A 57344-nucleotide genomic window follows, 5' to 3' on the forward strand; every position below is an offset into this window, starting at 1 on the left:
CGGACATGTCCCATCGGCAGGCCGTGGAGTGGACAGAATGGCAACGTGCCCAGTCGCTCCCCCGGAAAATGGACATGCCCCTCCTGCCGGCCCGGCGACGGACATGCCCGAACGGCAGGCCGTGGAGTGGACAGAATGGCAACGTGCCCAGTCGCTGCCCCGGAAAATGGGCCGGGGAATGGACATGCTCCTCGTCCGGACCGGGGAGTGGACTCGGACGTGGGCGCACCGGACTCGGACGTGGGCGCACCGGACTCGGACGTGGGCGCACCGGTGAGCCCGCGGGGTTGCCGGAGAGCCCGAAAGCCACCTGATGGGTCACAAGACCCTCGCGGCGGCTACGGCCAGTGGGCCGTTAGAGCGCGGCGCGCTGCAGCGACCGGGCGGCGTCGATGGTGGCCTGCCCCAGCACCCGGCTGCCCTGGTAGAGCACCACGGTCTGGCCGGGGGCGACGCCGCGCAGCGGTTCTTTCAGCGTGACCACGAGGTCGCCGGACCCGCCGGCGTGCTCCATCCGGGCAGTTGCCGGCACCGGGTCGCCGTGGGCGCGGACCTGGGCGTGGCAGTCGAACTCCTCGCCGGTGGCGATCTCCGCGATCGGCAGCCCGGCCCAGGAAACCTTGATGCCGCGGATCTCGTCGATCGCCAGCAGCGCCTCGGGACCCACCACCACCTTGTTTTCCTTCGGCCGGATTTCCAGCACAAAGCGCGGCTTGCCGTCCGCGGCCGGGGTGCCCAGCTTGAGGCCGCGCCGCTGGCCGACGGTGAACGCGTTGGCACCGGGGTGCTCGCCGACCTTGGCGCCGGATTCGTCCACGATGTCGCCGGAGGTCATTTCGATCTTCTCGGCCAGCCAGCCGGCGGTGTCCCCGTCGGGGATGAAGCAGATGTCATGGCTGTCGGGCTTGTTGGCCACGGACAACCCGCGGCGCTCGGCCTCGGCGCGGACCTCGGCCTTGGAAGGGGTGTCCGCGAGCGGGAACATCGAGTGCCGGAGCTGTTCGTGGGTGAGGACGCCGAGCACGTAGCTCTGGTCCTTGGCCCAGTCCGCGGCACGGTGCAGCTCGGGGTTGCCGTCGGCGTCGGTGATCACCTTGGCGTAGTGGCCGGTGCACACGGCGTCGAATCCGAGCGCGATCGCCTTCTCCAGCAGGGCCGCGAACTTAATCCGCTCGTTGCAGCGCATGCAGGGGTTGGGCGTGCGGCCGGCAGCGTATTCGTCGATGAAGTCCTGGACGACGTCTTCCTTAAATCGCTCGGAGAAATCCCACACGTAGTACGGGATGCCGAGCACGTCGCACGCCCGCCAGGCATCACGTGAGTCCTCGATGGTGCAGCAGCCGCGGCTGCCGGTACGCAACGTTCCGGGCATGCGGGAGAGCGCCAGGTGGACCCCGACGACGTCGTGGCCGGCCTCGACGGCGCGGGCTGCGGCGACGGCGGAATCAACGCCGCCACTCATGGCTGCAAGAACTCGCATGCTGGCTTTCTCTAGAAACTGGGGGGCTTGCGGGAAGACGCTGCCCGCCAACCCATTCTATCGCCACGCCGAATTCTCCCCAAAAGCCTTGACGGCCCGGCCCTCCGCTTCTAAAGTCGAAAGTAGTGGTTTTAGAACTCCGTAGGCGTCGTGGACACGGGTGGGACGGGCAAAGATGGCTGTCGAAAACATCGTGATCGTGGGCGGCGGCCTGGCCGGAGCCACCGCCGCCAAGACCCTCCGGGCGGAAGGCTTCGCCGGACCGGTCACACTGCTCGCCGGCGAATCCCATGCCCCCTACCTGCGTCCACCGCTGTCCAAGGAATACCTGCTGGGCAAGGAGGGCGACGAGGCGCTGCCTGTGGTCCCGCCCGGCTGGTACGCGGAGCACGACGTCGACCTGCGGCTGGGCGTCCGGGTCACCGCGGTGGACACGGACGCCCGCACGGTGGCCCTCGCCGACGGCGCGCGGCTGCCCTATTCCACGCTCCTGCTGGCCACCGGCGCGTATCCGCGCACGATTCCGCTGCCCGGCAGCGAGCTCGACGGCGTTATGACGTTCCGCACCCTCGAGGACAGCCGCCGGCTCCGGGAGGCTCTCGCAGGAGGTGGCCGGAACGTCGTGCTGGTCGGCTCCGGCTGGATCGGGATGGAATTGGCGGCCGCGGCGAATTCCTATGGCAACACCGTGACCCTGCTGGGCCTCGAACAGGTGCCGCTGGCCGCGGCAATCGGTCCCGAACTGGGAGCCTTCTTCCGCTCGCTGCACGAGTCCCGCGGCGTGCGGTTCCGCCTCCCGGCGTCGGCCGCCGAGATTAGGGGCGAGGCCGGCCGGGTCACGGCCGTCAGCACCGATGCCGGCGAGGTCCTGGCCGCCGACCTGGTGGTCATCGCTGTCGGCGTTGTCCCCGAGACGTCGCTCGCCGCGGCCGCCGGCATCGAAGTGGAGAACGGGATCCTCACGGATGCCTCGTTGCGGACGTCCGCTCCCGGCGTCTTTGCCGCCGGCGACGTCGCCAACGCGCTGCACCCTTTCACCGGCAGGCACCAGCGCAGCGAACACTGGTCCAATGCGCTCAACGGCGGGAAAATTGCCGCCAGGGCGATGCTCGGCCGGGACGCAGTACTGGACACCATTCCCTACTTTTACACGGACCAGTACGACGTCAGCATGGAGTATTCCGGCTTCCCCGGCCTGATCGAAGGCCAGCCCGTGCTCCGGGGTTCACTGGCGGAGCGGAAATTCCTCGCCTTCTGGCAGCGCGGGGGCCGTGTGGTGGCCGGAATGAGCGTCAACTGGCCGCGCTCGGAAAAGCCGCAGCAGACCATCAAGGCCCTGATCACGGCACGCGCCGCTGTCAGCCCGGCGGCCTTGGCGGATCCGGATATTCCGCTGGTGCAGCTCCTCGCGGAGCAGGGGGCCTAGCCCCGGGCGGCGGCCTGGCGGGCGACGGTGCCCGCGGTCTGGATGCTGGACTCGTGTCCGGCCATGCCGGCCTGCCGGGCGCGTGCATAGGCGGCCGGCAGGGCCGCCAGCAGGGCATCGACGTCGGCCTCCGTGGAGGCGTGGCCGAGAGTGAAGCGCTGGGCGCCCCGGGCGGTGTCCTCATCCAGGCCCATGGCGAGCAGCACGTGGGAGGGTCGCGGCACACCGGCAGTGCAGGCGGAACCGGTGGAGGATTCCACCCCGGCGAGATCCAGCAGGAACAGCAACGAGTCGCCCTCGCAGCCGGGGAAGGTGAAGTGCGCGTTGCCCGGCAGCCGGCCGGCCCCGGGCGCTCCGCGCAGCACGGCCTCCGGAACGGCGGCGCGGACGCCATCGATCAGCCGGTCCCGCAGCTCGGCGATCCGTGCGGACTCGGCGGCAAGCTTGCCGGTGACGGCCTCCGCCGCGGCGGCGAAGGCCGCGATCGAGGCCGTGTCCAGGGTGCCGGAGCGCACGTCGCGCTCCTGTCCCCCGCCGTGCTGGACCGGCGTCAGCGTCACAGCGCGCCCCAGCAGCAGGGCGCCGACGCCCACCGGGCCGCCGATCTTGTGCCCCGAGATGGACATGGCGTCCAGGCCGGTTGCACGGAAATCGACAGGCACGGAGCCGAACGCCTGCACGGCGTCGGAGTGGACGGGTACGCCGGCGGCGTGCGCCAGCGTGACAATCTCCGCGACGGGCTGAGTGCTGCCCACCTCGTTGTTGGCCCACATGACGGTGACCAGCGCGATCGAGGCGGGGTCGTCGGCCAGCTCCGACGCCAGCGCAGCCAGATCCAGGACGCCGTCGGCATCGACGGGCAGCCAGCGCACATCGGCGCCTTCATGCCGCTCGAGCCATTCGACGGTGTCCAACACCGCGTGGTGCTCGACGGCGGAACACAGGATGCGGGTCCGCCGCGGATCCTCGGCGCGGCGGGCCCAGTACAGGCCCTTGACCGCCAGGTTGTCGGCCTCGGTACCGCCGGAGGTGAAGATGACTTCCGAGGGATGTGCTCCGGCCGCGGCGGCCAGGGTCTCGCGGGCATCCTCGACGGCCCGGCGGGCCCGGCGGCCCGATCCGTGCAGCGAGGACGGGTTGCCGGTGCGGGCCAGCTCACGCGTCAGGGCAGCCAGCGCCTCCGCGGCTAGCGGTGTGGTGGCGGCATGGTCTAGGTATACGGGCACAGCCCAATTCTACCGTGGCGGCTTGCCCGGCACCGCAGGACGGCACCGCGGAGGGGTCCGGGGACGGCGCCGCGGGGCGGCGCCGCGGGAGGGTCCGGACAGCGCGGGCGCTGGTGTACATTCAAGCGGTGAAAGCGTCCCTGTACCTCGTCCTGGCCACCCTGTTCTGGTCCGGAAATTTCGTCGTCGGCCAGGCCGCTGTCGCCTCGATGACGCCGCTGGACCTGACCTTCTGGCGCTGGACGCTGGCTGCCCTGCCGCTGCTCGCTCTGGCCCACTTCGTGGAAAAGCCGGACTGGCGGGCGGTGCTGCGCCGCTGGCCCGTGCTGTTGCTGTTGAGCGTGCTGGGGATGAGCGGCTACACCTTGTTGCTCTACGGTGCGCTCGGCTACACGTCAGCGATGAACGCCTCCCTGATTACGGCTGCCAACCCTGCCCTGATTGTGGTGATGGCAATCTTCCTGCTCGGCGAGAAGACCACCCGGCTCGGCTGGACCGGCATCGGCCTCGGGCTGCTGGGCGTCCTGCTGGTCCTGACCCGCGGCGAATTGCAGCGGGTAGCCAGCCTCTCCATCAACACCGGCGAACTCATGATGATCGGCGCCATCCTGGTCTGGGGCAGCTACACGATCATCGCCCGCCGGCTGGACGTGCCCGCCATCGCCGCCACCGCGGTGCAGGTCGCCATGGCCACCGTGACGCTGGCGCCGTTGGCCCTCGCCCTGCACGTGCGGCTCCCGGATACCCCGGCGGAAGGCTGGTCGCTGGCCTATATTGCGGTCTTCCCCTCGCTGGGCGCGTACCTGTTCTGGAACCTGGCGCTGAAGACCACCCCGCCGGGCACCGCGGGCAACTACCTGAACCTGATGGTGGTCTTCACGGCAATCATCACCGTCGCGCTTGGCACGCCGCTGACGTTCGTCCAGGTCGCGGGCGGGATCATGGTCGTCGCCGGGGTCCTGCTGACCGGCATCAAGGGCCAGCCGAGGCTCACAGCGGCCTGATCCGGGCGCAGCACTGGGCCGGTGCGGCGGCTCCCTGGGCCCTGAGGTCCTCGATGTCGAGCGCTTCCACCCGGCCCGGGTCCTCCCCGCAACCTTCGGCGGCCCCGGCCAGGAAGGCGCCGTTCATGGCGCACACCACGTCCGCATGGCCCCGGGCCACACGGTGGAACGGGCAGTTGAGCAACACTAAACCGCCGGCGCCGTCGTCCGTGGGCCGGTAGCCCTCCGCGGTAAGCAGCGCGGCGAGGCCGGCCCCGCCGTCAGTTTCCGCGGCGGCCCGGCCGCGGGACCGGGCGCCCCGCAGCAGCGCGTCCCGGGCGGAGCCGCCGTCGGTCGTTGATTCTTCAATGGCGGTCACCAGCAGTTCGGCGGCGAGGTCGTAGTTGCGCTCCGGGACGGACGCCGAGACTTCCTGGACGGCCGCGCGGTACAGCTTGGCCGGGCGGCCGGAACCGGGCCCCTCCTTGCCGCCGAGCTTGCGGAACTCCACCGCCAGCAACCCGTCGTGGACCAGGCGGTCCAGGTGGAACGACGCCGTGCTCCGGGCCAGTCCCAGCGCCCCTGCGGCATCGTCACGGCCGACCGCCCGATCCGCCGCGGCGACGAAGTCGAAGAGCCTGCGGCGGTTGTCATCGGCCAGGGAGGCGACGGCGGACACCCTGCGGTTCCACGGAAAACGGGTCATCAAACCAGCCTAGCTCTAAAAACAAGATCCATTGCTTAACCCCTCGCCCGGTTCTAAAGTTAATGTATCTATTTTTAGAAAAGAGGAGCGGAAGATGAAATCTTCAACAGCACTTGCGGCCCAGGCCCCGGCGGTTGCGGCCGGTCCGCAACGGCAGGCCTTCCTGCTGCTGCGCACGGTCTTCACGGTGGCGCCGGTCATTTTCGGCCTGGACAAGTTCACCAACCTGCTCACCGACTGGACGATGTATCTGGCACCGGCGGCCACCTCGATCATTCCTTTGCCGGCACAGACGTTTATGTACGTCGTCGGCGTCGTCGAAATCATCGCGGGCCTCGCGGTGGCGGTCCGGCCGCGTTTCGGTTCGCTGCTGGTTGCGGTGTGGCTGCTCGGCATCATCGTCAACCTGCTGGTGCTGGGCAGCTTCTTCGATGTGGCGCTGCGCGACGTCGGGCTCCTGGTCGGGGCGCTGGCCCTGAACAGGCTCTCGCCCGGAAAGAGCCGGTGACCCCTTCGCTGCGGCCGTCGTCCTGACCCCGCAGCACCGCCCGCTGCGGCGGGATCAGGACGACGGCGGCAGCACGGCCAGCCGGGCGGCGACGTCGGCGCGCGCGCCGGCGAGCGCCGCAGCGTCCGGGCAGGAGACGGAGACGTAGACGGACGAGCCGGTCTTGGCGAAGAGCCGGGCGTAGCTGGCCGTCACCCGGCGCCCGGCCTGCTTGCCGCCCTCAAGCACCAGCACCTCGACGCGAGGGCCCGGCTTGTCCGGCTCGCCGCCCCAGCGCAGGCTCGCGGTCTTCAGGTAGGACGGCAGGATGCTGGCGTCCAGGTAGCGGAACAGGGCTTCGGTGGATGCCCTGTCATCACCGGGGACCACCAGCGGCCACTGGTTCACACGGACCTTGGCGGAGACCAGGCAGCCGTTGGCCTTTCGGTACTCGCTGGCACCGGCGAGGTCCTGTTTGCCGGGTTTCCAGCCCGGCGCGTCCCGCAGCCCGTCGGAAACCCGCACCGGAACCCCGGCCGCGAGGCGGCCGCCCGCAGCCAGCGGCAGGTTCCGGGCGGCGACCGCTTCGGCGTCGTACCCGGGCGTCACGGTCGGGGTGGTGAGGGCGGCGGCGCTGCTGGCCGGTTTCGGCGCTGCGGGATCCGGAACGCCGACACTGCAGGCGGCCAGCAGGGGAAGCAGCGCCAGCAGCGCACCGGCCGTCCGGAGCCAGTCCCTCCGCTGCGGTCCGGCCGCCCGGCACGCCCCCGGACGGGCGCCGGCGCCCCGCAGCACCGCGCCGCTCTGCTGTTCTTCCATGTGCTCTGTTACCCCGCCTATGCCAGGACCCGGAGCGCGCCGGGAACCACGTCGATGCTCAGCGGCAGCGGGCCGATCCGCTCCCCGTCCGCGTAGGCAACCACTCCGTGCGCCTCCAGCTCAACCCGCCGGACCCGGCGGATCTCCACGGCCGGGTGGCCCGTGTGCCGGCCGGAAAACACCTTCGGAAACACCGCGAGGAAGCCGGCGCGGGACAGCGGCCGGACGATGAACAGGTCCAGGTAGCCGTCGTCGAGCACGGCGTCGGGCACCACCTTCATGCCGCCGCCGATGGATTGACCGTTGGCCACCGAAATCAGCATGGCGCCCTGCTGCCAGCGCTCGCCGTCGGCCGTAACGGTGTACTCGATGGCGCGGAAGGTGGCCAGTTCGCGCAGCATGGCGAGGTTGTACCGGGCCTGTCCGCGCGGGCGGCGCCAGGCGTTGGCGCGCTCGTTGACCGCGGCGTCGAAGCCTGCGGAGACCACGCCGGCAAACCAGTGCGTCCGGCCGCCCGAGCTGACCCGGCCCGCGTCGATCAGGCGCCCGCCCGACTCCAGTGCCGCCAGCACGCGTGCGGCAGCCGCCGGGATGTCGTGCCGCGGCAGGCCGAGGGCGCGTGCCATGTCGTTTCCGGTCCCGCCCGGAATGATCCCCAGCGGCGTTTCGCCGAATGTGGCCCCCGAACCGGCGAGCGCGTTGACGCCGAGGTGCACCATGCCGTCGCCGCCGGCCACCACCAAGGCGTCCACCCCGTCCGCAACCACTTTGTCCACCGCGCGGGCCAGCGTTTCGTAGCTGTCCTCGCACAGCAGCTGGACCTGCGCCCCGGCCGCGCGGAAACAGTCCGCGGCTTCCCGGCCGGCCTGCTGTCCGCGGCCGAAGGAGGCGCGGGGGTTGACGGCGAGGGCGATCTTCATGCGCTGAATTATGCCAGCCGCCGGGAACCATCCTCGGTTGCGCACTCGTTATTCCCCCAGCCGGTTAAACTGGCCACGCCGGAGCTCCAGGCCGGCCCGGCTCCACCGACGCAAAGGAATTGCGCTTGACGCAGGGCAACAGCTCGCATTATCAGGTCCTCAGGATCCCCGTCACGGCGACGGACAGGGACATCAAGGTGGCCTACCGCAAGGCTGCCCGCACGGCCCACCCGGACCACGGGGGCGACGCCGCCACATTCCGCCGGGTGACCCTGGCGTACGAGACCCTCATCGACGCCAAGCGCCGCGCCGATTACGACCGCTCCTACGGCAGCGGCACCGCCTATTCCAGCCGCACCGCCCCGGCCGAGGAAGGGGCCCACTTCGACGCGCCGGCCGCCGGCAGCCGGGCCTCCGCGCATGTCCGCCGGCCCAACACTCCGCGCAACACCGCCGCGGACGCCCCGGTCTACGTCCCGTCCTTCGAGGAGGTGGCCGCCGGCGGCGGCGTGCCGCTGATCCCGGAGTCCGTCGCCCGCCAGCAGGTCCACGGCATGCCGCGCCGGCGGGGCATCTTCGGCGCCGAGGCACGCATCCAGCGAGAAATGCGCACCGTGCAGCTGATCACCCGGCAGATCCTGCCCGCCATCCCGGCCGCCCGGCTGATCAACGGACTGCAGTCCCCCGCCGACAACAGCCACATCGACCACGTGCTGGTCTCCGGCTACCGGCTGGCCATCGTCGGTTCCATGCTCCTGCCGCCGGGAGCCTACGCCTGGAACGGCAGCACCCTGAACCACGGCGGACGGTCCATTGCCCCGCCGCAACTGGCTCACGTGGTGCGCCGGATGCAGGACATCTTCCCCGAGCTGAACGTCACCGGCTGGACAGTCGTCCACAGCACCGACGGGAACCTGCACGAACCGGTGATTGACCGGCACGGGCGCTCCCGGGACCGCGGCGACAGCCACGAACTCGTGCAGGTGGTCAACGCCGCCGGGCTGGCCCGCGGCCTCAAGCAGTTCCTCAGTTCCGGACCGGCCCCGAACACGGTCAATGTTCCCGTGCTCGCCCGGCTGCTGCGCGGAATGCACTAGCGGAATGCACTGACGGACCACCGGCTCGCTAGGATGGGACCGTGTTCCGCATCCTCTTCCACAGCCCAGAAATCCCCGGCAATACCGGCAACGCCATCCGGCTGGCCGCCATCACCGGGGCCGAACTCCACCTCGTGGAGCCGCTGGGCTTCGATTTCTCCGATGCCAAGCTGCGCCGGGCCGGCCTGGATTACCACGACCTCGCCGTCGTCACCGTGCACAAGGACATCGACGCCGCGTGGGAAGCATTGCAGCCGGAGCGGGTCTTCGCCTTCACCTCCGACGGCGAGACCTCCTATACGGACATCAGCTACCGCCCCGGCGACGTGCTGATGTTCGGCCGGGAGTCCGTGGGCCTTTCCGAGGAAGTCAAACACGACCCGCATGTGACCTCCCGCGTCCGGCTGCCGATGCTGCCGGCACTTCGTTCGCTGAACCTGGCGAACGCAGCCTCGATCGCGGTGTACGAGGCGTGGCGCCAGCAGGGCTTCGCGGGCGCCAAGCTGTAGCACCGGTGCCCGGCCCCGGACGCCGCGCCGGGCCGGGACCCGCACGGTCCCGGAAGTTGCGCCCATCCGATCCCGCCGCTGCGCCGAATGCTTTGTGAGAGAGCATTCACGGCGAGCGGCGGAAGGAGCGAGGAGCGGCAGGTGAGCACACTACAGGCGGATAGACGCCCGGCCCGTCGGGCTGCGGGCAACCACAGTACTGTCCAAACCCGGCCTGACCCACTATCGGCGGCAGGCACCTTATGCTTGAAGGTGATGGAAACTCCGAACGCCCCGAACCGCGAGGCCACCGCTCCCCCCAGCGCCTCAGCCGACGTAAACCGCCGGCTGGTAATGCTGCTCGGACAGATCGCCGTCGGGGACCAGGCCGCCTTCGCCGAGTTCTACCAGCTGACCTCGCGCCGTGTTTACGGCATGGCGCGACGGGTCCTGATCGATGCTGAACTCAGCAAGGACACCACCCAGGAGGTCTTCCTCCAGGTCTGGCAGAACGCGGCGAAGTTCAACGCCGACGCCGGCAGCCCGCTGGCCTGGCTGATGACCATCTCGCACCGCCGCGCGGTGGACAAGGTCCGGTCCTCGCAGTCCTCCACCGACCGGGAAGCCAGGTATGGGGCCAGCAGCCAGGAAATCGACCATGATTCCGTCTCGGACGAGGTCGGCAGCAGGCTCGAGGCCGAAGCCGTGGTCCGCTGCCTGGACACGTTGACCGAAACGCAGCAGGAATCCGTGCGGCTCGCCTACTACGGCGGCCTCACCTACCGGGAGGTCGCGGAAAGACTCAACGCGGCCGTTCCCACCATCAAGTCCCGCATCCGCGACGGACTGATCCGCCTGAAAACCTGCTTGGGGGTGAGTTGAGATGAACGATATGAATCCACAGGGCAGCGGGCGCGCGCCCGGCAGCTTCACCGCCGACATCGCCGGCGACCTCAGCTCCGGCCGCGCCGTTGACCTCGCCGAGGTCTACGCGCTCCACGCCCTCGACGACGCCGAACGCACCGCCGTCGACCGCTACCTCGCCGACGCGCCTCCCGCCGAACGCGCCGAATTCGAGGAGCGGGTCCGGCAGGCACGCGAGACCCTGACCATGAGCTTCCGCGCCGAAGAGGAACCTCCGGCCGGGCTCTTTGACCGTATTTTCGCGGCCCTGCCGGCGCAGTCTGCCGGCCCGGTCGTCACTGGGCAAGCGGCTCCCGCCGCTCCCCCGGTGGTGGCCCGGCCAGTCCGGGAGCAGCCCGGGCCTCCGGTGACGGACGAACTCGGTGCCGCGCGCCAGCGCCGGGATGAGCGCCGGCGTCCGCAGGGCATGCGCAATTGGCTGATCGGCGTTGCCGCGGCAGCCGCCATCGCCGTGGGCGGCGTCGGGGTCGGTGCCTATGTCGCCAACCAGAACGACCCGCTCAACCAGGTGCTCCAGGCCAGCGACGTTCGGAAGGCAACGGTCGACGTCGTCGGCGGCGGCACTGCCTCGCTGTCCCTCTCCTCGTCGAAGGATGCCGTGGTCGTGAAGATGAACGGCGTCCCCGCCCCGCCGACCGGCAAGGTCTACCAGATGTGGCTGATCCCCAAGGACGGCTCCGCCCCGGTCTCCAAGGGCCTGATGGACGCGGAAGCGCTGTCCAAGCCGGCCGTCGTCACGGGCATCGGTTCCGCCGCCTCCCTGGGCATCACGGTGGAGCCCGCCGGCGGCTCGAAGTCGCCCACCCTTCCGACCGTGGCCGCCGCCCCGCTGGGCGCCTGACCTAAAGGGAACGACAAAGCCGCGCGGGTCCCGAACATTCGGGGCCTGCGCGGCTTTTTGCCGCCCTGCGGCGCTAGAGGATCAGCGAGAGCAGCATCACGAAGGCAAACCCCACCACGGAGATCAGGGTTTCCATCACGGACCAGGTCTTGAAGGTCTGGCCGACGCTTAAGCCGAAGAGTTCTTTCACCAGCCAGAAGCCGGCGTCGTTGACGTGCGAGAGGAAGAGCGAGCCGGCGCCGATCGCGAGGGCCAGCAGGGCCGCGTGGGTCGGGCTGAGCGAGCTGGCCAGCGGCGCGACGATGCCGGCCGCGGTCACGGTGGCCACGGTGGCGGAACCGGTGGCGAGCCGGAGCGCCACGGCCACGAGGAAGCCCAGGACCAGCACGGACATGTTGGCGCCTTCGGCCCACTTCTTCACGGCGTCGCCGCCGCCGGCGCCGATCAGGGTCTGCTTGAAGCCGCCGCCGGCGCCCACGATCAGCAGGATCGCGGCGATCGGCCCCAGGCTCGCGCCGATCTTGGTGGTGATCCTGTTGCCGGTGAAGCCGACGGCGTAGCCGAAGGTGCCGATGGCGAGGAGCACGGCGAGGGTCATCGCCACGAGCGGCTGGCCGACGAAGTCGAAGAAGACCCTGATCCACGGCGCCGTGGCGGGGTCCGGCCAGATGATGTCCACCACGGCCTTGAGCAGCATCAGGACCACCGGGAAGACGATGGTCAGCAGCGTTACCGGGAAGCTGGGCTGGCGCTTGACGCCTTCCAGGTCGGCACCGTGCTGGGTGTCGATGCCGCCGGCCACGGCGGGGGCACCCACCGGAACCCATCTGGCGGCGAGCCGGGAAAACAGCGGCCCGCAGATGATGACGGTGGGAATGGCAACGAGGAGCCCCAGCGCCAGGGTCGTGCCCAGTTCGGCCTTGACGGCGCTGATTGCGATCAGGGGTCCCGGGTGCGGGGGCACGAGTCCGTGCAGCACGGAAAGCCCGGCCAGCGCGGGGATGGCAATGCGCATGAGCGGCATTTTGGAGCGCTGCGTGACCAGGACGATCACCGGGAGCAGCAGCACCAGGCCGATCTCGAAGAACATCGGCAGGCCGATGATCACTGCAACGAGCGTGATGGACCAGACCACCCGGTTGCCGCCGGCCTTGGCAAGCAGGGTGTCCACCACCCGGTTGGCGCCGCCGGAATCCGCCAGGAGCTTGCCCAGCATGGCGCCGAGGGCGATCAGCAGGCCCACCTCCTTCAGGACGCCGCCGACTCCGTCCTCGAAGTTGGTGATGATCTTGGCCAGTTCCACGCCCGAGGCCAGCCCGACGAAGGCCGAGCCGAGCACCAGGGCGAGGAAGGGGTGGAGCTTGAACTTGGCGATCAGCACCACGATCAGCGCGATGCCGAGGGCTGCGACCACCAGGAGCTGGGTGTCGTGGCCGGTCCAGGCCTCGACGGCAGCGGGAAGCTGCATTGCGGCAAGAGAATTCAAAACATGTTCCTAGCGGGAATGAGGGGGATGGTGACCGGCACCCGGTCAGGACGCGGCCGGCACCCGGTCAGGACGCGGTCAGCGTGCGGCGGCGTCGGCGCCGTCGAGATGGAGCCGGTCGATGATTTCCTGGGCTTCGTCGGCCGGGGTTGCGCCGACGGAGAGGGTGATGAAGTTTTCGTCCCCGGTGGGGGCTTCAAGGGCGTCGAACTGGGATTCCAGCAGGGCCGGCGGCATGAAATGGCCGTGCCGGGACGCCAGCCGGTCGGAGATCCGCTCCTTGCTGCCCTCCAGGAAGACAAACACCACGCCCTCGCCGCGGAGCACGTCACGGTACCGCTTTTTCAGGGCCGAGCAGGTGACGACGCCGGGCGTGCCGGCGGCGGTGTGCGCCCGGATCCAGGCGGCGATGCTGTCCAGCCAGGGCCAGCGGTCCTCGTCGGTCAGCGGCTGGCCGGCGTGCATTTTGGCCACGTTGGACGCGGGGTGCAGGTCATCTCCCTCCGCGAGGTCCCAGCCCAGCCGCCCGGCCAGCAAGCCCGCCACGGTGGATTTGCCCGAGCCCGAGACGCCCATGATGACCAGAACGGGGTGCTGCGCAGTCTTCGCCATTAAAGTCTGCCTTCCATCAATAAATATGATTTAAACAATGGCAAGCATATGGCAGCGGCCACCCGCGGGCAACTAGAACCCGGCGATGGTCCCCGGTCCGTTGACGGCAACAACGTGGAACGCTTCAGCGCTGCGCCCCGGGGCGAGACCGCCGCGTTCACCGGTGGCGAGCATGAGGCCGCGGACGGTGCGTTCCATCGCGCCGGCGTCGGGATGCTGGCTGGTGTGGATGTGGATGGCCGCCAGCTTGTTCTCGACGTGTCCGCTGACGTCGATGAAGTGGTTTTCGCGTTCCTCCGGGCCGGCGAAGAGCCAGAGCCAGGGCAGCTTGTAGGCTTCGAGCCCGGCCTCGGCCAGCTCCGGGTAGGCGAAGGGGTTCTCCAGCGCCGGGTAGACCGCCCGGGTCACCGCCTCCCCCACCGCCAGGTGGTCCGGGTGGCTCTTCTGGATCCTTTTCCAGTTGCGTTCGGGGTGCATGGCCAGCACGACGTCGGGCCGAAGCCGACGGGTCAGGCGCACCACTTCGCGGATAACCTCGTGCGAGGGTTCAAGGTAGCCGTCCCGCTGGTGCAGGTAGTGGATGTCGGTCACGCCGACGAGCGCGGCGGCGCGCTGCTGCTCCTCGGTCCGCAGCCGGACGATTTCATCCCGCTGCTCCGGGTCGAACCCGCCGGCGTCGCCGTCGGTCATGATGCAGTAACTGACCTGGACCCCGGCGGCGGTCCAGGCGGCAATGGTGCCGGCCGCGCCGAAGTCGATGTCGTCCGGGTGCGCGGTGAAACAAAGCACCCGCTCAATCCGGTTCTGGTCCGGATCGAACGGGCTCTGTGCCGCGGGGGCGTTGGTGCTCACTGGTCAGCCTTTGCGTTTCTTGATTTCTTCGGTCGCCTGCGGCAACACCTGGAACAGGTCGCCGACGATGCCGAAGTCGGCGATCTCGAAGACCGGCGATTCGGCGTCCTTGTTCACCGCGACGATGACCTTGGCGGTCTGCATGCCGGCCTTCTGCTGGATGGCTCCGGAGATACCGGCCGAGATGTAGAGCTGCGGCGAAACCGTTTTACCGGTCTGGCCGATCTGCGCGTCGTGGCCGATCCAGCCGGCGTCCGTGGCGGCACGGGACGCGCCGAGGGCCGCGCCCAAGGCGTCCGCGAGGTCCTCCAGGGGTCCGAAGTTTCCGTCCACGCCGCGGCCGCCGGCCACGACGATCCGGGCCTCGGAAAGCTCGGGCCGCCCGCTGGCGGCCTTCTCGCTCCGGGCGATCACCCGGGCCGCACCGGCCGTGGCGTCGGCCGGCAGTTCGACGGTGACGGGCTGCGGGGCGGCGGCCGTGGCGGCCGGCTCGGGGACGACGCTGTTGGCCTTGACGGTGAGCACGGCCACCGGGGTGGTCGCCTTTGCCGTGGTGGTGTACGAGCCGGCGAGCACGGATTTGTGCGCGGTGCCGTCCGGGTCCACCGCGACGACGTCGGTGATCACGCCGGCGCCGAGCCTGATGCCCAGCCGGGCCGCGATTTCCTTGCCTTCGGCGGAGTTCTCGGCCAGCACGACTGTGGCCCCGGACGCCCCCGCGGCGGCCGCGAGGAACGCCGCCTTGGGTCCGACGAGGTAGTCATTGAGGTCCGCGGCCGCGGGGACGTAGAGTTCCCCCGCGCCGTAGGCTCCGAGGGCCGCGGCGACGTCGTCCCGCAATTCGCCGTTGAAGGCGACCGCGGTCTCGCCCAGGGAGCGGGCGATGGTGAGCAGTTCCAGGCTGGACTTCTTCAGCGCCGGGCCCGGGGTGTCGATGAATACGAGAACTTTTGCCATGTCTGGATCTCCCCTTAGAGCAGCTTCTGCGCGGCCAGGAACTCGACCAGCTTGATGCCGGCGTCGCCTTCGTCGGTGATGATGGTGCCCGCCGTCCGCGGCGGCCGGGCCTCCGCGGTCTCGACGACGGTCCAGGATCCGGCGAGCCCCACCTGACCCGGGTCGACGCCGATGTCCGCGAGCGTCAGGGTGGTGATGGTCTTCTTCTTCGCCGCCATGATGCCCTTGAAATTCGGGTAGCGCGGGTCATTGATCTGGTCCGTGACCGAGACGACTGCCGGCAGGCTGGCCTCGACGGTGTCGGCGTGGGAGTCCCCGTCGCGGCGGGCGGTGAGCTTGCCGCCGTCGAGGTCGAGGGAGGACGCAAACGTCACCTGGGGCAGGCCGAGGCGCTCGGCGAGCTGGGCGGGGACCAGGGAGGTCTCGCCGTCGGTGGAGGCCATGCCGGTCAGGATCAGGTCCGCGGGGGCGTCGGCTCCGAGGTGCCTGATCGCAGCTGCCAGCGCGAGCGAGGTGGCGGCGGCATCCGAGCCGGCGAGCGCGTCGTCGCTGAGGTGCACGCCTTCGGTGGCGCCGATCTGCAGTGATTTCTTGACCGCGTTGACAGCGCCGGCCGGGCCCATGCTCAGGGCGATGACCTTGTTGCCGGCGGCCTCGCCGCCACGGGCCTCAATCAGCTGCAGGGCCGCCTCGAGGGCGTACTCGTCCAGCTCGGACAGGATGCTTTCGGACCGGTCCGTGGTCTTGTCCCCGCCGCTGAGGTGGCGGTCGAACTGCGCGTCGGGTACGTGCTTGACCAGCACGATGATCTTCAAAGTCTCTTCCACTGTGTCTACAGCAGCCTTCCATGCGGGTGGGCAGCCAGCCGGGTGGGGTCGTGGCCAGGGAACGCCCGGAGGTGCCGGGTTGCTCCTAGCTAACCATATAGCGCGGGCCCGGCGCGGCCTGGGTTAACGCCTGTGTCAGGGCCCTCACGGAGGCAGCCGGCGGCGGTATCTGGAGCCTGTCCGGGGGCGGGAAAGGCAGAGCCGGCCGGCACCCCCAGGGTGCCGGCCGGCCCGGTACTGCTCTACCTCGCACTGCTCTTCTACTACTGCTCGGCTGCGGCTCCGAGGGTCACGTCGACTTCCTGCTCCTGGCCGCCCCGCAGGATCGTCACCTTGATGGTGGCGCCGGCGGCCTGCTCGCGGACGGCGGCCGTCAGCTGGTTGGGATCGCTGATGGTCCGGTCCTGGAACTTGGTGATGACATCGCCCACCTTGATGCCGGCCTTGTCGGCGGCCGAACCGGACTCAACCGTGGCCACGTCGGCGCCGACCGAGAATCCGGAGGACGAGGAGCCCGCGGCTTTTGACTTGACGCTCACGCCAAGCTGGCCGTGGGTGGCCTTGCCCGTGCTGATGATCTCCTGGGCCACCCGCTTGGCGTGGTTGATCGGGATGCTGAAGCCGACGCCGATGTTGCCGCTGCTGCTGCCGGTGGCGTCCCCGCCGGCGGAGGCGATGGCGACGTTGACGCCGATGATTTCACCCTTGCTGTTCACCAGCGCGCCGCCGGAGTTGCCGGGGTTGATGGCCGCGTCGGTCTGGATGACGTTGATCGAGATGCTGCCCTGGTCTGCGGTGCTCGGCGCCTGTCCGCCGCCGGGAGGCGCGAACTGGAAGCCCTGGTCCCCGCCCTGGGAATTGTCGGCGCCGCCCTTAGGGGCGGCCGAGGAAGCCACGCTGATGGTCCGGTTCAGCGTGGAGACGATGCCGTCGGTGACGGTTCCGGTCAGGCCCAGCGGGGAGCCGATGGCGACGGCGGTGTCCCCGACGTTGAGTTTGCCCGAGTCGCCGAGGGTGGCAGGGACCAGGCCGGCGGGGTTGTTGATCTTGATCACGGCGAGGTCGGAGAGGGGGTCGGTGCCGACAACTTTGGCGCTGAAGACCTTGCCGTCGCTGGTGCGGACCTCGACGGCGGCGTTGGCTGTCTTGCCGTCCAGCGTGACGACGTGGGTGTTGGTGAGGACGTGGCCTTCGCCGTCGAGGATGATGCCGGAGCCTGTTCCTCCGTCACTTCCACTCGTGGCCTTGATGGTTACGACGCTGGGCGAGGCCTTCAGGGCCGCGGCGGTGATGGCGTTGACGTCGTCTTTGTTGTTGACGATCACGGTGCCGGACTGGCTGGTGCCGCCGGTCGACGCCAGCGGACGGTTCCCGATTAGCGCGTTGCTGCCGGCTACGACGCCGCCGCCCACCAGGCCTGCTGCCAAAATGCTGGCCACGAGCGTCGGTACGCCGAACGCGGCCTTGCGCTTGGGCGCATTGCTGGGGTGGTTGAACGCGCTGTTGGGGGATCCCGGGCCGGCCGGCGGCTGGTTGCCGTAACCGGCGTAGGGGCCCGCGCCCTGGGCGTACGGGCCGGCGTGGGACGCGCCGGGCGCCCCGTGCCCGGGCTGGGGTGACGGGGCGCCAAACTGCTGGGTTTCGGGGGCCGAGTGCTGGCCGTACGCCGGCGGGCGCTGCGGGTAGACGGGCCGCGGCGCGTCATCCGCCGGCCGGTCCAGCCTCATGGTCGGGTTTTCCTGGGCCGAGTCCTCCGCGCCGGGGGCGTGCGGGGCTGCGGGGGTGCGCTCCCCCGGCTCCAGCGGCTCCCGGTTCTTCATTGATGGATCCGGTGACGCGCCCTGCATTGGGTTCTCAGTCATGGGACTTCCTTTCATCCTCGTCTGCAGTCAATTATGGCCGCACAGACTGGAACAAGAGCGGACGTTCGCTGGGAGGTTCCTGAACGCCGACGGGCGGCCGTGAGGGCCGGTCAAGCATCATCCCGCAGGCTTCAGCGCGTTTCGCTGGTGGCATATTCCCCGCGGTGGACGCCCTCCGGGGTGCACCATAGAATCAAATGGAATTGCCTCAGCGACCTGCGGCTTTGCACCTGCGTGGGGGCGCTGTCGCGTTCTGGGACGACCGGCTCGGCCCGATCCGGTCACAGAAGTGCTGAAGGGTTGCACATGCGGTCAATGATGAAACGATTCCTCGCCGTTCTCGGCGTCGCGGGACTGCTGGCGCTCTCTGCCGCTCCCGCCCTCGCGGAGGATCCGGTGACCATTCCTTCCGGACAGAACATCGTCGACAGCGGCAATGTGCTGGGCAGCCGCAAGGGTGAGGTGCAGGACGCCATCCAGAAGCTGCTGAAGGACCACAAGTACAACCTTTACGTGGTCACCGTGAAAACTTTTGAGAACCCTGCCGATCCCAAAGCGTGGTCCCAGGCCGTAGCGACGAACAAGGGCATGGGCCGGGCCGACGTCATCCTCGCGATGTCCGACGACGGCAAGTACTACTTCTCGCCCAACTCGGCCAGCGCCATCGCCTCAAAGACCAGCACCATCAGCCAGAACGCGATCGTCGCTAACCTGGCAGGCGGAAAACGCGACTTTGCCCAGGCGGCTATTGACACCGCCGCTGCGGTCGGCGACGCCGCCGGCGGCGGCAGCGGCTCGGTCCCCTCGGGTGCGGGCGCCGGCAACGGCGTCCTGGTCGGCGTCGGCGTCGTGGCTGCCGGCGGCGTCGGCACCTACCTGTACCTGCGCAACCGGCGGAAGAAGGCCTCCGCCGCGGACGGTGCCGGCTACGGCCCGCAGGGCGCCGAGCTGGACCCGCTGGCCGGGCTGAGCGTCGAAGAACTGCGCCGCAAGAGCGGCTCGCTGCTGATCGAAGCGGACGACGCCATCAAATCCAGCGAGCAGGAACTCGGCTTCGCGCAGGCGCAGTACGGCGACGCGGCGGTCGGCAACTTCACCAAGGCCCTGCAGGACGCCAAGGCCCACATGTCGGAGTCGTTCAAGCTGCAGCAGCAGCTCGATGACCACATCCCCGATACCGAAGAGCAGCAGCGGACCTGGCTCGGCGAAATCATCCGCCGCTCCGAGGCAGCCCTGTCCTCCCTCCAGGAGCAGAAGGCGGACTTCGATTCGCTGCGCGAACTCGAGAAGAACGCCCCGCAGGCGCTGGCCGCCGTCGGCGCCGGTGCCGCGGAAGCCGAGACGAAGATCGCCGCAGCGGAGGAGTCCCTGACCGGGCTCCGCGCCAAGTACGCGGAGAGCGCGCTGGTGCAGGTCGCGGACAACATCAGCCAGGCCAAGGAGCGGCTGGCCTTTGTGCAGAACGCCTCCGCCACGGCACGGGAAAAGCTCGACGCCGGGGAGGGCAGCCTCGCCGCCGTCGCCGTGCGTGCGGCCGAGGAGAGCCTGCACCAGACCAACGTGCTGCTCGGGGCTATCACCAAAGTGGCGGCCAACCTTGACGAGGCCCGCAACGGGCTCGAGTCCGCCGTGGTGGACACCTCGCAGGACCTCGCCCAGGCGCGGGCCATGATCCAGTCGGGCGCGCACCCGGAACTGGCCGGACCGGTGGCCGGGGTGGAGGCGGCGCTGGCCCAGGTAAAGGCGGAGATCCAGGGCGGCAAGATCGACCCCATCGCCACGCTGGAGCGGGTGGAAAACGCCCACCAGTCCCTCGATACGGCCCTCACCGGGATCCGCGACCAGCAGGAGCAGGCCCGCCGGGCGCAGGCCTCGCTGCAGCAAAGCATCATGTCCGCCCAAGCGCAGATCGGCGCCACCTCGGACTACATCACAGCCCGCCGCGGCGGGGTGGGCACCGAGGCGCGCACCCGGCTCGCCGAGGCCCAGCGGAACCTCGACTACGCGCTGTCCATCTCGCGCACCGACCCGGTCACGGCCCTGCAGTATGCCCAGCAGGCGCACTCACTCGCCGCCCAGGCCGCCCAGCTGGCCCAGGCGGATGTGGACCAGTTCGGCGGCTACGCCAACCAGGGGTACGGCCGCGGCGGAATGTTCGGCGGCGGCGGAGGCGGCGGCCTCGGCGGCGCCATCTTGGGCGGGATCCTGATCAACTCCATCCTGCACGGCGGCGGTGGCGGCGGCTGGGGCGGCGGTGGCGGCGGCTGGGGCGGCGGCGATTCCGGCGGGGGCTGGGGCGGCGGCGACTTTGGCGGCGGCGGCGGCGATTTCGGCGGCGGGGACTCCGGGAGTTTCTAGCCGGCCGGTTACAGACTAGGCGCCGGCGGACTCGTTCCGGCCGGCGGGTAGAAGCGGTACATTCACTGTTCACCGAATCCAGTGGCCATCACTGGAGAGGACGAAAGGTAACACCATGGTTAAGCAGTCCATTTTCGGCCGCATGGCGCAGCTGGCGAAGGCGAACATCAATTCCTTGCTGGACCAGGCGGAGGATCCGCAGAAGATGCTGGACCAGATGGTCCGCGACTACACGAACAACATCGCCGAGGCTGAGTCGGCGGTCGCCCAGACCATCGGCAACCTGCGCATGCTCCAGGACGACTACAACGAGGACGTCAAGAACGCCCAGGACTGGGGCAACAAGGCCCTCGCCGCCTCGCGCAAGGCCGACGAGTACCGCGCCAAGGGCGACACGGTCGACGCCGAGAAGTTCGACAACCTCGCCAAGGTGGCGCTGCAGCGCCAGATCTCCTCGGAGAACGAGGCAAAGTCGGCCGAGCCGAGCATTGCCTCCCAGACCGAGGTGGTGGACAAGCTTAAGCACGGCCTGGACCAGATGAAGGGCAAGCTCAACGAGCTCACCAGCAAGCGCAATGAGCTGATCGCGCGGTCCAAGACGGCGGCAGCGCAGACCCAGGTGCACGACGCCCTGCGGAGCATCGACATCATGGACCCGACCTCCGAGGTGGGACGCTTCGAAGAGAAGATCCGCCGCGAAGAGGCCAAGGTCCGGGGCCAGCAGGAACTCGCTGCCTCCAGCCTGGACGCCCAGTTCAACTCCCTGGAGGACCTCGGCGAACAGACCGAAATCGAGGCCCGCCTGGCCGCCCTGAAGTCCGGCAGCGCCACGCCGGCCCTCGGCGCCGGAAACGGTTCCGCCGCCCGTTCCACGGTGGAGGAAGCCGACTTCGACAAGCTCTAACCCGCGAAGCAGGGCCGGGCACCACCGCGTGCCCGGCCCTTGCTGTGTCCCCGGGGCACCGCTGATCCAGTAGCGTGGAGCCATGTCTTCGACCCTTGTCTGGCTCCGCGATGACCTCCGCCTTGATGACAACCCGGCCCTGGCGGAAGCGGCCGCGCTGGGCCGCCCGCTCACCGTGGTCTACGTCCTGGACGAGGTGTCCCCGGGCGTGCGGCCCCTGGGCGGCGCCGTGAAGTGGTGGCTGCACCATTCGCTCGAGGCACTCGCCGCTGACCTCGAGGCAGCCGGATCCCGCCTGCTCTTGCGGCGCGGCCCGGCCGACCGGGTCATCCGGGGGCTGGCCGACGAAACCGGTGCCACCCGGCTGCTCTGGAACCGCCGCTACGGCGGCCCGGAACGCGCCATCGACGCCGGACTCAAGGACTGGGCCGCAGGCCGGGAGCTCAGCGCCTCGAGCTTCCAGGCCAGCCTGATGTTCGAACCGTGGACGGTCCGGACCGGTTCCGGCGGGCCGTACAAGGTCTTCACCCCGTTCTGGAAGGCCTGCCTCGACGCAGCGGAGCCGCGGCAGCCGCTGGAGGCGCCGCAGCGGCTCCCGGAGCCGGCAAAGGCAGGCTCCGGCGGGCTGCCGGCGAGCGACCCGCTACACAGCTGGGGACTGCTCCCCCACAGCCCGGACTGGAGCGCCGGGCTCGCCGCGGAATGGACGCCGGGCGAGGCCGGCGCGCACGGCCGGCTGGAGGACTTCCTGGAGGGCCCTGCCGCCGACTACGGCACGGGCCGGAACATCCCCGGCGTCGAGGGCACCAGCAGGCTCTCACCGCACCTGCGGTTCGGCGAAATAAGCCCGTTCCGGGTCTGGCAGGCCCTCCGGGAGCGCTTCCCGCACAGGGCACCGGCCGACGTCGGGATCTTCCGCGCCGAACTTGGCTGGCGGGAATTTTGCTGGCAGCTGCTCTACGAGAACCCGCAGCTGGCCACCCGGAACTACCGCCCCGAGTTTGACCGCTTTGAGTGGCAGACGCCGTCGGACGCCGAACTGCAGGCCTGGCAGCAGGGCCGCACCGGCTATCCCCTCGTGGACGCGGGCATGCGCCAGCTCTGGCAGACCGGCTGGATGCACAACCGCGTCCGGATGGCGGCGGCCTCGTTCCTGGTCAAGAACCTGCTGGCCGACTGGCGGCTGGGCGAGGCGTGGTTTTGGGACACCCTGGTGGACGCCGACGCCGCGAGCAACCCGGCCAACTGGCAGTGGGTGGCCGGCTCCGGCGCCGATGCCTCCCCCTACTTCCGCATCTTCAACCCGGTGACGCAGAGCAAGAAGTTCGACGCGGCCGGCCGCTACCTGCGCCAGTTCATCCCGGAGCTTGCCGGACTGGACGACAAGGCGGTGCACGAACCCTGGAAGGCCGACGACGGCGGCGAGGGCTACCCGGCGCCCCTGGTGGGCCTGCCCGAGTCCCGGGCACGGGCGCTGGAGACCTACCAGCGGCTCAAGGACGGGTAGGAACAGCTAAGGCCCGGATCTGTTGATCCGGGCCTTAGCTGTTCCTGCCATTGGTTGCGGGGACAGGATTTGAACCTGTGACCTCTGGGTTATGAGCCCAGCGAGCTACCGAACTGCTCCACCCCGCGTCGCTTGATCAACTCTACCGTACTTTGGGGTCGGCCCTGACCGCGGCCCGGTTTCGGCTGAGCATAGACCGCCCCGCCCGGGTGAAGGTAAGCTCCGAAGAACCGACCGTCCGCCGGATCCGCTCCGCATCCAGAGCTTCAGACCGGGCCATCTACTTCAGTGTCCGCGCCAACGGGCCGGACGGAATCCGCCGCAGGGGGCGGCGATCCTCAGAAACTTCAAGAGGACACAGCATGATCGGACCTGTACCAGCCACGCCGGCGCCTGCTGTGCCCGCGGCGCCGGCGAAGGCCCCCGTCCGGGACCGGTATCTGGACCTGCTGCGGGCCGTCGCCTTGTTCCGGGTGGTCGCCTACCACTCCTTCGCCAGCGCGGCCTGGCTGAGTATGGTCTTCCCGTCGATGGGCGTGATGTTTGCCCTTGCGGGGTCCCTGATGGCCCGTTCCCTTGAGCGGCCGGCCCTGGGAGTGCTGCGGAGCCGGTCCCGCCGGCTCCTGATTCCCCTGGCGCTTTACAGCGCCACTGTCCTTCTGCTCTTGCTGTGGGAAGGCTGGACTCCCGATGACGAAGTCGGCGGATCCTGGCTCCACATCGTCCTATGGTTTGTCCCGCTCGGGGACCCTCCCTTCCCGCAGGTCGTGGGAACGGATGCGGGCCTGGTCGAATCATCCTGGGCAGCACAAGCCGAGGAAATCCTGTGGTACATCCGGGCCTACTTCTGGTTCATGCTCCTCTCACCGCTGTTGCTCACGTCGTTCCGCCGATTTCCGTGGCCCACGTTCCTTGCCCCTCTGGGCCTGATGGCCGTCATCAGCGTGGCTGCCGTCCCATTGCCGGACTGGGGAGCAAGCGGCATCACGGACTTCGCCACGTACGGCTCCTGTTGGATCCTCGGCTTCGCCCACCATCAGGGACTCCTCCGCACCATGCCCCGGCGGGCGTTCTTCACCGTAGGCCCGGCCCTCATGGCGCTGGGTCTGCTCTGGGCGTTCACCCACCTAGACGGTCCGGACTGGGACCTGTACAACATTCCGCTCGCACAGGCCCTGTGGTCGCTGGGTTTTTGTGCAATGCTCTTCCGGATTTCACCGTCCTGGCAATCGTTCCCCGGACCGTTGCGTTTCCTGGATAAAACCGTGACGTTGATGAACAACCGGGCCATGACCATCTATCTCTGGCATAACCTGCTGCTGGTCATCACGGTGGTGATCATCGACCGGCTTTATGACATCGAGGCCGTTGCCGCAGCCGTCCCGTGGCTGCTGGATGCCGAGTGGACGCAGTTCATCGCGGTCTGGTTCCTTCTGGCTGTCCTGTTCCTCACGATCGGGTGGGTCGAAGATGTCGCCGCCAGACAGCCTCCGCAACTCTGGCCCACCGGGTCAAGGAAACCGGCCCAGGAAAAGCGCCGGCCCTCGGCCGCCGGCGGCGTGCCGGAGCACCCGGCCCGGGTCCCGGATGCGGTGGGCGGATCAGCCAGTACTGTGGCCGATCCGCTCCTCACCGGAGTCCCCATCACACGGGGGAAGCTGACAGCTATGCCCCTGACCCGGAAGTCCGGTCAGGTCCGTGCCTACCGATGCACGATCGCCGCCGGGTCCGATGATGAGCCGCAGGAGCCGCTGGCACACGAGGGAGCCGAGTCGATCCATGTCTTGAACGGGCGGCTGCGGCTACTGCTCGGAGGAAAGGAACGGATCCTGGTCGCCGGCGAGAGCGCCGATTTCGACCCGAGGGTGCCGCACTGGTTCGGACGCGCCGGGGCTGAAACGGTGGACTTCCTCGGCTTCTTCGGGCGGCACAGCGAACTGATGCACCTGCCCGGGGACCAGCCCGGGCAGGCGGACGGCCTGTCACGACACCCCTGATTCCGGGCTGGCGGGCACGCTTAATGCAGAAAGTCCGGAGCACTTTGCAGTGTTCCGGACTTTCCTTCCAGTTGCGGGGACAGGATTTGAACCTGTGACCTCTGGGTTATGAGCCCAGCGAGCTACCGAACTGCTCCACCCCGCGTCGCAAGAACAACATTACCTGCCGGTGAACGCGGGGCCAAATCGGGGCGGCGTGATGTGCGTCCCACTCCGGTCCGCCGGCGCTGCCCGGCACCGGCCGGCGCTGCAAAAGCCGCACAGCGAAAAGGCCGGGTTCCCTGCTCTCGACGGAGCAGGGAACCCGGCCTTCAACGGCCTGCCGGCCTGGGAGCGCCTACTTGCTCGGCGACGGTGACGGCGTGGCCGACGGCGAGGCGCTGCTGCTCGGCGACGGAACCGGCGTCGTCGTGGTGATCTTGGCTTCCGCGTCGATCGCCCGCTGCAGGGCCGCGGAGAGCTTCTTCTGCTGCTCGCCGTAGGCAGCGAAGTCACCCTTGGCCAGCGCTTCCTGGCCTGCCTTGATGGCGGCGTTGGCCTCATCCAGTGCTGCCTTCAGCTCCGCTTTGCCGTCCGTCGCCGCCCCGGAGGACGGCGGCGTGGATCCCGGCGCGGGAGTTGCCGGCGTCTTGCCGTTGTTCGGGGCGTCACCGGCGGTGGCACCGGACCTTCCGCCGAACAGCTGGTTCAGGGCCTCGTCCAGGGTCGGCGCGAAGCCGATCTTGTCACCGAAGGCCACCAGGACGCGCTGCAGCGTCGGATAGGAGGTCTCACCCGTGGACTTCAGGTAGACCGGCTGGACGTACAGCAGCCCGCCGCCGACCGGCAGCGTCAGGAGGTTGCCGTTGAGCACCGCGGACGCGCCCTGGCGCAGCAGGTTCAGGGCCTGCGACACCGTGGGATCGGAGTTGAACTTGTTCTGCGCCTGGCCGGGGCCGGGCACCTGCGTTTCCGGCGGGATCTGCAGCAGCCGCAGCTGGCCGTAGCTCTCCGCCTTCACGCCCTTCTGGTTGCCGGCGTCCGAGTCCGCGGCCAGGAAACCGTACAGGACGTTCCGGGCGTTGTTGTTGACCACCTGCGGGATGAACGAGGAGGTGAGCTGGAAGGCGGGCTTCTCTTGGTCGGGCATCTGCAGCGACATGTAGAACGGCGGCTGCTTGACGTCGTCCTTCACGGTCGGGTCGTTCGGCACACTCCAGGCGTCGTTGTTGGTGTAGAAGTTCTCCGGGTTCGTCACGTGGTAGCGGCCCAGGAGCTCGCGCTGGACCTTGAACATGTCCTCCGGGTAGCGAACATGGCTCATCAGGGCGCCGGACATCTCCGAATACGGCTTCAGCGACGTCGGGAAAACGTTCTGCCAGGCCTTCAGGACCGGGTCCTGGTCATCCCAGGCGTAGAGCGTGACGGAGCCGTCGTAGGCGTCCACGGTGGCCTTGACCGAGTTGCGGATGTAGTTGACGGAGTTGCTCGGCAGCGCGGCGGTGCGGCCGGACGAGGTCAGCGAGTCGCGCGTGGCATCCGAGAGTTGCGCTTGCTGCGAGTAGGGGAAGTACGGGCTCGTGGTGTAACCGTCCACGATCCACTTGACCCGTCCGTCGACGACGGCCGGGTAGGCGTTCCCGTCCACGGTCAGGTAGGGCGCAACCTTCTGGACGCGGTCCTTGGGGTTGCGGTCATAGAGGATCTGCGACTCGGCGTTGACCCCGTCGGAAAGCATCAGGTCCGAGGACTGGAACTTGATCGCGTAGAGGATCTTGTTGAAGAAGCTGCCCACGTTCGGACCGCCGTTACCGGTGAAGGTGTACTGCGTTCCGGCATCGCCTTCCTTGGCGGCCGGGCGGTCCTGCTCGCGGTGCGGAGCGCCCTCCGGGGCTCCGACGATCGAGTAGTCCGGCGAGTTCTCGCCGAAGTAGATCCGCGGCTGGTAGCTGGCGTCGGTCCCCAGAACACCTGTGGACGGGATGCCGGACTGCAGGAATTCAGGTTTGCCGTCCGCGGTGAATTTGTTGCCCTTGGCCGCTACCACGCCGTAGCCGTGGGTGTAGACCACGTGCCGGTTGAGCCAGGACTGCTGGTTGGTGGCCAGGCCGTCCGGGTTCAGCTCGCGCACGGCGATGACGGTGTCCTGGATCTTGCCGTTCACCTCATAGCGGTCCACGTTCAGGGTGCTCGGGAACTGGTAGTACGGCCGGTATTGTTCCAGCTGCGAGAACGCGTCCGAGATCAGGTTCGGGTCCAGCAGGCGGATGTTGGCGGTGGTCTGGGCGTCCGGGGCGAGGGCGCCGGTGGTGGCGTTGGTGGTGGCCTCGTAGCGCTTTTCCTGGATCTTGTCCAGGCCGTAGGCGGCGCGGGTCATGGCGATGTTCCGCTTGATGTATTCGTTCTCAAGGGTCTGCTCCGAGGGGCGGACCTGGAACTGCTGGATCACCCAGGGGTAGACGCCGCCGGCCAGGATTGAGGTGATGACCAGCATGGCGGTGCCGATGACCGGCAGCCGCCACTTGCCGATGACGGCGGCCACGATGAACAGCACGGCCACGAGCGCCGCGGCGACGGCGAGAATGGCCTTGGTGGGGATGACCGCGTTCACATCGGTGTAGAGCGCGCCGGCCCAGCGGCCGCTGTTGTTCAGCACGGCGGAGTAGCGGTCCAGCCAGAAGTTGACGCCGAGCAGCAGCAGGAACGCCGCGCCCGTGACCGCGAGGTGGATCTGGGCGGCGCGGCTGGTGAAGATGCCGCGCTCCAGCAGCCGGATGCTGCCGTAAAGGTAGTGGGTGAGGATGCCGGCGATCCCGGCCACGACGGCGACGCTGATCAGGAAGCCGGTGACGAAGCCCAGGAACGGCAGCGTCATGAGGTAGAAGCTGATGTCCAGGTTGAACTGCGGGTCGTTGCGGCCGAAGGGCTCCTGGTTGAGGAAGAGCAGCACCTTCTGCCACTGGCTCGCGGCCGCGCTGCCGGCGAAGAGGCCGAACAGCACCGGCAGGCCGATCATGACCACGCGGCGGATCGGCTCAAGCTGGGCCTGGTAGCGGTTGAGGTTGTCCCGGACGTCCGAGTCCGGCGCGTAGACCGGACGCGAGGTGTACGCGATCCGGATCGCGAAGAACATGGCGGCGAACATGATGGCGAAGCCGGCCAGGAAGATGGCGATCCGTGCGAGGTTCTCGGTCAGGAAGACTTCGAAGAAGCCCAACTGCTGATACCAGAGGACGTCCGTCCAGACATTGGCGAAAAAGATGAAGCCGACCACGATCAAGGCGACCACAATCAACGTCGGCGTCAGTGCTCCTCGCCGTTGCGGTGGCCTTCCGGGTGGGACGGTGCTGGGACGGGACAAACTCGGTACCTCATAGCTGGTCGTCGGTGCTGCTGGTTTTTAGTTGTCTATAGCTGGTGGCTGGCTGCGGCTTACGGGCCGTTATTTAGTGCCACGAGTGGCGCCGGAGCTTAGTTCCGGGCTCAGTCTAGTTGCTGGTGCAGGTGGGAAGTCCCGATGTGTCGCTGCCCTTGGCGGCGAGCTCGACCGCGTGCCGCGCCTCGGCCAGGTTTTCCACCTTGACGACCTGCAGCCCGTTGGGGACGTGGCCCACGACGTCGTCGCAATTGGCCGCCGGGGCAAGGAACATGGTGGCGCCCCCGGACCTGGCGCCGACCATCTTCTGGCCGATCCCGCCGATGGCCCCCACGGCGCCGTCGGGCGTGATGGTTCCGGTACCGGCGACATGCTTGCCTCCGGTCAGGTCACCGGGTGTCACGGTGTCCACGATGCCGAGGGCAAACATCATGCCCGCGCTGGGGCCGCCGACCTTGTCTAGCGAGATCTTGACGTCGAAGGGGAATTTGAACTTGTACTGCAGCACAACGCCGAGCAGGTAACGGCCGGTCTGGGACTTGCTCGGGGTCACCGTCACCGGCTGCCGGCTGCCGTTGCGGTCGACGACAACAGTGGCCGGTTTGCCCGCGCCCGCCGCGAGCTGCGCCTGGACCACGCTCAGGGCGGTGATCGGTTTGCCGTCGATGGAGACCAGCACATCACCTTCCCGGATTTTGCCCTTCGACGCCGAGTCGTCCGGGATCCCGGCAACCTGCAGCTTCTGCTCGAACGGAATGCGGAGTTCCTTGAGGGCGGAGGCCACCGCGTTCTCCTGCGACGTCGTCATGGCGACGGCGCTTTCCTGCTGCGACTGCTCCTTGGTGACGCCGCTGGGGAAGATCAGTTCCTCCGGGTAGACCGCCTTGGTGGGGGTCAGCCAGGCGCTGAGGGCTTCGAACGCGGTGACCGGGCCGTTCGGGCCGCCGTCGACATACACCGTGGTGAGGTCCAGGCTGCCCTTGGCCGGGAAAGTCTCGTGGCCGGAGACGGTGATGACCGGTTTGCCGTTGTCCGTACCAATCGTGTTGAAGGTGGGACCGGGAGACTCCACCACGTACGGAACGGGCAGACTCATGGCGGCGAGGCCGAGTGCCAGCGCCAGCAGGCCGGAGACGAGCATGGCCGAGGAGCGGTTGTCCTTGCCGCCGTCGCGGGGCGCGGGTTCGCCGGGGGCGTGTCCGCCCTGGGTATACGTCAATGAAGGACCTCTCCGTGCCGGCGCCCGGACCGCTTCGGGAACGGGACCCAGGGCGCTGCGGCTGCGGCCGAAACCGGCTCGGCAGCCTGCAATTATTCCAGTCTCTAACACTACGCGCTCGGGCACCGCCGGGGCTCTTTGCCGACAGCGAACGTGGCCGGGTTTCGGGAGACAGCCGCGCGGGCGGCGGGTAGCGTGAAGGTGAGCACCAGTCACACCGACGATCGGCGGGATCATGACCTCTAACCCACTCAATCCGTCCAACGGGGACGACGAACCCAAGGATCCGCTGGCAGAAATGCTGCAGAACCTGATGGGCGGCAAGGGCATGGGGGACATCGATCCGGCGGAGCTCGCCAAGGCCGCCGGGCTGCCGGACGATCCGAACCTGCTGGCGCAGATGTTTTCGCAGGTCCAGGCCATGATGAGCGCTTCCTCTGACGGGCCCGTGAACTGGCAGTTGGCCCACGAAAACGCCCGCCGGGTGGCCGCCAGCGGATCCGACCCCTCCGTCACCGCCGCGCAGTCCCGCGAAGTGGACGAGGCCCTCCGGCTCGCGGAGCTGTGGCTGGACCAGGTCACCGAGCTTCCCGCTACCGGACTGATCGGCCGGGCCTGGTCCCGCGCCGAGTGGGTTGAGGAAACGCTGGGCACGTGGAAGCGGCTGACGGAGCCTGTTGCCAACAGCATCGCCAACGCGCTCTCCTCCGCCATGACCGAGCAGATGCCCGAGGAAATGAAGTCCATGATGGGCGGCGCCTCCTCGATGCTGCAGAACATGGGCGGCGCCATCTTCGGCATGCAGCTGGGCCAGGCAATCGGCGCCCTCTCCGCCGAGGTGGTGAGCTCCACCGACATCGGCGTTCCCCTCGCCGACCTGGAAATGGCGCTGCTGCCGGCCAACGTGGCGAAGTTCGGCGAGGGCCTCGGCCTGCCGGAAAACGACATCCGGCTCTTCCTCGCGGTGCGCGAGGCGGCCCACGCGCGGCTTTTCGTGCAGGTGCCGTGGCTGCGCGGGCACCTGCTCGGCGCGATCGAGGCCTACGCCCGCGGCATCCACATTGACACCTCCAAAATCGAAGAGCTGGCCCGCGAGCTGGACCCCAGCAATCCCGAGGGCATCCAGGAAGCCTTGTCGCAGGGTGTCTTTATGCCGCAGCGGACCCCGGCCCAGGAGCAGGCCCTGGAAAAGCTGGAGACCGCGCTGGCCCTGGTGGAGGGCTGGGTTGATGAGCTTACCGCCGCCGCCACGGAGAAGCTGCTGCCCTCGGCGGCGGCGCTGCGCGAGACCGTCCGGCGCCGCCGCGCCACCGGCGGCCCCGCGGAACACGCGTTCTCCTCCCTCGTGGGGCTTGAGCTCCGGCCCCGCCGGCTGCGCGAGGCCGCCACGTTGTGGGCCCAGCTCAAGGAAGAACGCGGGGTGGAGGGCCGGGACGCCATCTGGCAGCACCCCGACCTGCTTCCCACGCCCGAAGACCTGGATGACCCGAAGGGCTTCAGCGAGCGCCGCAAGCTGGCCGAGGCCAGCGACACCGAGGTTGACGATGCCCTGCAGAAGCTGCTGAGCGGCGGGTTCGACACCGCGGCCCCCGGGGCGGAGCAGGCCGGCGACGAGACCGGCGATGAGCCAGGAGACGCAAAGGATTCCGGCGATGGACCCGGCGGCGGAAGCGGCAGCCCCAAGGCCTAGCCGCTGCGTCAGCGAACCACTCCGGCAGCCCCGGCCCGAACCTCGGTTCGGGCCGGGGCTTTCCCGTGCCAGCCGGCGTCAGCGGGCGGTGAGCCTCAGTCGTCGACGTCGTCGACGTCGTCGTCGGTGCCGTCGGTGCCGTCCGGCGGAAGGCCGCGGGAAGTGGCAAACGAGACGCCTTCCAGGAACGCCTTGGCGCGTTCAGTGTCCGGGTACGCCGCCAGCAGCCGCCAGAATGCGGCGTTGTGGGCCGCCACCAGAAGGTGCGCCAGCTCATGCAGCAGCACATAGTCAATGACCCATTGCGGCATGGGCTGCAGCTTGTGCGAAAGCCGGATGGTCCCCTCCGACGGCGTGGCCGAACCCCAGCGCGAATTCTGGTTGGTCACCCAGCGGACGGATGCCGGGACGGCCCGCCCACTGAGGTAGCTGGCGGACAGTTCGGCCGCCCGGGCTGCCAGTTCGACGTCGCTGCCGGCCCGGCGCTTGCCGGCGGCCTTGCGGCTGCGGCTGCCCTGCAGCCGCAGCTTTTCCAGCATCCGGTTGACCCATTCGAGTTCCTGGGCGCCGCTGAAGTGCGCCGGGATGGCTACGACCGCGGTGCCGTTTTCCCAGAACGCCGCCACCGTGCGGCGCCGGCGGGCCGAGCGGCGCACCTCCACGGGTGCGCCGTCGGCGGTGGTCAGCGGGATGCCGCTGGTGGTCCGGGCGCCGGCCATTAGAGGCTGGAGCTTTCCGTCAGGACCGCCAGCACGGCTTCGCCGTATTTTTCCAGTTTGGACGCGCCGACTCCGGGCAGCTTGGCGAGCTGTTCGAGCGATTCCGGCCGCGCCTCGGCGATCGCGGTCAGGGTCGCGTCGGTGAAGACCACGAAGGCGGGGACGTCGGCTTCCAGCGCGGTTTCCTTCCGCCACTGCCGCAGCGCATCGAAGGTCTGCTCCTCGTAGCTCGGCGGGCACTGGTTGCACCGGCCCACCTTGCGTTCGGCGCCCGACGAGAGCATGCTTCCGCAGACCCGGCACGACGCCGGCACGGCAGCCTTGCGCCGCGGCGCCGCTCCCTTGCCGCGGACCGAGGAGCTCGCCACCGAGTCCGGCCGCAGCCCGTCAAGGAACCGCGAGGGCTTCCGGTTGGCGCGGCCGCCCGGGGTCCTGGCCGTGGACCAGGACAGGTTCAGGTGCTCCTTGGCGCGGGTGATGCCGACGTAGAGCAGGCGGCGCTCCTCGTCCACGGCCTCGGGAGTGTCCGCGAAGGAAATCGGCATCAGCCCTTCGCTCAACCCGACCAGGAACACAGCCTCCCACTCCAGGCCCTTCGCGGCGTGCAGGGACGCCAGGGTCACCCCCTGGACGGTGGGGGCGTGCTGCGCCAGCGAACGTTCCTGCAGTTCGTTCACGAAGTCCGCGAGGCTGAACTGCGCTCCCCTGCTGACCACCAGCTCATCCGCCAGGGCCACGAGTGCAGCCAGCGATTCCCAGCGCTCCCTCAGCGCGCCGCCGCTGTGCGGGGCCGCGTCCGTGTACCCGAGCGAGGAGACGATGTCGCGGACCAGCTGGCCCAGCGGCTCCGGCGCCGCGGTCTCGGCGACGGCGCGGGTGGCGGCCCGCAGCTGCAGGATCGCGTCGCGGACTTCCTTGCGGGCGAAGAACCGCTCGCCGCCGCGGAGCTGGTAGCCGATGCCAGCCGAGGCGAGGGCCTGTTCGTAGGCCTCCGACTGGCCGTTCGTGCGGAACAGCACCGCGATCTGGCTCGCGGGCGTCCCGGCGTCCAGCAACGTCCGGATCTTGACGGCCACCGTGGCAGCCTCGGCCTCGTCGTCGGAGCATTCGGTGAACTGGGGCACGGGGCCTGCCGGCCGCTGGGCCACGAGCTGCAGCGGCGCGGCCCAGGCCGCGTCTGCCACCGGACCGCCGCTGCGCCGGCCGGCCAGCAGATCGTTGGCCAGCTTCACCACCTGCGGGGTGGACCGGTAGTCGCGGATCAGCTTGACCACGGTGGCGTCCGGGTACTGGGCCTTGAAGCCGAGCAGGTGCTTCGGCGAGGCACCGGTAAAGGAGTAAATGGTCTGGCTGGCGTCGCCAACCACGCACAGGTCGTCCCGGCCGCCCAGCCACAGCTCGAGGAGCCGCTGCTGCAGCGGCGACACGTCCTGGTATTCGTCCACCACGAAGTGCCGGTACTGCTCCCGGACGGTGGCGGCCACCTTGGGGTCCTCCTGCAGGATCCCCACCGTGATCAGCAGGACGTCCTCGAAGTCGATCACGTTCCGGTCCGTCTTCACGTCCTCGTAGGACTGGAAGACCCGGGCGACGGCGGTCAGGTCGAAGCCGCCGGGCGTGCCGCGGCCCTGGGCCTTTTCCAGGTAGTTGGCCGGGGTGAGCATGGACACCTTGGCCCACTCGATCTCGGAGGCAAGGTCCCGGATGGAGGCCCGGTCGGTGCTGAGCCGCAGCCGGCGAGCCGCCTCCGCGATCATCTGCGCCTTGTGGTCCAGCAGGTTCGGCAGGGCGCCTCCCACGGCCATCGGCCAGAAGAACTGGAGCTGGCGCAGCGCCGCGGCGTGGAAGGTGCGGGCCTGCACGCTCCCGACCCCGAGGTCGCGGAGCCGGCTGCGCATTTCGGCTGCGGCCCGCGCGGTGAAGGTGACGGCCAGCAGCCGCTGCGGGCTGTACACGCCCGAGTGCACACCGTAGGCGATGCGGTGCGTGATGGCGCGGGTCTTGCCGGTGCCGGCTCCCGCGAGCACGCACATGGGCCCGTTCAAGGTGCTGGCCACCTCGCGTTGTTCGGCGTCGAGTCCGCCGAGGATCCGCTCCTCGAGGGAGCGGTTGTCCGGTGCGGGGGGTTCGGCGGCCGGCATGCCGGGCTCCGATTGTCCGGCCGGGAAGGCACTGGACTGGAAGATATCTGTGTTCACGTCTGCTGCTCAGTCGTTGGAGGGGATGCGGTGGTGGCGGCCAGGCGTCATCAGCGCCGGAGTGCCGCCGGGTGCTGTCACGATGACCTCATGCGTTGTCCGCGCGGTCCTGGATGACGCCCCCGTACCAGTGCTCAATCAGGGCACGCGCAATCGAGAGCCGGCTGGAGATGACGATCTCGCCGCTCAGCACGGCGTCCTGCAGCTCGCGGCGGCTGAACCAGCGCGCCCGGGTGACCTCGACGCCGTCGGGCGTGGCCTCGGTGTCCGCCGTCGTCGCGGTGAAGCCGAGCATCAGCGACGCCGGGAAGGGCCAGGACTGGGAGCCAAGGTACTGGGATGCGGTGACCCGGACGCCGACCTCTTCGCCGATTTCCCGGATGACGGCCTGTTCGAGGGATTCGCCGGGCTCGACGAAGCCGGCCAGGGTCGAGTAGTTCCTGGAGTCGAGCGGGCCGCCGCCGCCCAGCAGCAGCCGGTCGTCCGGCCCCACGACCGTGACGATGATGGCCGGGTCGGTGCGGGGGTAGTGCTCGGACTTGTCCGAGGGGCAGCGCCGGACCCAGCCGCCGGCCACCGGCACGGTGGCCGCGCCGCAACGCGGGCAATGCGTATGGGTGGCGTGCCAGTTGGCGATGGCGCTGGCTTCGATGAACAGGGCTGTGTCGGTGGGATCCAGCTGCGCGGCCACCTCGCGGAACCCGGCCCACTGCGCGCCGGCCGGAATGCCTTCGACGTGCGGTTCGAACGGCTCGGCACGGACCTCGAACTGTTCCGGAAGGATGAACAGCACGTACTGGGTCCCCGCCGCTGCGCTGGCCCCGGGCAGGGCGCTGCCGAGGTAGATCACCTGTTCCGGGGCGTAAGCGGTCCCCCTGAGCCGGTCGGCGAGGCCTGCTGCATCAAGGAAAACCAGGCCCTCGCCGCTGACCAGCGCCTGGCGCCGCGACAGGACCATAGCGCGCACGCCGCCGGCGCGGAGCAGTTCCTCCAGCATTCCGGGCTTTAACCTGGCCGCGGAGCCGCGGTCAATCAACGCGGGGCGCACCGGAAGGACGGTGTCCCGCAGCTGGTTGGCCTGCCGGCTGTCGCCCGCGGCAGGTACCACCGCGGCTCGATCAATGTGTTCCGTACTTGGCCCGGTATTCTGCCCGGTGCCGGACTCCGGTGACTCCGCAAGACTCATGTACCCACCGTACCGACCCCCGCCGACAATTGACATTTCCCCCGGTGGTTCCGGCCCCGGTCCGGGGCTGCGGCGGGAGGGCCACCGTTCGCGTGATTTCGGGCCGATCTTTCAGACTCGCCGTGCTGCATCGCCGTCTTGGGCGCCGCTCAATCTACCGTGGAAGCGTGAGAAGAAAACCAATCGAACTGGCAGCTGTAGCAACCGCGGCAGTCCCCGGCCTGACCCCGACCGCCGTGAGTTCCGCGCCGGACGATCCGGCAGACTTCGATTCCGCCCTTCTCCTTGACTCCGAAGGCAAACGCTGGCGGGTGCGTTCGCCCCGGCACGCCGAGGCAAGCGCGCGCCTCGAAACCGAATTCCTGGTGCTCCGGGCGTTCACCCCCGGCATCCGTGCCGAGCTCCCCTTCCTGATGCCCACCGTTGCCGGCACCGTCCGGCAGGGTGCGCTGAGCACCTTCGTCTACTCGCACCTCTCCGGCGCCACGCAGTCGGTGGAGGAACTCAGCGCCGGCACCCCCGCGCTGGCCCGCGAACTGGGCGCCGCCCTCGCCGCCATCCACGATCTTCCGCATTCCCTGGTCAGCAACGCCGACCTGCCGAGTTACACGCCGAACGAGTTCCGCCAGCGGCGGCTCAACGAACTGGACCAGGCCGCGACCACGGGCAAAATCCCGCCGCTGCTGCTGCGCCGCTGGGAACACGCACTGGAGGACGTATCGCTGTGGCGCTTCAACCCAAGCGTGGTGCACGGCGACCTCCACGAGGACAACATCCTGGTCGACGGCGACCGGGTCACCGCCGTGACCGGCTGGACCGACCTGCGCATCGGGGACCCGGCGGACGACATGGCCTGGCTGGTGGCCTCCAACGACCAGGACTTTGTGGACGCTGTCCTGGCGCACTACTCCACCAGCCGCCGGGACGCCCCCGACGCCCACCTGCTGCGCCGCGCCGCGCTGTCCGCGGAATTCGCCCTGGCGCAGTACCTGGTCAAGGGGCTCGCGGCGGACGACGCGGAGATGATCGGCGAGGCGGAATCGATGCTGGCGGTGCTGGCAGACGATGTTGCGGAGCATGGCGGCCAGCCGATCAGCGTGGAGCCGCTGCCGCAGCCGTCCGTGACAGTGCTGCCGATCGGACCGGCCGCCCCCGGCTCCGCACAGGGGCAGGATCCGCAGCCCGCCGCCGGGATGTCGGCGGCTGTCCATGTCACGCCGATCCCCCGCGACGAGGATCCCCGCGCCGACCAGGACGACGCCGGCAGCGGCCCCGCGCAGGTCGACGCCGCGCGGGACGATGCCGGCAGCGAGCCTGCGGCGAAGGACCCCGCAGACGGCGGCGCCGGCGCCGACGACGATGCGGACCCGAGCGCAACTCCGGGCGGCAGCGCTGACCACGGCGCAGCCCCGGACCACAATGCAGACGACGTCGCAGCCCCGCCGAAGCCGTCCGCGGCGGAGGACACCTCCACGACGACACTGACAGTGGTTCCGGCAGAGCGGTCCTAGGGTCGGCTGACCGGCCTTCCTCCCAGGGCCGCGGCGACAATCTCCTCCAGCCGTTCCGCCGAACCCAGGTCGTGCGGGCGCACCACCTGGTCGTCGGCCACGTAGTAGAACGCTGCCCGGACGTCCTCCAGCGGGACTCCCTTGAGCCGCGACCACGCCAGCCGGTAGACGGCGAGCTGCACGGCCTTGGTCTTGAGCTGGCCGGCGGAGGGACGGCGTCCGGTTTTCCAGTCCACGAGGTCCCAGCCGCCGTCGGCGTCGCGGAAGACCGCATCGATGCGGCCGCGGACCACCACGTCGCCGATCCGTGTCTCCACCGGAACCTCGACGTGCGCCGGCGCCCGGTTTGCCCACTCGGACTGGCGGAACGTCTCCACCATGGTGTCCAGGCCGTAGGCCTCGCCGATGTGGTCGTCCGAGCCGGCTGCCTCGCCGAGGTCCAGCATCCCGGAGGTGCCGAAGTACTCTTCGACCCAGGCATGGAAGGCCGTGCCCTTGCGGGCGGACATCCCCGGTTCGCGCGGAACGGGCCGCCGCAGCCGGGCCACCACTGAGGTCGGGTCCTCGTCCAGGTCCACCAGGGTGGACGCGGAAATGTGGCCCGGCAGGTGGACCTCCTGGAGGGCGGACCGCCGGGAGCGCCGGTCCAGCAGGGTGGCAGCTTCCTCCGCCCAGCCGGCCGCCGGCCCGCGCAGCCGGCGCGGCCCGGCAGACGCCGACGCAGCGGGGACCGAAGCTGCGGGTGCCGCGCCACCACCGCCCGTTGCCGGGAGCGGGCGGCCGTCGGGCCGTTCCAGCTGCTCAAGGACGCGCGCCGCAGCGGCCTCCATGACGGCCCGGCGGCCGGGCACAAGCCGCAAGCGGGCCCCGGTGCGCGGATGCACGGGCCCCTCCAGGGGATCGTAGGGCCACAGCGCCAGCTCCAGCTCGGAGATCAGCGGGCTTTCCTCCGGCAGGGCGTCCTCGGCGACGGAGAGCGGATGGATCTCGGCTGCCCCGGCCCCACTCAGCACTTCGAGTTCGGCCAGGAACGGCGACATTTCGGCCAGGCCCGCCCGGGAGCCCACCCAGGCCGCGCTGGAAACCCAGAGCACGTGCTTGGCGCGGGTGTAGGCCACATAGGCCAGCCGCCGCTCCTCGGCCTCACCGTGGACCTGGACCGCGGACTTGAAGTCCTTCTCCGCGTCCAGCCAGCCTTTCTGGTCCGGCTGGTCCAGGTCCCACTGCGGCAGGTCGGCGCGGTCCCCGCGCAGCGGCCACGGCAGCGCAGCGGACCCGCTGCTCCAGCGCGAATCCCGGCTGGACGGGAAGGCCCCCGCGTTCAGGCCGGGGACGAACACCACGTCCCATTCCAGCCCCTTGGAGGCGTGGACGGTCAGCAGCTGGACCGCTTCGCGGTTGACTTCCGGCGCGGCGGCGTCGAGGCCGTTCTCCTCGGCAGCGGCCGCTTCTAGCCAGGCCAGGAACGCGAGCACGTCGACCCGCTGCGAGGTGTGCAGGAACCCGGCGGCGGCGTCCTGGAACGCATCCAGGTTGCGGCGGGCCTGGTGGATGCTGATGCCCGGCCGGGCCGCAACTTCGATGTCCAGGAGCATGGCACGCTCCACCTCGCCCAGCAGCGTGCTGAGATCGTCCCCCATGAAGCTGCGCAGTTGCCTCAGCTCGGCGGAGAGCCGCTGCAGCCGCTCCAGCCCCTCCGGGCTCAGCCGGCGGCCGTGGGCGGACGTCCAGTCGGGACGAGGCAGCCAATCCAGGGCCTCGACCAGGCTCGCCGCGTCGGTAAGGTCCCCTTCGATGACCGTCTCGGCGGTGTCCGTGCCGGCGTCGCCGTCACCGATGGCGTCAGTATCGCCGGGGCGGCCGCGGCGCCGCGCCAGGAAGCTCGACCAGTCGCGGAAGGCCATCAGGTCCGCGGGGCCAATCCGCCAGCGCGCGCCGGCCAGCAGCCGCATCAGCGAGTCCGAGCGGCCCGGATCCGCCAGCACCCGCAGCGTCGCCACGAGGTCGACGATTTCGGGGGTGTCCAGCAGCCCGCCGAGGCCCACGATTTCGTAGGGAATGCCGCGCAGCTCGAATTCGCGGCGGATGCACTCCATCTGAGCGCGGCGGCGGCACAGGACGGCCATCGCCGGCGGCTCGGGGTCCTCCGCCGCGCCGGCGTCGAAGTCGGTCCGCCGGAACTTCAGCACGTCGGCGGCGATGGCCGCCGCCTCGTCCTCGTCGGTGCTGAAGCGGCCCAGCACCACGCGGCCCTGGACCGCGGCGGGGCTGGGCTGCAGCGGGGGGACCTCCACGGTGTCGGCGGTGTCCCGGGCGCCGGCGGCGCCGGCATGGGCCGCCGCCTTGCTGAGCGGGGCCGAAATCACGTTGGCGGCTTCGAGAATGTTCCGGCCGTTGCGCCAGGCAGTCGTCAGGTACGACGTCGGCGCCACGGCAAACTTTGGTGGGGTGCCGACGGCGCCCCCGGTCTCACCGGAATCGCCGGAATCGCCGGAATCCCCGGCGTCCACCCGGACCGGGAATTCGCGGACGAAGTGGAAGAGCTGGCCCGCGGAGGCGCCGCGGAAGCCGTAGATGGACTGGTTGGGATCCCCCACTGCGGTAACAGCATGCCCGTCTCCGAACAGCCGGGAGAAGAGGACCAGCTGGGCGTGGGAGGTGTCCTGGAATTCATCCAGCAGCACCACCTTGTAACGCTGGCGTTCGGTCTGCGCGGCCACCGGGATCTCGTTGGCCACCCGGGCCGCGAGGGCCACAAGGTCACCGAAGTCCAGGGCGCCCCGGGCGCGTTTGGCCTCCGCGTAGCGGCCCACCATGTCCGCGACGCTGGCGCGGGTCCGGAGCAGGGCGCTGAGGTCTCCCGCGGCCTGGCTCGGGTTCTTCTTGGCTGTGGCGACATACGGGAGGGCTTCGAATTCGGCCACCCGGTCCAGCAGCCAGCCGCGGACCTGTGCGGGGTCCTGCAGGTGCTCCGCGCATTCCCCGGCCAGCTGGATGACAGCCTTGACGAGCGTGGACTTGGCGGAGCGGAAGTGCTGGTAGTCGCCGTCGAAGGCTTCCACCACCTCGCTGGCGAGCTGGAAGGACTGGGCACCGCCGAGGAGCACCACGTCCCGTTCGACGCCGAGCCGGAGTCCGTAGTCGGAAACAATGCCGCTCGCGTAGGAGTGGTAGGTGGAGACCTTGGGCTCCAGCGCGTCGGTGCTCAGCAGCCCGGCCGGGAACACCTTGTGTTCCGGATCGGCCGCGGCGATCCGCGCCAAGGCGGAGAGCTTGGCCCGGATCCGGGTGGCGAGCTCGCCGGCGGCCTTGCGCGTGAACGTCACGCCAAGGACTTCCTCCGGCCTGACCCAGCCGTTCGCGACGAGCCATACCACCCGGTCCGCCATGGTGGCGGTCTTGCCTGAGCCGGCCCCGGCAATGACAAGCCGGGGCGCCAGCGGGGAGGAAATAATCGCTGACTGTTCGGCCGTGGGGCTGTTCTTCTCCCCCAGCATCGCGGACAGCTCTTCCGGGCTGAACCGCGGCGCGGGCAGGTTCCCAATCCGAGCGGGCGGCGCCGAGGCAGCCTCCGCCGGCGTCGTTGCCTCAATGCTCATTCGGTAACCTGCTTTCCACGGGCGCACAGCGGGCAGACCTCGGGAAGCCTGCAGCCGTGGCCGCCGTGCCCGCCCTTGGCGGGGTCGTGGCGGGCTTCGAAGGTACTTCCGGACATGACCCGGGCGGCATCGCCGACCATCTCCAGCGCCCAGTTCGCGTCCGGGTCCAGCGGCGGCTGGCTCTGCACCCCGGGGCTCTTGGTGCCGGTGCCGAGCTGGGCCAGCACCGCCCCGCCGGGCCGCGGGGCCGGGCCGTCGTCCGGTCCCCCAAAGCCGCCGGCGAGCACCGCTGCCTGGTAGGCGCCCAGCTGCGGATGGCGCTCCAGTTCGGCCTTGCCGGGCTGGCGTTTGCCGGTCTTGAGGTCCACGATGACCAGGCGGCCCTCGGCGTCGATCTCCAGCCGGTCCACCTGGCCGCGGAGCACGGCGGGCCGCGCCGGCCAGGACTCTTCGCCGCCGGGGGCGGCCCCGGAAGCCACGTCGGGAAGCTTCACCTCGAAGTCCTGCTCGACGCCGAGCAGGCTCCTCCCCTCGCTCCGCATGACCAGCACGTACTGGGCAAGCTTGCGGACCATCGTTTCGGCCCGCTGGAAGTCGAGCTTTCCTTCCCAGTTGTCCTTCATCCCCAGCGCCGGCCAGCGCTTCACCAGTTCGGCCAGGTACTCCCCGCCCGAGGCGTCCGGGAGATCCTGGGCGATGGCATGGACCAGGGTGCCGAGGCTGCGGGCGAAATCCGTCGCGGCCTCTCCGCCGGCGGCCTGCACGAACCAGTCGAGCGGCGACTTCTGCACAGTCTCGACCTTGGACGGCGAGACGAAGACGGTGCCGCCGGGCGGCACCACGGGGTCCGTGGAGGACAGCGGGGCCAAGCCCCACCAGCTCTCCGGGTGGGCGCCGGGAACGGCAGGCTGCGCGGCCGCGAGGGCACCGAGCACGGCGGCGGCCTCGGCTGCCTCGGCGGGGCCGCCGTCGAGCTGGGCGTACTGGCGCAGTTCGGCCACGAGCGCGCGCAGGGTCAGCGGCCGCTCCACCGGGGTGAAGCCGCGCCGGTCCTGGTCCGGGTGCAGGGGCGAGACGTAATCCAGGAACGACGAGGGCTGCTCGTCCTCTGAGGAAACGGCCGAGCAGATCAGCACTTCGCGGGCACGCGAAACGGCGGTGGAGAAGCTGCGCAGCTCGTCATAGCGGATCTCGCGGAGCCGGCTCAGCGGATCGAGCTGCAGGGCGTACTCGACGCCGTGTTCGACGGCGTCGGCGAAGAGGGTGCTGCCGAGCAGTTCCCCGCGGAGCCGGGTGTTGGGCCACACCCCTTCCTGGAGCCCGGGCACGATCACGACCGGCCATTCGCGTCCCGCGGCGCTGGCCGGGGTCATCAGTTCCACCGCATCCTCGAGCTGCGCCCGGGCTGCCAGCGTGTCCATCGGCAACTCCTGGCTGAGCAGGTATTCGAGGAATTGTTCCGGGCCGGAACCCGGGAGCTGGTCCACGTACCGCTCGGCAGTGTGGAACAAGGCCATCATGGCGTCCAGGTCCCGGTCCGCACGCGCTCCTGCCGCACCGCCGGCCAGCGCGGCCTCGGTCCAGCGGCCGGCCAGTCCGGTGGCGTGCCACAGCGCCCACAGCACGGTTTCAGCGTTGCCGCCCGGCGCTTCGGCGGCTTCCCGGCCGGCCCGGATCATCCGGGCGACGCGGCGGGCTGAGTGCCCTTCGATGCCGAGCGTCGCCAGGGCACCCGGCTCCAGGAGCGCCTCCACGAGCAGCGCGTCGCTGGTGCGGCCGCCGCCGCCCGCCAGTTCCTCGCGCCGCAGCGACTGGCGGAGCCGGCGGAGCTCGATCGACGTGGCTCCGCCGATCCTTGAGGTGAGCAGCGCGACGGCAGCTTCAGCGGTGAGCGCGGCAGGGTCGAGGGCGACGGCGTAGGCGTCCAGCAGCGGCCGCACGGCCACCTCGTCCCGGACCGCGGATTCGGCCACCGGAATCCGGACCGGAATGCCCTGGCCGGCCAGGTGGCGTTGCAGCTGGCTGAGCTGGCCGCCGTTGCGCACGATCACGGCGATGTCACCCAGTTCCCGGCCGTCCTTCAGCTGGGCCTCCAAGATCCGTTGCGCCACGTAACGCAGCTCGTGCACAGGGGACGGCAGCAGGTGCGCCTCAACGACGCCGTCGCCCGGCCCGGACGGGTGCGGGCCGGGCTGTTCAAGCCTGCGCGCCGACGTCCCGCCGGAGCGCAGCGAGATCCGCTCCGCGACGGCCTGCCAGGCCTGCGCGACGGCCGGCGTGTGCCGGTGCGCCGTCCACAGCGGCCGTTCCAGCACAGTGCCGCCGGCCGGGGCGAGCAGCCGGGGCAGCTCGGCCACCAGGTCCGGCCGCGCCCCGCGGAATCCCTGCACCACAGTGTCCGGCGAGGAGGTGACGAGGGCGTCCTTGCCGGCGGCGATGTCCGCCAGCAGCTCGAAGACGGCCGGGTTGGCCTCCTGGATGTCATCCACCAGGATCAGCTGGAGCCGGTCCCGCTCCGCGGCGAGGAACTCCGGGGCGTCCTGGAAAATCTGGCGCGCCGCGGTGATGATGCCGGCCGGGTCGAAGGATTCGGGCATCCGCAGGTCCAGGACGTCGCGGTACTCGGCGTACAGGGCGGCCGCAGCGGTCCAGTCCGGCCGGCCGCAGCGCCGGGCCAGGGCCGCCAGGTCCTCCGCGGTGCGCCCGGATTCGATGATCCGGTCAAAAAGCTGGCGGACTTCCTGCCGGAAGCCGCGGGTCTGCAGGGCGGCGCCCAGGTCCTCCGGCCAGGGCAGCTCCAGTCCGGGCTGAGCATGGCCTTCCAGCAGTTCCTTGATGATCAGGTCCTGTTCGGGCCCGGAAAGGAGTTTCGGCGCGCGCGGCAGCGGCAAGATGCCTTCCGCCTTGGCGCGCCGGATCAGATCGAAGGCATAGGACGCCCAGGTGCGGGCCGGCGTCGTACTCAGGCTGCGGTCCAGGCGCGCGGTGAAGCGGTCGCGCAGCGCATCGGCGGCCAGCCGGCCGGGAGCCAGAATCAGCATCCGCTCCGGATCCAGGCCGTCGCGCTGCGCCCGGCGGACGGCCGCCTCCACCAGGACCGTGGATTTGCCGGTGCCCGGCGCACCGGGGACCAGCACCGGTCCGGAGCCGTGGGCGACGTCGACGGCGTCCCGCTGGTCCGGGGACAGCACCGGGACGGCGCTGTGCCGGGTCCGGGGCGGTAGCAGGCGCAGGCCGGTCTTGCTCGGCACGGTCTTGCTGGGGGCGGTATGGTTCGGGGCGGTCCGGCTGGGGCTACTCACATAGACATTTCATCATCGGGGACCGACAATTTATGAAGCTCCCGCTCGAGGCGCTCCGCGATGGCGTCGATCCGCTCGAAGTCAGGCTCGGACGGCGCCCAGCGTGCCGCCATCAGGTCCACCCGCCACCTGCCCTCGCCGGTGCCCTGGTACTCGAGGTAGCTGCCCAGCAGAGGCGTCCCTTCGGAGAGATACCGGGCGAGGGCTTCGCCTTCGTGGCCGGGCGGGGCGTCCCCGTTCGCCTTCAGGATCCGCCACCAGGGAACGGAACTGCCGTGATGGCTCATCACCGAACCGACCTGGCGGGGCCCGCCGGCGCCGAGGAGTTCGGCCACGTCACCGTAGGCCACGGCGGCGCCGGCCGGGACCATCGCCGCGAGCTCCAGCACCGCCTCCACATACTCCGTCCGCATGGTCCAAGGTTACCGTTCCCCGGCGGCGGCCGGGCGTCGCGGGGCACGGCACGGCAGTGCGAAAAACTGTCGGCGGCAGCAGGTAGCGTTGCTGTATGAGCACCTGGCACACCCTCCCCCGCGCAGCCTTCGACCTTGAAACCACCGGCCGGAACTCCCGCGCCGCGAGGATCGTGACGGCTTCCGTGACCGTGGTGGACGCCGACGGCTCCGTCATCAAGGAACACGAATGGCTGGCCGATCCCGGAGTCGAGATCCCCACCGAGGCCAGCGACGTCCACGGCGTCACCACCGAGCAGGCCCGCCGTGACGGCCGGCCTGCCGCAGAGGTGACCAGGGAGCTGGCGGCCGTCCTGCAGGACCTATTCGACGCCGGTGTCCCGGTGATTGCCTTCAACGCCAGCTACGACTTCACCGTGCTCGCCGCGGAGTCCGCCCGCTACGGCGTGCCCCAGCTGGTCCGCTTCCCCGTGCTGGACCCCTACATCATGAACAAGCAGGTGGACCGGTACCGCAAGGGCAAACGCACCCTGACCGCGCTGTGCGAGGAGTACGGCGTCAGCCTGGACAATGCGCACACCTCCGCGGCCGATGCGCTGGCCACGTTGCGGATGCTCGACGCCATGGCCGGGAAGTTCCCCAAGCTCCGGATGCCCGCCAGCCATCTGCACCAGTTACAGGTCGAATGGGCCTCCGCCCAGGCCGCGGATTTCCAGAGCTACCTGCGCAAAACCAAGCCCGCTGCCGTGATCGAGGGCGACTGGCCGGTACTGCCGCCGGAAGACGCCAGCCGGGGCGACTTCTAGGCGGACCGCGGAGCGGCGACGGCGCGCCCCCCGGCAAGATGCCGGCGAGCTGCTGGGACAGAGATCACAGCAACGGTCCCCCCGACGGCGGCCGCCGGCACGCTTCCGCGATTTGGCCCCGGGACAGCTGCCAACCGCCTCTCGCGCCCCGTGACCACATGAGCGGAATTATCTGCACCTTTCCGCGCTTTATGACGAACTAAATGCGCAACTGGATGCCCTTTGGCGCCGCTGACATAATTTAGTTCAGAACAGGGCGTGTGTTATGTCGTGCCCGGACCCCAACCGCCAAGGGATAAATGATCACAGTTACCGACCTTCGCAAGGTCTACCGGCAGGGCAAAAAGGAGGTGGTGGCGCTCGACGGCGTCACACTGTCCGTGCCGAAAGGCTCGATCCACGGGATCATCGGTCACTCCGGCGCCGGCAAGTCGACGCTGGTGCGCTGCCTGACCCTGCTGGACCGCCCGACGTCCGGCTCCGTCAGCATCGACGGCACCGAGCTCAGTTCCGTGCGAGACTCGGAGATCCGCGCCGCCCGGCGCCGCATCGGCATGGTGTTCCAGCACGCGAACCTGATGGACTCCCGGACCGCGGCGGGCAACGTCGCGCACCCGCTGGAACTCGTCAAGACCCCCAAGGACAAAATCCGGACCCGGGTGGCCGAGCTCCTGAAGCTCGTGGGCCTGGAAGGCTTCGAGAATGCGTACCCGTCCCAGCTCTCCGGCGGCCAGCGCCAGCGTGTCGGGATCGCCCGGGCCCTCGCCTCGGACCCCGAGGTGCTGCTCTGCGATGAGCCGACGTCGGCCCTGGACCCTGCCACCACCGAGGAAATCCTGGACCTGATCCAGGACCTGACCCGGCGGCTGCAGCTGACCGTGCTGATCATCACCCACGAAATGAACGTGGTGAAGCGCGTCTGCGACTCGGTGTCCCTGCTGTCCCGGGGCCGCATCATCGAACACGGCGCCCTGCAGGACGTGGCCGGCGAACTGGACAGCAAGCTGGCCCGCGCGCTGCTGCCGCTGCCGCCGTCGGAACCCCTGCACGGCGCCCTGCAGCGCGGCCCGGTCCTGGAGATCCTCTTCTCCGGCGAGAGCGCCAAGGAACCCGTGCTCACCGGCGTCGCCCGGCACTTCGACATGGACCTCAACGTCCTCGCGGGCAGCGTCGAGACCCTCGGCGGCCAGCAATTCGGGCACCTGCGGGTCCAGCTCGCTGAAAACGCCGACTTCGACGCCGTCCTGCACTACCTGCACGAGCGGGGCATCAGCGCCAAGCGCGTGGCCGCCGAGGCTGCTCCGGCCGAAGAAGGAGCCAACTAATGAACGACATTTTCAGCAACCCCGTGTTGGCCAGGGCCCTCCCCGAAGCCATCGTCGAGACCCTGCAGATGGTCGGCATCTCGGCTTTCTTCACCGTGCTGATCGGCCTGCCGCTGGGCGTTTTCCTGCACGTCACGGCTCCCGGCGGACTGCGCCCGATGCCGGTCATCAACCGGATCCTCAGCGACGTGATCGTCAACATCACCCGGTCCATCCCGTTCGCCATCCTGATGGTGGCGCTCATTCCGCTGGCCCGCGCCCTGACCGGCACGAGCCTGGGCCCGATCGCCGCTTCCGTCTCGCTGTCCATCGGCACGATCCCCTTCTTCGCGCGGCTGGTGGAGTCCAGCCTGCGCGACGTGCACCACGGCAAGATCGACGCAGCCCAGGTGATGGGCTCGACCAACATGCAGATCATCAGCAAGGTGATGCTGCGCGAATCCCTGCCAGCCCTCGTCGCGGCCGCCACCACCACCGTGGTGACCCTCGTGGGCTACTCCGCGATGGCCGGCCTCGTCGGCGGCGGCGGCCTCGGAAAGCTGGCCTACAACTACGGCTTCCAGCGCTTCGACGTCACGGTCATGATCGTCACCATCGTCCTGATCGTCTTCCTCGTCCAGGTCATCCAGCTTGTGGGCGAGCGGATTTCCCGCAGCCTCGACCACCGCTGAGCGACGGACCACCCACCCCAGCCTTGCAGCGGGTAGCCGCCCCTGCATCTGCGCGGACCACGGCGCCGCCGTCGTTTCCGCCTCTTTCGAAAGGAACGCATCCGATGCGTAAGTCACTCTCCCTCCTGGCCACCGGCATCGTCACTGCCCTGGCGCTGACGGCTTGCGGTGGTTCGACCACCCCCAGCGCCCAGGTCACGACCCTGGATCCGGCCAAGCCCGCCACCCTCAAGGTCGGCGCCAGCCCGGTTCCGCACGCCAAGATCCTTGAATTCGTCAACCAGGAACTCGCCCCCAAGGCCGGCCTCAAGCTGGACATCAAGGAGATCGAGGATTACCAGACGCCGAACACCGCGCTGAGCGACGGTTCGCTGGACGCCAACTATTACCAGCACCTGCCCTGGTTCGAGGACCAGGTCAAGACCAAGGGTTACAAGTTCGGCCACGGCGAAGGCGTGCACATCGAGCCGTACGCCGCGTTCTCCGAGAAGGTCAAGGACATCAAGGACATCCAGGACGGCGCCAAGGTTGCCATCACCAACGACCCGTCCAACCAGGTCCGCGCCCTCAAGGTCCTCCAGGTCGCCGGCCTGGTCAAGGACATCAAGGACGACACCTCGGTGTTGACGCTCAGCGACGAGCAGAACCCCAAAAAGCTGAAGTTCTCCGAGAACCAGCCGGAACTGCTGATCAATGACCTCAAGGACCCGTCCGTGGACCTGGCCCTGATCAACGGTAACTTCATCCTCAAGGCGGGCCTGAGCACCAAGAACGCCCTGGCGGTGGAGTCGGTGGACAACAACCCGTACGCCAACTTCCTGGCCTGGCGTGAAGATTCCAAGGATGACGTGCGGATCAAGAAGCTCGACGAGCTGCTGCACTCCCCCGAGGTCAAGGCCTTCATCGAGAAGGAATGGCCCAATGGCGACGTCACCCCGGCTTTCTAGGCCCGGACAGCACTAAAAGACTTTCGGCACCCGCCACGGCGGGTGCCGAAAGTGTTTAAGGGCGAAGACGGCGACGCCCGCAGCCGCCGCCGGCTCCCTAGGCCTGCGCCGTGCTCCTAGGCTTGCGCCGCGGCGGCGGCTCTGGCGGCGGCCGGCAGGGCGTCGAAGATCCGGTTCATCGCGGCGTCGTCGTGCGCTGCGGAGAGGAACCAGGCCTCGAACACCGACGGCGGCAGGTACACCCCGGAGTCCAGCATCGAGTGGAAGAACGGCGCGTAGCGGAAGACCTCCTGGCCCTGGGCGTCGTCATAGTTGTGGACGCCGCGGGCCGAGGTGCCGAAGGCCACGGAGAACAGGTTCCCGGCGCGCTGGATGGAGTGGTCCACGCCGGCCGCGTCCAGCGCCGAGGACAGCGCGCCGGAAAGTTCCAGCGAACGGGCATCGACAAAGGAGTACACGTCCTTGGTGGCGTGGGTGAGGGTCGCGACGCCGGCTGCCATCGCCACCGGGTTACCGGAGAGGGTGCCGGCCTGGTAGACCGGACCCACCGGGGCGAGGTAGTCCATGACCTCGGCGCGGCCGCCGAGGGCCGCCGTCGGCATGCCCCCGCCGATGACCTTGCCGAAGGTGAGCAGGTCCGGGGCCCAGGGCTCCGTGGCGTCGGCCGCGCCGCCGGTGAGACCCCAGTAGCCCGAGTAGCCGGTGCGGAAACCAGTGAGGACCTCGTCGAGGATCAGCAGGGCACCGTGCTCCCGAGTGATCCGGGCCAGTCCGGCGTTGAAGCCCTCGGCCGGGGTAACGACGCCCATGTTGGCCGGGGCGGCCTCGGTGATCACGGCGGCGATGCTGTCGCCGTGCTTGGCGAAGGCGGCTTCGACGGCAGCGAGGTCGTTGTAGGGCAGCACAAGGGTCTCGGCGGCCGTGGCGGCGGTGACCCCCGCCGAGCCCGGCAGCGCGAGCGTGGCGAGGCCGGAACCGGCGGCGGCGAGGAGTCCGTCAAGGTGGCCGTGGTAGCAGCCGGCGAACTTGATCACCAGGTTGCGGCCGGTGTAGCCGCGGGCCAGGCGGATGGCGGTCATGGTCGCCTCGGTGCCAGTAGAGACCATCCGGACCCGCTCGGCCGCCGGGACGCGCTCCTGCACGATCGCGGCGAGGTTTGCCTCGTCCGGGGTCGAGGCGCCGAAGGACAGTCCGCGGTCGACGGCGGCGTGCACGGCCGCGAGGACCGCCGGGTGGGCGTGGCCCAGCAGCGCCGGCCCCCAGGAGCAGACCAGGTCGACGTACTCGGCGCCGTCGGCGTCGGTCAGGTACGGGCCCTTGGCGGAGACCATAAAGCGCGGGGTACCGCCCACCGAGCCGAAGGCACGGACCGGCGAATTGACGCCGCCCGGCATCAGCCGGCGGGCGCGGTCGAAGAGTTCCTCGTTGCGAGGGTGGCTGGAAGTCATAGTTCCTATTCTTTCAGTGGTTCTCACAGGGGCCGGTCGCCGGCGGGCGCCGCGGAGGCCAGCAGCGCGGACACGCGGGGCGCCACCTCGGTGCCGAACAGTTCGATGGATCGCATCATGGCCGCATGCGGGAGCGTGCCGTTGCTGTACTTGAGGTCAAAGCGGTCCACGGCCAGGTTCTGCTTGAGCAGGGCGATCTTCGCCGCGACCGTCTCCGGTGAACCGACGTAGAGCGCACCCTCGGGGCTGCACAGGTAGTCGAATTCGGCGCGGTTGCCCGGCCCCCAGCCGCGCTCGGCGCCGATCTGGTTGCGCTGGCCCAGCCAGTGCGGGAAGAACTCCTCCCGTGCTTCTTCGTCCGTGGCGGCGAGGTGGCCGGGTGAATGCGTGGCCACCTGCTGCATCGGGTGGCCGTATTTGGCCATGGCCTCGCGGTAGAGCCCGGCCAGCGGGCCGAAGGACCGTGGCTGGCCGCCGATGATGGCGAAGATGATCGGGTAACCGTACTCGGCGCAGCGCAGCACCGACTCCGGGGTGCCGCCGACGCCGATCCAGGCCGGCAGCAGGTGGTGCTCAAGCGGCGGGTAGACGCTAAGCCCGTTGATGGCCCGACGTGTCCGGCCCTCCCATTTCACCGGTTTCTGCGCGCGGACCTTGTCAAAGAGTTCGAGTTTTTCCTCGAACAGGACCTCGTAGTCGGCCAGGTCCAGGCCGAACAGCGGGAACGACTCCACGAACGATCCGCGGCCCAGCATCACCTCGGCCCGGCCGTTGGAGATCGCGTCGACGGTGGCGAACCGCTGGAAGACGCGGATCGGGTCATCGGAGCTGAGGACGGTGACCGCGGAGCCGAGGCGAATCTTCTTGGTCCGGGCCGCGGCGGCGGCGAGGAACACCTCCGGCGCGGAGACGGCGAAGTCGCGGCGGTGGTGCTCCCCCACGCCGAAGGCGTGCAGGCCCACCTGGTCCGCGAGTTCAGCCTGTTCCAGCAGCTGCCGCAGCACCTGGGCATGCGGGACGGGGTGACCGTCGGGGAACACGCCGACGTCGCCGAAGGTGTTCAGGCCAAGCAGGATGGTCTCCGGACCCACGGGCGCGGTGGGGTTCGCTCCCGACGCCGGGTCCGCCACTTCCGCGGGGCTCATCGGGCCTCCTTCAGCCAGCCGGCGAGTTCGCTCGCCCAGTAGGTCAGGACCATGTTGGCGCCGGCCCGTTTGATCCCCAGCACGGATTCGGTGATGGCGGCGCGGCGGTCGATCCAGCCGTTCGCGGCGGCGGCCTCGATCATCGAGTATTCGCCGGAGATCTGGTAGGCGGCCACGGGCACCGGGCTCATCGCGGCGACGTCGGCCAGGATGTCGAGGTAGCTCATGGCGGGCTTCACCATCACCATGTCGGCGCCCTCTTCGAGGTCCAGTTCCACTTCGAGGATCGCTTCGCGGCGGTTGGCGGCGTCCATCTGGTAGGTGCGCCGGTCCCCGGTCAGCTGCGAGTCGACGGCTTCGCGGAAGGGGCCGTAGAAGGCGGAAGCGTATTTGGCGGCGTAGGCCACCACGGCGGTGTTGGCGTGCCCGGCTTCTTCCAGGGCCTGCCGGATCACGGCGATCTGGCCGTCCATCATGCCGGAGGGGCCAAGCACGTGCGCTCCGGCTTCGGCCTGCGCCACCGCCATCTGCCCGTAGATCTCCAGGGTCGCGTCGTTGTCGACGTAGCCGTGGCTGTCCAGGACGCCGCAGTGGCCGTGGTCGGTGAATTCGTCGAGGCAGACGTCGCTCATGATGACCAGCTCGTCGCCGACCTCGGCTTTCACATCGCGGATGGCTTTGTTCAGCACGCCCTCGGGGTCCAGCGAGGCGGTGCCGCAGGCGTCCCGTTCGGCCGGGATGCCGAAGAGCATGATGCCACCGACGCCCAGCTTCACGGCCTCGGCGGCAGCGCGCTTGAGTGAGTCGGTGGTGTGCTGCTGCACGCCGGGCATCGAGGCGATCGGGTTGGGCTCGGACAGCCCCTCGCGGATGAAGGCCGGCAGGATGAGTTCGGCCGCCGAGAGGCGGTGTTCGGCCGTCAGCCGCCGCATCGCGGGGGTGGTGCGGAGCCGGCGGGGGCGGTGGGTCGGGAAGCTCATGTCTGGTCCTTCACAGTCTGCTCGGGGTCGGGGTGGGGTGCGGGGGGCGCCGGATCCAGGGCCCGGATGACGGCGGCGACGAGTCCGGAGGCGGTGGGCTCCTCGGCGACGGCGGCGACCGGCAGCCCCAGGGCCCGGGCCTCGGCCGCCGTCGAACGTCCGATCGCGACGAGCAGGCAGTCGCCCAGCGGCGACAGCCCGGCGTGCAGGCGGCGGGCGGCGCTGGGTGAGGCGGCGACGACGGCGTGCAGGGTTCCGGCGTCGATGGCGGCCTGGGCGTCGGAAAGGCTGAGCACAGCGGCGTCGCCCGTCCGGGGCGCGGGGGTGCCCAGGCTGCGCCGCGGATCGGCGGGGTAATCGACGGTCCGGTAGGCGGTGACGGCCTGGACCGAGGCTCCGCGCGCCTGAAGCCCCCGGCGGAGCCGCGGGTCGGCTATATCGGCCTGCGGCAGCAGCACGCTGCCGTGGCCGCGGGGCCAGATGTCGAGCAGCCCCGCCCCGGACTGCTGGCCTGCGGGGGCGAGGTCCACCGGGATGTCCAGGGCCTCCAGCACGCGCCGGGTGGCGGGGCCGACGGCGGCGACCTGCAGGCTGCCGGGCAGCCAGGCGCTGAGGGCGGCGCCGCGTTCGGCGGCTTTGGCCTCCAGGACCTGGACGGTGGTGACGCTGCTGACCACCAGCCAGGTGTAGGCACCGGCGCCAAGCGCGTCGAAGGCCACGTCCAGCGAGTGCTGGTCGGAGGCGTGCTCGAAGTCGATGAGCGGCAGCAGCAGCGGCTCGGCGCCGGTGTCACGGAGCGCGGACACCAGCGCACCGGCCCGGTCCGGGCTGCGGGCGACCAGGACCCGGGCGCCCTCGAGCACCCTGGGCCCGGCGTCCCCGTCCGGCCGGCGGCTGGCGCTGCGGCGTCCCATCAGGCGAGAATCCGTCCGGCTCAGGAAGCGGCCAGGTCGGCGATGTCGGCCGCGCCGGCTGCCAGCAGCGCCTCGGCCAGTTCGATTCCCAGCAGTGTGGCGCCTACCTCGGTCAGCCCGTCGGTGGCTTTCTTGTCCCGGACGGTCGCGGTGCCGTCCACGGCGCAGACCACGGCTTCGAGGTGCAGCATGCTGCCCTTGCGGTAGGCGTAGGCGCCGACCGGGGCGGCGCATCCTGCCTCCAGCCGGGCCAGGAGTGCCCGCTCGGCGGTGACGGCCAGCCGGGTGTCCGGGTCGTCCAGGGCAGCGAGGGCCTGGGCGAGTACGCCCTGGGATCCCTCGGTGGACCCGGCTTTGCGGGGCGCGTCGGAACTGCGGCATTCGATCGCGAGCGAGCCCTGCCCGGCGGCCGGAAGCATCACCTCGGTGTCGAGGTATTCGCTCACCGCGTCGAGCCGGCCGATGCGGTGCAGTCCGGCGGCGGCCAGCACGACGGCGTCGAGGTCGCCGGATTTTCCTTCAACGACGGCGCCGGTGCTGTTGCCGGGCAGTCCGGGAACGCGGCCCAGGCGGGTGTCCACGTTGCCGCGGATGTCCCGGATGTCCAGGTCCGGCCGGGCGGCGCGCAGCTGCGCGGCCCGCCGCGGGGAGCCGGTGCCGACGCTTGCGCCGGCCGGCAGCTCGGCGAGGGTGAGGCCGTCGCGGGCGCAGAGCACGTCCCGGACGTCCACCCGTTTGGGCGTGGCCGCGAGCGTCAGGCCCAGGGCCGCACCGGTGGGCAGGTCCTTGAGCGAGTGCACCGCGACGTCGCACGCGTCGCGGAGCAGGGCGTCGCGCAACGCGGCGACGAAGACGCCGGTGCCGCCCATCTGGGAGAGCGGGCCGGTGAGGACGTCGCCGTCGGTGCGGATATGCACCAGTTCCACCGGGAACCCGCCGACGGCGGCCAGCTGGTCCGCGGTCTGCTGGGTCTGGGTGAGGGCGAGTTTGCTGGCCCGCGTGCCGATCCGCACGGTCACGGCGTGGCCTGGCCTGCTGCCGGGGCCGAGGCATCCGCGGCTGCGGGAGCCTCCGCCGGGTAGGGGTCGTGTCCCGTTCCGATGCGCGTGTCCGCACCCGCGATGGTGGGCTTTTCGCCGCGGAAGTTGGCGCAGCAGCCGGGCCGGCAGACGTCGTACCAGGGGCCGAGTTTGGTCAGGTGCGGCCGGTCGGCAATGGTGTTCGCCGCGGTCCGCTCGCTGATGAGGTCCACGATGCCGGCGACGAACTTGCGGTGCGTGCCGGGCGTGGGGACGCGGGTGGCCGCCAGGCCCAGCTTGCCGCAGGTTTCCAGCGCTTCGGTGTCAAGATCCCAGACGACTTCCATGTGGTCGCTGACGAAGCCCAGCGGCACGATCACCACACCCTTCACGCCACGGCCGGCGAGTTCCTCGATGGCGTCGTTGATGTCGGGTTCGAGCCACGGCACGTGCGGGGCGCCGGAACGGGACTGGTACACGAGGGACCACGGGGCGGTCAGGCCGGTTTCGGCTTCGACCCGGCGGATGACCTCGGTGCCGGTGGCCAGGTGCTGGGCCACGTAGGCGGAGTCCTGCTCGAACTGGCGTGGTTCGCCCTCGGAGCGGCCGGCCGCTTCGGCGTCGCGGGTCGGGATGGAGTGGGTCGCGAACAGGATGTGCACCGGGGCGTCCGGGGTGCCGGCGGCGGCCAGCTGGGCGCGGACGTCGGCGAGGCCGGCGGCCGTGCCCTCGATGAAGGGCTCCACGAAGCCCGGGTGGTCAAAGTACTGGCGGACCTTGTTCACTTCGAGTTTGCCGTCCAGCCCGGTTTCGGTCAGCGCCATGCCGATGTCCTCGCGGTATTGCCGGCAGCTGGAGTAGCAGGAGTAGGCGCTGGTGGTGATCATCAGGACCTTGCGGTGCCCGGCGTCGTAGATCTCCTGCAGGGTCTGCGGGATGTAGGGGTCCCAGTTGCGGTTGCCCCAGAAGACCGGCAGGCCGATGCCGCGGGCGGCCAGCTCGGCCTCCATGGCGGCCTTGAGCTCGCGGTTCTGCTGGTTGATCGGGCTGATGCCGCCGTTGGCGCGGTAGTGGTGCGAGACCTCTTCGAGCCGTTCGTCCGGGATGCCGCGGCCGCGGGTGACGTTGCGCAGGAACGGGATGACGTCTTCCTGGCCTTCCGGGCCGCCGAAGGAGGCGAGCAGCACCGCGTCGTAGTCCTTGGGGGCCATCCGGCCGGCTTCGGTGACGGGGTTCACGGCCGTGAGTGTCTTCTCCTGGGAATCCTGCGGATCGAGCGGGCTCATGCGAGGACCTCGGCAATCTCGGCGGCGCTGACGCGGCGGCCGGTGTAGAAGGGGATTTCCTCCCGGACGTGGTGGCGGGCCTCGGTGGCGCGCAGGTGGCGCATCAGGTCCACGAGGTCCACGAGTTCCGGGGCTTCCAGGCCCAGGATCCATTCCCAGTCGCCCAGCGCGAACGAGGAGACGGTGTTGGAGATGACCTGCGGGAAGTCGCGGCCCAGCAGGCCGTGGTGGCGGAGCATCGCGCCGCGCTCGGCGTCCGGCAGCAGGTACCACTCGTAGGAGCGCACGAAGGGGTACACGCAGAGCCACTCGGCCGGTTCCACGCCGCGGGAGAACGCCGGGGTGTGGTTCTTGGCGAACTCCGCCTCGCGGTGCACGCCCATGGCGGACCACGCGATCTCGGTGCCGGTGAACAGCTTGCTGCGGCGGATATCGCGCACCGCACGTTGCAGCGCTTCGGCGCGGGGGCCGTGCAGCCAGACCATAATGTCCGCGTCCGCCCGCATCGCGGAAACGTCGTAGCTGCCGCGGTGGACGACGCCGTCCTCGGCCAGCCGCCCGATCAGCGCCTCGAAGTCCTCGGCCGCTTCGCCGCTGCGCAGGACGTCGGCGGAGCGCTTGAACACCGTCCAGAGCGTGAAGAACTGCTCGCCTGATTCTTCGGCTGCTGCATTTCCGGTTTTAGTGACAGATTCGGCAGAAGTGTGGCTCATGGATACCAGTCTGCCCCCTCCCCGGAGCTAAGTCGAAACAGAGCACTTCTACAACGCGTAGAAGTGCTCAATTTCACAACGGGACGGTCCCGGCGGCCCTAGATCCGGCGCATCCGGAGGACGATCGCGCCTGCCCCCAGGGAGACCGCGACCAGGCAGATTCCCCAGCCCACCAAAGCGGAGGGGCCGGCCGGCTCCACGGAGGACGCAGCCTGCATCTTGCCGCCGGACCGGGGGGTGGCTGCCGGGGACGCTTCCGTGGCGGCGGACGTCGTGGTCGCGGACCGCGGCGTGCCGCTCGGAGTCGCCGACGGGGTACCGGGGGTTGCACTGCCGGGGGCCGCAGTGCCGGGAACGGCGTCGGCCGTGGCGGCCGGGCTCTCCGGTGCGGGCGCCGGGGGCTGCTGGCCGCCGGTCGGCTGGCCGGCTGCCGGGCCCGGGGCAGCGGGGGCCGGCGCCGACGCTGAGTTGCCCGGCGCGGCCGGAGGTGCGCTGGCCTTGCGGGAGGCCCGCTGCTCCGGCGTTTCCCAGGGATCCGGCTCGGGGGACGGGTCCGGTTCTGCTGACTTTGGCGGGGCCGCACTTTCGGTGGGCGCAGGGCTGCCGGTGCCGGACGTCGGCGAGGGGGTGGGTTCCGGAGACTCCACCAACCCGCCGACCAGGTCATCGATGCCGACTGAAATCGAGGCGGACGGGGTGTCCGGGCTGGGTGTCGGAGAGGCAGCGTAGGTGGCAGGAACCCCTGCGGTGAGTGCCAGTACCGCTCCGAGCGCCGCCACTGCCGTGCCGCGTCGGAGTCCCCCATGGTGACCGGCCGGCGTTTCTGGAACTTCGGACCTGTGCATAACCATGGTCATCGACCCTAGCGGCAGAACGCCGGCGGGGAAAATTTGCCGCACGGGCGTTTTCGGGTTAGCGGCGGGGCCGAAAACGGGCTCACGGGCGTCCCTGCCGGGCGCCGCGGTGGGCCCGGGTTTCCGGCCCCGCGGCAGCCGTCAGGGCAGCAGGGACGCGAGCTGCCTGGGGGTGTCGGCGACGATCGCAGCGAGACCGTTTCCGGACAACCAGCCCCCGACGACGGCGAGGTTTCGCTCCGCCGCGCACAGCTGCCGGACCTGCTCGACGCGCTGCTTGTGGCCTAGCGCCGCGAATGGCAGTGCGCCGGACCAGCGCACCACGTCCCAGCCGACCACGTCGGTCCGGGACAGCGGGACGCCGAGGAGCGCGGAGGCGTCGTCCAGTGCGGCGTCGAACAACTCCTCGTCGCTGCGGGGTTCACGGTTGGCCGCGATGTCCGGGGCGATGTCGCCGCGGCCGTAGGAGAGCCGGACCACGTGCCGGCCGGGCGCCGCCTGTTCGGCCAGCCACGCCCATTTGGCGGTCGCGTGGGTGAGCGCCTTCGCGCGGATGCCGGGGCTTTGCGGGGCCACCAGCACGCCGGTGCCGCGCGGTGCGGCGTCGAGGGCGGGGCGGTCGAGCACGAGGGTGACCAGCCGTACGTCGGGTCCCGCGTCGGGGCGGAGGGCCGCCAGTGCCGGCAGGGTGTCCGCGAGCAGGGCAACGGCAGCGGGGCCTTCCACGGCGACCACCAGCCGTTCTGCGTCGAAACGGGCCCGGCCCGCAGTGACCCGCCAGCCGCCGGGAAGGCGTTGCACGGCGTCGGCACGGGTCCCGCTGAGCAGGGTGGCGTCCAGCCCGCGCAGCTCCGCGACGAGGGCGCCGACGAGGGTGTGCATCCCGCCGCGGAGGCCGGCGACGGCGGAGCCCGCCTTTTGCAGCCCGGGCTGCTGCGGGCGCGGGCCCGAGGTTCCCGGCGCCGGCGCGGCCGGGCGGGCGGCAGCGCCGCGGCGCTGCGCGGCCACGGCGGCGGCGAGCGAACCATGCGTGCGGACCCCGGCGCGGAGCCCGGGGGCCACCATGTCCACATCCAGCAGGGCAGGGTCGGCCGAGTGCACGCCGCCGACCACCGGCGAGACGAGCCGGTCCAGCACGCGCCTGCCCATCCGGGCACGGACCAGGGCGGCCACACTGGTGGCCTCGGCAGCGGTCCCCACGGAGGCCGGCAGCAGGGCATCGAGGGAGGCCCGGACGGAGCCGAACAGGCCAAGGGAGCGCCGGACTTCGGGGTCCCAGGGGTTG

At 69.9% G+C, this 57344-nt stretch carries 45 protein-coding genes and 2 tRNA genes (1 of these 47 running past the window's edge); 17 read left to right on the forward strand and 30 right to left on the reverse strand.

Annotation, left to right across the window (positions count from 1 at the left end):
• Positions 1 to 355: 355 nt before the first annotated feature.
• On the reverse strand, positions 356 to 1480 hold the full coding sequence (gene mnmA, locus ABIN76_RS09855) for a tRNA 2-thiouridine(34) synthase MnmA (RefSeq protein ID WP_346959539.1): 1125 nt from the start codon (positions 1478 to 1480) through the stop codon (positions 356 to 358).
• A 175-nt stretch (positions 1481 to 1655) separates the two neighbouring features.
• On the opposite strand from mnmA, the gene ABIN76_RS09860 reads away from it, so the two are divergent.
• Positions 1656 to 2906, forward strand: a complete 1251-nt coding sequence (locus ABIN76_RS09860) for an FAD-dependent oxidoreductase (protein WP_346959540.1) — start codon at positions 1656 to 1658, stop codon at positions 2904 to 2906.
• On the opposite strand, the gene ABIN76_RS09865 is transcribed toward ABIN76_RS09860, so the two are convergent.
• Positions 2903 to 4132 (reverse strand): cysteine desulfurase family protein, encoded by a 1230-nt coding sequence (locus tag ABIN76_RS09865; protein WP_346959541.1) that lies wholly within the window; start codon positions 4130 to 4132, stop codon positions 2903 to 2905. The two genes, ABIN76_RS09860 and ABIN76_RS09865, sit on opposite strands and share 4 nt — an antisense overlap.
• A 128-nt stretch (positions 4133 to 4260) precedes the next feature.
• Between ABIN76_RS09865 and ABIN76_RS09870 the strand changes: the two genes are divergently transcribed.
• Positions 4261 to 5136, forward strand: a complete 876-nt coding sequence (locus tag ABIN76_RS09870) for a DMT family transporter (RefSeq protein ID WP_346959542.1) — start codon at positions 4261 to 4263, stop codon at positions 5134 to 5136.
• Here the strand turns inward: ABIN76_RS09870 and ABIN76_RS09875 are convergent.
• Entirely contained in the window at positions 5123 to 5821 is a 699-nt protein-coding gene (locus ABIN76_RS09875; protein WP_346959543.1) for a transcriptional regulator, read from the reverse strand. The genes ABIN76_RS09870 and ABIN76_RS09875 overlap by 14 nt on opposite strands.
• Positions 5822 to 5915: 94 nt before the next feature.
• Between ABIN76_RS09875 and ABIN76_RS09880 the strand changes: the two genes are divergently transcribed.
• Complete coding sequence (locus ABIN76_RS09880; protein WP_346959544.1) at positions 5916 to 6329, forward strand: DoxX family membrane protein; 414 nt, start codon at positions 5916 to 5918, stop codon at positions 6327 to 6329.
• A 54-nt stretch (positions 6330 to 6383) separates the two neighbouring features.
• Here ABIN76_RS09880 and ABIN76_RS09885 read toward each other — a convergent pair whose 3' ends face one another.
• Together ABIN76_RS09885 and ABIN76_RS09890 are read right to left on the reverse strand one after the other, a co-directional pair.
• Positions 6384 to 7127: a hypothetical protein gene (locus tag ABIN76_RS09885; protein WP_346959545.1), complete on the reverse strand. Its 744-nt coding sequence runs from the start codon at positions 7125 to 7127 to the stop codon at positions 6384 to 6386.
• 17 nt (positions 7128 to 7144) lie between these two features.
• Positions 7145 to 8047, reverse strand: coding sequence for a diacylglycerol kinase family protein (locus ABIN76_RS09890; RefSeq protein WP_346959546.1), 903 nt, complete (start codon positions 8045 to 8047; stop codon positions 7145 to 7147).
• A gap of 125 nt (positions 8048 to 8172) precedes the next feature.
• Here ABIN76_RS09890 and ABIN76_RS09895 point away from each other — a divergent pair, with 125 nt between their 5' ends.
• The 4 genes from ABIN76_RS09895 (at position 8173) to ABIN76_RS09910 (ending at position 11397) form a co-directional block, all read left to right on the forward strand.
• Positions 8173 to 9144, forward strand: a complete 972-nt coding sequence (locus ABIN76_RS09895) for a J domain-containing protein (protein WP_346959547.1) — start codon at positions 8173 to 8175, stop codon at positions 9142 to 9144.
• Between the two features lie 41 nt (positions 9145 to 9185).
• Positions 9186 to 9653, forward strand: coding sequence for a tRNA (cytidine(34)-2'-O)-methyltransferase (locus ABIN76_RS09900; RefSeq protein WP_346959548.1), 468 nt, complete (start codon positions 9186 to 9188; stop codon positions 9651 to 9653).
• Between the two features lie 255 nt (positions 9654 to 9908).
• Positions 9909 to 10514 (forward strand): ECF RNA polymerase sigma factor SigK, encoded by a 606-nt coding sequence (gene sigK / locus ABIN76_RS09905; protein ID WP_346959549.1) that lies wholly within the window; start codon positions 9909 to 9911, stop codon positions 10512 to 10514.
• A 10-nt stretch (positions 10515 to 10524) separates the two neighbouring features.
• On the forward strand, positions 10525 to 11397 hold the full coding sequence (locus tag ABIN76_RS09910) for an anti-sigma factor domain-containing protein (protein WP_346959624.1): 873 nt from the start codon (positions 10525 to 10527) through the stop codon (positions 11395 to 11397).
• A 73-nt stretch (positions 11398 to 11470) separates the two neighbouring features.
• On the opposite strand, the gene ABIN76_RS09915 is transcribed toward ABIN76_RS09910, so the two are convergent.
• From ABIN76_RS09915 to ABIN76_RS09940, 6 genes are all read right to left on the reverse strand, one after another.
• Entirely contained in the window at positions 11471 to 12865 is a 1395-nt protein-coding gene (locus tag ABIN76_RS09915; protein ID WP_346959625.1) for a gluconate:H+ symporter, read from the reverse strand.
• A 96-nt stretch (positions 12866 to 12961) separates the two neighbouring features.
• Positions 12962 to 13495: a gluconokinase gene (locus tag ABIN76_RS09920; protein WP_346959550.1), complete on the reverse strand. Its 534-nt coding sequence runs from the start codon at positions 13493 to 13495 to the stop codon at positions 12962 to 12964.
• Positions 13496 to 13567: 72 nt separating this feature from the next.
• On the reverse strand, positions 13568 to 14347 hold the full coding sequence (locus tag ABIN76_RS09925) for a PIG-L deacetylase family protein (RefSeq protein WP_346959551.1): 780 nt from the start codon (positions 14345 to 14347) through the stop codon (positions 13568 to 13570).
• A 3-nt stretch (positions 14348 to 14350) separates the two neighbouring features.
• Entirely contained in the window at positions 14351 to 15304 is a 954-nt protein-coding gene (locus ABIN76_RS09930; protein ID WP_346959552.1) for an electron transfer flavoprotein subunit alpha/FixB family protein, read from the reverse strand.
• A gap of 14 nt (positions 15305 to 15318) precedes the next feature.
• Complete coding sequence (locus ABIN76_RS09935) at positions 15319 to 16119, reverse strand: electron transfer flavoprotein subunit beta/FixA family protein (protein ID WP_346959626.1); 801 nt, start codon at positions 16117 to 16119, stop codon at positions 15319 to 15321.
• 275 nt (positions 16120 to 16394) lie between these two features.
• A complete protein-coding gene (locus ABIN76_RS09940) occupies positions 16395 to 17993 on the reverse strand; it encodes a trypsin-like peptidase domain-containing protein (RefSeq protein WP_346959553.1) in 1599 nt (532 codons plus the stop codon).
• A gap of 306 nt (positions 17994 to 18299) precedes the next feature.
• On the opposite strand from ABIN76_RS09940, the gene ABIN76_RS09945 reads away from it, so the two are divergent.
• From ABIN76_RS09945 to ABIN76_RS09955, 3 genes are all read left to right on the forward strand, one after another.
• Positions 18300 to 20351, forward strand: a complete 2052-nt coding sequence (locus tag ABIN76_RS09945; protein WP_346959554.1) for a TPM domain-containing protein — start codon at positions 18300 to 18302, stop codon at positions 20349 to 20351.
• A gap of 115 nt (positions 20352 to 20466) precedes the next feature.
• Entirely contained in the window at positions 20467 to 21255 is a 789-nt protein-coding gene (locus ABIN76_RS09950) for a PspA/IM30 family protein (protein WP_346959555.1), read from the forward strand.
• Positions 21256 to 21337: 82 nt separating this feature from the next.
• The gene (locus tag ABIN76_RS09955; RefSeq protein WP_346959556.1) at positions 21338 to 22762 is read left to right on the forward strand and encodes a deoxyribodipyrimidine photo-lyase; all 1425 of its coding nucleotides are present in this window, start codon (positions 21338 to 21340) and stop codon (positions 22760 to 22762) included.
• A gap of 51 nt (positions 22763 to 22813) precedes the next feature.
• Here the strand turns inward: ABIN76_RS09955 and ABIN76_RS09960 are convergent.
• Positions 22814 to 22890 (reverse strand) — tRNA-Met (locus tag ABIN76_RS09960).
• 234 nt (positions 22891 to 23124) lie between these two features.
• On the opposite strand from ABIN76_RS09960, the gene ABIN76_RS09965 reads away from it, so the two are divergent.
• Positions 23125 to 24759, forward strand: a complete 1635-nt coding sequence (locus ABIN76_RS09965; RefSeq protein WP_346959557.1) for an acyltransferase family protein — start codon at positions 23125 to 23127, stop codon at positions 24757 to 24759.
• 71 nt (positions 24760 to 24830) lie between these two features.
• On the opposite strand, the gene ABIN76_RS09970 is transcribed toward ABIN76_RS09965, so the two are convergent.
• The 3 genes from ABIN76_RS09970 to ABIN76_RS09980 all read right to left on the reverse strand — a co-directional run bounded on the left by ABIN76_RS09970 (position 24831) and on the right by ABIN76_RS09980 (position 29255).
• Positions 24831 to 24904, reverse strand: a tRNA-Met gene (locus tag ABIN76_RS09970).
• Positions 24905 to 25096: 192 nt separating this feature from the next.
• Positions 25097 to 28099, reverse strand: coding sequence for a UPF0182 family protein (locus ABIN76_RS09975; RefSeq protein ID WP_346959558.1), 3003 nt, complete (start codon positions 28097 to 28099; stop codon positions 25097 to 25099).
• Positions 28100 to 28226: 127 nt separating this feature from the next.
• Entirely contained in the window at positions 28227 to 29255 is a 1029-nt protein-coding gene (locus ABIN76_RS09980; RefSeq protein ID WP_346959627.1) for a S16 family serine protease, read from the reverse strand.
• Between the two features lie 313 nt (positions 29256 to 29568).
• Between ABIN76_RS09980 and ABIN76_RS09985 the strand changes: the two genes are divergently transcribed.
• Complete coding sequence (locus ABIN76_RS09985; RefSeq protein ID WP_346959559.1) at positions 29569 to 31023, forward strand: zinc-dependent metalloprotease; 1455 nt, start codon at positions 29569 to 29571, stop codon at positions 31021 to 31023.
• A gap of 95 nt (positions 31024 to 31118) precedes the next feature.
• Here ABIN76_RS09985 and ABIN76_RS09990 read toward each other — a convergent pair whose 3' ends face one another.
• The 3 genes from ABIN76_RS09990 to nudC all read right to left on the reverse strand — a co-directional run bounded on the left by ABIN76_RS09990 (position 31119) and on the right by nudC (position 35126).
• Positions 31119 to 31742, reverse strand: a complete 624-nt coding sequence (locus tag ABIN76_RS09990; protein ID WP_346959560.1) for a M48 family metallopeptidase — start codon at positions 31740 to 31742, stop codon at positions 31119 to 31121.
• Positions 31742 to 33883, reverse strand: coding sequence for an ATP-dependent DNA helicase UvrD2 (locus ABIN76_RS09995; protein ID WP_346959628.1), 2142 nt, complete (start codon positions 33881 to 33883; stop codon positions 31742 to 31744). The genes ABIN76_RS09990 and ABIN76_RS09995 overlap by 1 nt, the downstream gene beginning before the upstream one ends.
• Positions 33884 to 34028: 145 nt before the next feature.
• Positions 34029 to 35126 (reverse strand): NAD(+) diphosphatase, encoded by a 1098-nt coding sequence (nudC, locus tag ABIN76_RS10000; RefSeq protein ID WP_346959561.1) that lies wholly within the window; start codon positions 35124 to 35126, stop codon positions 34029 to 34031.
• 167 nt (positions 35127 to 35293) lie between these two features.
• On the opposite strand from nudC, the gene ABIN76_RS10005 reads away from it, so the two are divergent.
• A complete protein-coding gene (locus ABIN76_RS10005; RefSeq protein ID WP_346959562.1) occupies positions 35294 to 36637 on the forward strand; it encodes a phosphotransferase in 1344 nt (447 codons plus the stop codon).
• Here ABIN76_RS10005 and ABIN76_RS10010 read toward each other — a convergent pair.
• The 3 genes from ABIN76_RS10010 to ABIN76_RS10020 form a co-directional block, all read right to left on the reverse strand.
• Positions 36634 to 40134, reverse strand: a complete 3501-nt coding sequence (locus tag ABIN76_RS10010; protein ID WP_346959629.1) for an ATP-dependent DNA helicase — start codon at positions 40132 to 40134, stop codon at positions 36634 to 36636. The two genes, ABIN76_RS10005 and ABIN76_RS10010, sit on opposite strands and share 4 nt — an antisense overlap.
• 98 nt (positions 40135 to 40232) lie before the next feature.
• Positions 40233 to 43469 (reverse strand): ATP-dependent DNA helicase, encoded by a 3237-nt coding sequence (locus ABIN76_RS10015; RefSeq protein ID WP_346959630.1) that lies wholly within the window; start codon positions 43467 to 43469, stop codon positions 40233 to 40235.
• A 65-nt stretch (positions 43470 to 43534) separates the two neighbouring features.
• Positions 43535 to 43951 (reverse strand): MGMT family protein, encoded by a 417-nt coding sequence (locus tag ABIN76_RS10020; protein WP_346959563.1) that lies wholly within the window; start codon positions 43949 to 43951, stop codon positions 43535 to 43537.
• Positions 43952 to 44046: 95 nt separating this feature from the next.
• On the opposite strand from ABIN76_RS10020, the gene ABIN76_RS10025 reads away from it, so the two are divergent.
• The 4 genes from ABIN76_RS10025 (at position 44047) to ABIN76_RS10040 (ending at position 47700) form a co-directional block, all read left to right on the forward strand.
• Positions 44047 to 44757, forward strand: a complete 711-nt coding sequence (locus ABIN76_RS10025; protein ID WP_346959564.1) for a 3'-5' exonuclease — start codon at positions 44047 to 44049, stop codon at positions 44755 to 44757.
• 299 nt (positions 44758 to 45056) lie between these two features.
• On the forward strand, positions 45057 to 46082 hold the full coding sequence (locus ABIN76_RS10030) for an ATP-binding cassette domain-containing protein (protein WP_346959565.1): 1026 nt from the start codon (positions 45057 to 45059) through the stop codon (positions 46080 to 46082).
• Positions 46082 to 46753: a methionine ABC transporter permease gene (locus tag ABIN76_RS10035; protein WP_346959566.1), complete on the forward strand. Its 672-nt coding sequence runs from the start codon at positions 46082 to 46084 to the stop codon at positions 46751 to 46753. Before ABIN76_RS10030 ends, ABIN76_RS10035 begins: the two co-directional genes overlap by 1 nt.
• Positions 46754 to 46857: 104 nt before the next feature.
• Entirely contained in the window at positions 46858 to 47700 is an 843-nt protein-coding gene (locus ABIN76_RS10040; protein WP_346959567.1) for a MetQ/NlpA family ABC transporter substrate-binding protein, read from the forward strand.
• Positions 47701 to 47816: 116 nt separating this feature from the next.
• Here ABIN76_RS10040 and hemL read toward each other — a convergent pair whose 3' ends face one another.
• From hemL to hemG, 9 genes are all read right to left on the reverse strand, one after another.
• A complete protein-coding gene (hemL, locus tag ABIN76_RS10045; protein ID WP_346959568.1) occupies positions 47817 to 49148 on the reverse strand; it encodes a glutamate-1-semialdehyde 2,1-aminomutase in 1332 nt (443 codons plus the stop codon).
• Positions 49149 to 49171: 23 nt separating this feature from the next.
• The gene (locus ABIN76_RS10050) at positions 49172 to 50293 is read right to left on the reverse strand and encodes an LLM class flavin-dependent oxidoreductase (RefSeq protein ID WP_346959569.1); all 1122 of its coding nucleotides are present in this window, start codon (positions 50291 to 50293) and stop codon (positions 49172 to 49174) included.
• A complete protein-coding gene (hemB, locus tag ABIN76_RS10055; protein WP_346959570.1) occupies positions 50290 to 51273 on the reverse strand; it encodes a porphobilinogen synthase in 984 nt (327 codons plus the stop codon). Before hemB ends, ABIN76_RS10050 begins: the two co-directional genes overlap by 4 nt.
• A complete protein-coding gene (locus tag ABIN76_RS10060) occupies positions 51270 to 52187 on the reverse strand; it encodes a uroporphyrinogen-III synthase (RefSeq protein WP_346959571.1) in 918 nt (305 codons plus the stop codon). Before ABIN76_RS10060 ends, hemB begins: the two co-directional genes overlap by 4 nt.
• Before the next feature lie 20 nt (positions 52188 to 52207).
• Positions 52208 to 53206, reverse strand: coding sequence for a hydroxymethylbilane synthase (gene hemC / locus ABIN76_RS10065; protein WP_346959572.1), 999 nt, complete (start codon positions 53204 to 53206; stop codon positions 52208 to 52210).
• Positions 53203 to 54492 (reverse strand): ferrochelatase, encoded by a 1290-nt coding sequence (locus ABIN76_RS10070; protein ID WP_346959573.1) that lies wholly within the window; start codon positions 54490 to 54492, stop codon positions 53203 to 53205. Before ABIN76_RS10070 ends, hemC begins: the two co-directional genes overlap by 4 nt.
• Complete coding sequence (hemQ, locus tag ABIN76_RS10075) at positions 54489 to 55205, reverse strand: hydrogen peroxide-dependent heme synthase (RefSeq protein WP_346959574.1); 717 nt, start codon at positions 55203 to 55205, stop codon at positions 54489 to 54491. The genes ABIN76_RS10070 and hemQ overlap by 4 nt, the downstream gene beginning before the upstream one ends.
• A 98-nt stretch (positions 55206 to 55303) precedes the next feature.
• Positions 55304 to 55984, reverse strand: coding sequence for a hypothetical protein (locus ABIN76_RS10080; protein ID WP_346959575.1), 681 nt, complete (start codon positions 55982 to 55984; stop codon positions 55304 to 55306).
• A gap of 216 nt (positions 55985 to 56200) precedes the next feature.
• Positions 56201 to 57344, reverse strand: the 3' portion of a protein-coding gene (gene hemG, locus ABIN76_RS10085) for a protoporphyrinogen oxidase (protein WP_346959576.1). Its footprint extends 347 nt past the window's final position; the window shows 1144 of its 1491 coding nt (coding positions 348-1491); its start codon lies off the right edge, out of view — the gene reads right to left on this strand; the stop codon is at positions 56201 to 56203.

Origin of the sequence: uncultured Arthrobacter sp., from assembly GCF_964021775.1 — a bacterium.
Lineage (GTDB): Bacteria > Actinomycetota > Actinomycetes > Actinomycetales > Micrococcaceae > Arthrobacter.

Excerpts from the sequence above, each read along its gene's own strand:
- mnmA (WP_346959539.1), bottom strand. The coding sequence starts at position 1,480 with ATGCGAGTTCTTGCAGCCATGAGTGGCGGCGTTGATTCCGCCGTCGCC.
- ABIN76_RS09860 (WP_346959540.1), top strand. The coding sequence starts at position 1,656 with ATGGCTGTCGAAAACATCGTGATCGTGGGCGGCGGCCTGGCCGGAGCC.
- ABIN76_RS09875 (WP_346959543.1), bottom strand. The coding sequence starts at position 5,821 with ATGACCCGTTTTCCGTGGAACCGCAGGGTGTCCGCCGTCGCCTCCCTG.
- ABIN76_RS09880 (WP_346959544.1), top strand. The coding sequence starts at position 5,916 with ATGAAATCTTCAACAGCACTTGCGGCCCAGGCCCCGGCGGTTGCGGCC.
- ABIN76_RS09885 (WP_346959545.1), bottom strand. The coding sequence starts at position 7,127 with ATGGAAGAACAGCAGAGCGGCGCGGTGCTGCGGGGCGCCGGCGCCCGT.
- ABIN76_RS09890 (WP_346959546.1), bottom strand. The coding sequence starts at position 8,047 with ATGAAGATCGCCCTCGCCGTCAACCCCCGCGCCTCCTTCGGCCGCGGA.
- sigK (WP_346959549.1), top strand. The coding sequence starts at position 9,909 with ATGGAAACTCCGAACGCCCCGAACCGCGAGGCCACCGCTCCCCCCAGC.
- ABIN76_RS09910 (WP_346959624.1), top strand. The coding sequence starts at position 10,525 with ATGAATCCACAGGGCAGCGGGCGCGCGCCCGGCAGCTTCACCGCCGAC.
- ABIN76_RS09915 (WP_346959625.1), bottom strand. The coding sequence starts at position 12,865 with ATGCAGCTTCCCGCTGCCGTCGAGGCCTGGACCGGCCACGACACCCAG.
- ABIN76_RS09920 (WP_346959550.1), bottom strand. The coding sequence starts at position 13,495 with ATGGCGAAGACTGCGCAGCACCCCGTTCTGGTCATCATGGGCGTCTCG.
- ABIN76_RS09930 (WP_346959552.1), bottom strand. The coding sequence starts at position 15,304 with ATGGCAAAAGTTCTCGTATTCATCGACACCCCGGGCCCGGCGCTGAAG.
- ABIN76_RS09940 (WP_346959553.1), bottom strand. The coding sequence starts at position 17,993 with ATGACTGAGAACCCAATGCAGGGCGCGTCACCGGATCCATCAATGAAG.
- ABIN76_RS09945 (WP_346959554.1), top strand. The coding sequence starts at position 18,300 with ATGCGGTCAATGATGAAACGATTCCTCGCCGTTCTCGGCGTCGCGGGA.
- ABIN76_RS09950 (WP_346959555.1), top strand. The coding sequence starts at position 20,467 with ATGGTTAAGCAGTCCATTTTCGGCCGCATGGCGCAGCTGGCGAAGGCG.
- ABIN76_RS09955 (WP_346959556.1), top strand. The coding sequence starts at position 21,338 with ATGTCTTCGACCCTTGTCTGGCTCCGCGATGACCTCCGCCTTGATGAC.
- ABIN76_RS09965 (WP_346959557.1), top strand. The coding sequence starts at position 23,125 with ATGATCGGACCTGTACCAGCCACGCCGGCGCCTGCTGTGCCCGCGGCG.
- ABIN76_RS09980 (WP_346959627.1), bottom strand. The coding sequence starts at position 29,255 with ATGCTCGTCTCCGGCCTGCTGGCGCTGGCACTCGGCCTCGCCGCCATG.
- ABIN76_RS09985 (WP_346959559.1), top strand. The coding sequence starts at position 29,569 with ATGACCTCTAACCCACTCAATCCGTCCAACGGGGACGACGAACCCAAG.
- ABIN76_RS09990 (WP_346959560.1), bottom strand. The coding sequence starts at position 31,742 with ATGGCCGGCGCCCGGACCACCAGCGGCATCCCGCTGACCACCGCCGAC.
- ABIN76_RS09995 (WP_346959628.1), bottom strand. The coding sequence starts at position 33,883 with ATGCCGGCCGCCGAACCCCCCGCACCGGACAACCGCTCCCTCGAGGAG.
- nudC (WP_346959561.1), bottom strand. The coding sequence starts at position 35,126 with ATGAGTCTTGCGGAGTCACCGGAGTCCGGCACCGGGCAGAATACCGGG.
- ABIN76_RS10010 (WP_346959629.1), bottom strand. The coding sequence starts at position 40,134 with ATGCTGGGGGAGAAGAACAGCCCCACGGCCGAACAGTCAGCGATTATT.
- ABIN76_RS10020 (WP_346959563.1), bottom strand. The coding sequence starts at position 43,951 with ATGCGGACGGAGTATGTGGAGGCGGTGCTGGAGCTCGCGGCGATGGTC.
- ABIN76_RS10025 (WP_346959564.1), top strand. The coding sequence starts at position 44,047 with ATGAGCACCTGGCACACCCTCCCCCGCGCAGCCTTCGACCTTGAAACC.
- ABIN76_RS10030 (WP_346959565.1), top strand. The coding sequence starts at position 45,057 with ATGATCACAGTTACCGACCTTCGCAAGGTCTACCGGCAGGGCAAAAAG.
- ABIN76_RS10035 (WP_346959566.1), top strand. The coding sequence starts at position 46,082 with ATGAACGACATTTTCAGCAACCCCGTGTTGGCCAGGGCCCTCCCCGAA.
- ABIN76_RS10040 (WP_346959567.1), top strand. The coding sequence starts at position 46,858 with ATGCGTAAGTCACTCTCCCTCCTGGCCACCGGCATCGTCACTGCCCTG.
- hemL (WP_346959568.1), bottom strand. The coding sequence starts at position 49,148 with ATGACTTCCAGCCACCCTCGCAACGAGGAACTCTTCGACCGCGCCCGC.
- ABIN76_RS10050 (WP_346959569.1), bottom strand. The coding sequence starts at position 50,293 with ATGAGCCCCGCGGAAGTGGCGGACCCGGCGTCGGGAGCGAACCCCACC.
- hemB (WP_346959570.1), bottom strand. The coding sequence starts at position 51,273 with ATGAGCTTCCCGACCCACCGCCCCCGCCGGCTCCGCACCACCCCCGCG.
- ABIN76_RS10060 (WP_346959571.1), bottom strand. The coding sequence starts at position 52,187 with ATGGGACGCCGCAGCGCCAGCCGCCGGCCGGACGGGGACGCCGGGCCC.
- ABIN76_RS10070 (WP_346959573.1), bottom strand. The coding sequence starts at position 54,492 with ATGAGCCCGCTCGATCCGCAGGATTCCCAGGAGAAGACACTCACGGCC.
- hemQ (WP_346959574.1), bottom strand. The coding sequence starts at position 55,205 with ATGAGCCACACTTCTGCCGAATCTGTCACTAAAACCGGAAATGCAGCA.